Here is a 56,826-nt window from a genome sequence, read left to right on the forward strand (position 1 = left end):
AGTCTTTCCGAGCTCGGCTCGTTCGTGACCGGCCTCGAGATCGACGATGAACTTACGTGAGACACCGGTGGCCTCTGCGAGCAACTGCTGCGAGAGCCCGCGCTCTTGGCGTCGGGCGCGGATAATGGCGCCGGCTGCCGCGGGCGTGTCGATGCTGGTCGTACGTGTCAATAGTCCCTCCTTCGCCGGTTCCATTATGTCACCGAACGGTGACAGTCGCACTTTGTCTCTTGCGCGCCCGATTCTGATGGTGGCGATCAGCTAGGTGCGCCTGTCTCAGGGGTGCGATAGCTGATGAAGGGGAATGTGGGGTGTGTACATTGTTCACACTTCGGGCTTCGGATCGGGTCGTTTCTGGTTCGGATCGGGCCGGATTCCTTATGTTTTCGCGGGAGGCCAGTGATTGCGGGGGCTTGAATGCAGTTCGAGTCCCACCTCGGGCACAGTGCTTCCGTAACGGAACAAAACCCCCTCGTCAGAGGGGGTTCTTGCTCTAACGTGTGTACATTGACCCGGCTTGGGTCCCTCTGACGCTTGTCGCGGCTGGTGCCTGGCTGCCGTGGCCTATGAAGTTATGTGGGTGGCGGGGTCAGGAGCCTTGGCTAGAGGGTCTGCGGCCGTATGGTTTTGTGAGACAGCTTGTTAGGAGCCCTTTCTCGCATGACCGATCGTAAGAAGTACACGCAGCAGTTCAAGGACGAAGCCGTTGAGCTGGTGATCTCCTCGGGCCGTCCGATCGCACAGGTGTGCCTCGATATAGGCGTCCTAAAAGGCACGCTGGGGAACTGGGTGCGCAAGTACCGGGAGGATCATCCGGAACGGTTCACCGCTGGCGAGGAGAAGGCGCCGGTGTCCTGGGAAGAGCACCAGAAGGCGCTGGCTGAGATTGCCAAGCTGAAGCAGGACGTCGATTTTTTGGGAAAAGTCAGCGCCTTCTTTGCAGCGAAGCAACGGTAGAGGATTTCTACGAGTTCATCGAAGCAGAGAAGGCGAACCACCCGATCGTCTGGTTGTGCCGGGCCCTGAAGGTCTCCCGGGCCTCGTTCTACCGGTGGCGCAGCCCCGAGGGCCCGTCTCCGCGGGCCCTCCGGCACCAGCGCCTGGTTGCCGAGGTGACTGACCTGTTCGAGCAGGAAAAGGGCCGTGCCGGCCGTGACCAGCTGACCCTGATGCTCAATGCCAAGGGCGTGCAGGTCGCCATCGAAGGACGGAGACATCAAAATGACGGCAACCCCTCCAGGCACTTCTCCGCAGCCCTGGATCTTCTCCGCAAACGGGGTCCTCGACGCACTCACCTGGCCCCAGGCCGTTGACGCGCTCGAATCAACACTGGCCGCTGGCTTCGATCCGGAAACCGATCCCGACCGGCACTCCATCGGCGCTGCCGGCGGCCACATGCTCCTCATGCCGTCGTCGACAGGACAACGGGTTGGCGTCAAAGTCCTTACAGTCCGCAACGGGCCGGACGCCACCGGTGCACTGCCCATGATCCAAGGCGCATACGTCCTGTTCGACGGCGATTCCATGGCACCGCTCGCCATTCTGGACGGAGCCGCGCTGACCAAGGTGCGCACAGCCGCGACCTCCGCCCTGGCCATCCGACACCTCACAGACCACCCGCTCCCGCGCCTCGTGGTATTCGGCACCGGCAGCCAGGCCCACGGGCACGCCTCGGCGCTGCACGCTACCGCCGGGGTTGAACACGTCGACGTAGTCGCCCGCGACCCCTCCAGAGGCGAAGCCTTCGTCCGGAAACTGCGCTCCGAAGGCATCCCTGCTTCCGTGGCCACTCCAGCCGCGGTGTCCTCAGTGGAGATCATCGCCTGCACCTCCAGCACGGGCGCCCCGCTCTTTTCAGGTGACGCTGTAAGGACCATGCCCTTGTCCTCGCCATCGGAAGTCACACCCCAACAACGACCAGGGACATCGACTCCGCGCTGGTCTCTCGCGGCATCGTCGTCGTCGAATCACACCGAAGCGCACAACGCGAAGCCGGCACAGTCCTTATCCCTCAGGGCGAGAACCTCTTGTACGTCCAGGATCTTCCGACCCTCTCCGATCTCGTCCAAGGCCGATTCATCCCCGCAGGAACAGGACCACGGACATTCGTCGGCACCGGCATGGCGTGGCAAGACCTCGCCATTGCCGGAGCCGTATTGGCTGCAGCCCAAGAGCAGATACCCCGGCACGGAAAACATCTGCGGGACAACCCGGAACTGAACGCATCCCGCGATAGCCCACCTCGGAATGGCCCGCCGGACCGAAGATGGGGGGTGGGTGGCTGTGGACAACTACGGCCAGCCGGTAGCCACAATTTGGTCACCCTATCTTGGGCGCCCAGACACCTTCCGCTGCGATCCGCTGCCCCACGCGCGCTACGTCGACGCCGTAGAGGCAGACGACTTCACAGCGGTCCTCGACTACGCACTAAACAACTTCAGCCCGGCACATTGACCCTGTCGAGGGACGGTCCGTGAAACCCTGGCGGACGGGACAGCGCACGGTGCAGGGAACGCATCGCAGCCACCGTGACACATCAAAGGATCTTGCTCTGCCTGGGTTGACCCAATATCCGCTATCGGTTGATGTATTCCGATGGCAAACCAGTCGCACACCATTCACGTTAGGTTGCTGAGCAAACGGCGGCGCCGCAGCGGGCTAGCACCGTTGCCTGTCGCTAAGGACTGAATGCCGAAGAACTGGTTTCGGCGGAGCTCCCTCCAGTGTGCTTCTTTGGCACTGAATTCACTGGCTTCGTAGTCGGTGCCGTCGGCCAAGCTCAGGGCGCGTTTCACAGTTGCTCCTGTCTGCGGGGGTCTGCCGCTTCAGCGCGGCAGCGTCCCGGGGGCGATCTTGGTTGTGCTAGCGGGAGACAGGTTCTTTTGTCTCCAGCAGTGGCAGTTCGCTGCGGCGCGGGAACCCTTCCCAGTCTCCGGCGACGAGGCATGCGAAGGCTCCGGTTGCCGCTGCTGTCCTGAGACGGGTGGTTGGACTGTTTCCGCCCACGAATTCGGCCAGGTAGCCGGCGACGAAGGCGTCGCCGGCCCCGACGGTGTCCACCGCGTCCACGGGGACCGCCTGCTGTCGGTAGAGTTCGCCGTCGATCAGGGCGAGGGCGCCGTCCGGGCCGAGCTTGATAACCGCCTGCTTCGGGCCCATGGCAGCTATGCGCCTTGCGAGCTCCTCCGGTTCGGCGTCGCCGACCGCAGTGGCTGCTTCGTCCTCGCCGGCGAACACGATGTCCGCCAGGGGGATGATGCTTCGGTAGATGTTTCCGGCCCCTTCGGGGGACCAGAGATTGCTCCGGTAGTTCAAGTCGAAGGACACCGGCACGTCCGCGGCCCGGGCCACGCCGATGGCGTACGTGAGGGTCGCTGCGGCCTGCTCCGAAAGTGCCGCGGTGATTCCGCTGACGTGGAGCACCGCGGCGCCGGACAGGAGTTGCTCGTCGACGTCGGCCGGAGCGATCCGGGAGCCTGCGCTGCCGGCGCGGTAGTAGCTGACGCGTTGCGTGGCGGGGGTCCGTCGTTCTTTGATCATGAGGCCCGTGGGCGCCGCACGGTCCACGGCGGCGCGCACGTCGACGCCTTCGGCCCGGATTTCGCGTTCCACCAGTTGGCCGAGCGAGTCCTCACCGATCCGGCCGCACCAGACGGCCTGCACGCCGAGCCGCTGGAGGCCGATGGCGACGTTGGACTCGGAGCCGCCGATGCCCAGGCTGAGGGTGGAGGCGTGGGCCAGCGGGCCGGTCTGGTCTGCCCGCATCAGCGCCATGGTCTCACCAAAAGTCAGTACGTATGGTGCCACGCTCACTTGTTTTCACCGATCTGGTCTGCTGTTTGGTCGGCCAGGCTGCGGACGCGCCGTGCCCTGGCCGTGAGTTCATGCAGGTTTCCGCCTTTGAAGGCGTCACCGAGCAGCGGTCCGCCGAGGCTGACAGCCAGGGCTCCTGCCTTGATCCAGCCGGGAACGTCCTCGACGTCTACTCCACCGGAAGGAATCACCTGGAGGTCCGGGAACGGGCCGCGTAGCTGGGACACATAGCCCGCGCCGACGGTGGACGCAGGGAAGACCTTGACGGCGGTGGCGCCCAGCTTCCAGCCGGCGTGCAGTTCGGTGGGAGTGAGTCCGCCCGGGAAGACGGGCGTGCCTCGCCGGACGCAGGCGGCGATGACCTCCGGCTCGGTGATGGGGGTGACGATGTAGGCGGCCCCCAGGTCCAGGGCTGTTTCTGCTTCCTCAGCTGTGGTCACCGTACCGACCCCGATTTCCAGGGCATTGCCGAATCGTTCCTGGAGCCGGGGGAGTTCGTCCCACGCTCCCGGCGTGCTCAGCGTCAGTTCGATGCTGAGCACGCCTCCCCGCTGCAGCGCCTCGATGACCGGAGCATATTCCGTGGCGTGCCTGGCCCGGAGGACGGCCACCACCCGGGTTTCGCGGAGGACGGCGGACGGAGCCGGGCGGGAAAGGGTGCCCTGTTGATCGAGGCGCAGCATGGAGTTCCTTCTTCGGAGTAGTTGGCCGGGCGGGTTTTACTTGGCGACGCGGGCGTCGAACAGTTCGCCGGCGACGACTGAATCCCTGACCTGCAATCGGGTGGTGACGGCGTCGTTGGGATCTGTCAGGTCCCTGTTGAGGGTCTCCGGCGAAAGCCGGGTTGCGATGAAGCTAACGAGCATGACGAAGGACATATAGATGGCCACCGGGATCCACGAGTTGCTGAAAAGTGCCAGGAGGCCGGCGCAGACCATCGGTGCGATGCCGCCGCCGATGATGGAGGAGAATTCACGTCCCAGTGTCACGCCGGCGTAGCGGTAGCGGCTGCCGAAGATTTCCGGGAAGTAGCTCATGTGGACGCCCACGACTCCCTGGCAGGCCAGCATGAATCCGACGATGATCACGAGCAGGATGGCGATGGGTGAACCTGTGGTGAGCAGCATGAAGGCGGGGGCCGGGAAAAGGACCAGCGCTCCAGTGATGATGGAAACCACCCGGCGTCGTCCGATCTTGTCGGAGAGCATGCCGAAACCGACTGCTGCACAGCCGCCGCAGATTGCGCCAATGAGAAGTACCTGCGGGATGAACTTGGGGTCGGTGCCCACCACCGTGATCAGGTATGAGGCCATGAAGACCTGGATGGTGTAGGACTGCGTGCTGACGCCGAAATTCATCAGGATGACGCGCAGGACGTTGGCCTTGCCGAACTTCGCGACTTCCCGGAGGGGCGCTGGGGGCTCAGTGCGGGCCTGCTTGATTTCTTCAAAGACGGGTGATTCGTCCAGCTTGCGGCGGATGATCAGCGCTGCGATGGTGACGAAGATGCTGGAGAGGAACACGAGGCGCCAACCCCACGTCATCATGTCGTTTGGAGCCAGGGACTGTGCGGCGATCCACACGAGGGCTCCCAGTGCGGTGCCTGCCGCGGCGCCAACCATGATCAGGGAGGCAAGCTTGCCGCGGGTGCCCGGTGCTGCCGATTCGGTCAGCAGAGTGGCGCCGCCCGACTGCTCAGCGCCTGCCCCGAAACCCTGGGCCGCACGGCAGACGCACAGCAGGACCGGGGCGAGGACGCCCACCTGATCGAATGTTGGCAGAAGGCCGATGACGAGTGTGGCGCCGCCCATCAGCAGGAGTGTCACCACGAGGATCCACTTGCGGCCGAGACGGTCGCCGAAGTGGGAGAAGAAGATTCCGCCGAGGGGTCGGAAGAGGAAGCCGACGGCGAAAGTGCTGAAGCTGGCCAGCAGAGCGGCGGCCGGTGAGATGTTGGGGAAGAACAGGTGGCTGAAGACCAGCGCCGAAGCCGTCCCGTAGATGACGAAGTCGTAGAGCTCAAGCGTGGTGCCGATGAGTCCGGCCAGGGCCGCCTTCCGCACCTTTTTCTGGTCGACTGCTGTGGGCTGGGGGTGTGCTGCTGTCATTTCCATACTCCTTTGAATGGATGTGCTGCGTGGACGGTCTCTCGGGCCGCGGGGCGGTCGGGACCGGGTGGATCGGTGGGGCGTGGATCAGTAGGTGATGAGGACTTTGAGGTTGGTGGGGTCGGTCACGGGGGCGGTCAGGGCGGTCGCGGCCTCCGCCAGCGGATAGGTGCTGGTGATGATGGATCGGAGGTCCACGTTCCCGGAGGAGGCGAGTTCGATCGCAGTCGGGAACGCGTGGGCGTACCGGAAGGCGGTCACGAGGTCGATTTCGTAGCGCTGGAGGAAGCCGAGCGGGAGGCCGTCGACGGTGGGCCGGGCCTGGCCCACCACGGTGGCACGGGCTGCCGGTGCCAGGGTCTGGATGCCGTCGGCAAGAGCCCTCGTGTTGCCGGAGCATTCGATCAGCCGGTCCATGTTTGTCAGGTCCAGGGCCGTGGCTGCGGTGTTGATGGTGCGGGTGGCCCCGAACTTCGCTGCGGCCGCCAGGCGGTCGCCGTTGACGTCCGTGACCACTATTTCGGACGCGCCGCGTGCGGCCGCTACCTGGGCGACCAGCAGCCCGATGGGCCCTGCGCCGGTGATCAGCACGCGCTGGCCCTTTTCCACCTGGGCGCGTTCGACGGCCCAGACGGCGACGGCGAGGGGCTCGATTGCGGCCCCGATTTCGGCCGGGATGGTGTCCGGCAGCTGATGGAGGGCCGCTTCGGGAACCACTACGTGGCGGGCAAACAGGCCGTCCGTGGGCGGGGAGCCGAAGCATGTACCTGAGGGGCAAAGGTTGTAGCGCCCGGAAAGGCAGGTGGGGCACGTCCGGCAGGGGAGGGCCGGTTCGATGACGACGGCGGTGCCCGCGGCAATTCTTGCCCCGGTGCCGGCGGCGATGACTATTCCGGCGCCTTCGTGCCCGAGGACCGTGGGCTGGCGGAGGACGTTGGTGCCGTTGCGTCCGTCGGCGAAGTAGTGCATGTCCGAGCCGCAAATGCCGCCGGAGCGCATCTCGACCAGGACGTCGTTCGGGCCGAGGGCCTTGAGGGGTTTCTGCTCAATGCGGATGTCACGTGCGCCGTGCAGGACGGCGGCTTCGGTGGTGTGCGGCAGCGCCGGTAGATCCGGGCGGTGCATGGATTGCGCGGTCATTGGATGCTCCGGCTCTGTGCGGGAAGAAGGGCGGTTGACCCGGCCGCCGCCTGGGCGGCGGCCATGGGTCCTTGCTGGTGGATGATGTCGATCAGTTCACCCGTTCGGTGGATGAAGGCGTCGCGGGTGGCGAGTTCATCACCCAGGAGATGGAGCTGGCCGATGACCTTACGGGCGAGCTCCCTGCCGGAGGCCGACCCTGCAGCGAGACTTTGCAGTGATTCCCTGGCGGAGTCTTGCATCTCATGGGCGTGAATGCCCGGGTTGAAGCCGTGCAGCGGCGCGATGCACGAAAGGTACGCCGCGGTGGTGAGGGCAAGATAGTGGGGCATGACACCGCCGTCCAGCAGTTGCAGCGCGGGGAGCGGTATCCGCTGGCGGAGCTTGACGGATCCGTCAGAGCCGACCTGGCTGGTCCGGTGCCCCAACGCCGAATTCCGCCACCGCGAGAAGAGCTGGGCTTCGTAGGCATCGACGTCGACGGCGGCCGGCACCGTCACGCTGGGCAGGTATTCCTGCCGCAGGATGGTCCGGGCCGCCGTCTCGATGTAGTCCAAAGCCGTGGAATCCGGAATCGTGGCAGCACCGGACAGCGCGCCGAGGTAGGCGATCAGTGAATGGGTGCCGTTCAGGAGCCTGACCTTGAGCTGCTCGTAGCCCGCGACGTCATCGGTGAAGATGGCGCCGCCTGCTTCCCAGGCCGGGCGGCCTGCAATGAAGTTGTCCTCAAGGATCCACATTGTGAACGGCTCCGCGGGGACGGGGATCCGGTCTGTGTAGCCGCGCCGCTGCGCCACGAGGTTGCGGTAGTGGTCGGTGGTGGCGGGCACGATTCTGTCCACCATGGAGGAAGGAAACGTCACGTTAGCGTCGATCCATTGAAGTGTCTCGGAGGCTTCGGCGGCCGGCAGCAGTGAGGTGAATTCGCGGACAAGCCGGCGGGTGTGGTGCCCGTTGTCGGCGAGGTTGTCGCAGCTAAGGATGGTGACCGGTTCGCCGTGCGTCCGGCAGCGCTGCTGGAGGCCGCGCACGATCTGGCCGATCGGCGTGCGGGGGGCCGCGGCTTGGGCCAGGTCGTGCTGTACATCGGCGTCAGCAACATTCAGCGAGCCGGTTGCGGGGCTGTAGGTGTAGCCGTTTTCCGTGACAGTGAGGGACACGATGCGGGTTGTAGCTGCGCCGATTTCCGCGACAACGCGTCCGGGGTTTTGCGCCGCGACGAAAGCATCCGAATGCACGCGCGGCGTGGAGAAGGTCGAGCCTTCGGGGGATATCTCCACGACCGTGTAGGTCATGTCCTGGGCGTGCATGGCGTCCGTGACCGCACTTGAGCGACTGGATACTCCGATGATGCCCCAGTCGCCGCCATGGGCGGTGATGGCGGCGTCAGTGTAGACGGCCTGGTGGGCGCGGTGGAAGTTGCCAAGGCCGAGGTGGACGATGCCGGGGGCAGGGGCTGAGGGTCGGCGCAGGATACCGGGGGTCCTCGCCGACAGTGGGGGAACAGGGGAGGAGGCCACGGTTACCAGTCCTTCATGGAGCCGTCGAGCTCCCGGGCGATGGGCAGGTACGCCTGTTTGTACGGGAACCGGGCGGCGGCCTGTTCGTCCACCTGCACGCCGAGGCCGGGTTCGTCGCCGGGGTGCAGGTAGCCGTCCTCGAAGCGGAAGCTGGACCGGAAGACCTCGGAGACCAGCGGGTCGTAGCCCATGTATTCCTGGATGGCGAAGTTGCTCGTGGCCAGGCCGAGGTGCAGCGAGGCGGAGAGGTTGATCGGGGAGACATCCGAGGGCCCGTGCGGGGCGCCCTTGATCTGGTAGACCTCGGCCAGGGCCAGGATCTTGCGGACGTGGGAGATGCCTCCGGCGTGGACCACGGCGGTGCGGATGAAGTCGATGAGCCGTTCGGTGATGAGCTGCTCACAGTCCCAGACGGTGTTGAAGACCTCGCCGATGGCCAGCGGGATGGTGGTCTGCTGCCGCAGCGTGCGGAGCAGCCGCTGGTTTTCGGCCGGGGTCACGTCTTCGAGCCAGAGCAGGTCCACGTCCTCCAAGGACCTGGCAAGGCGGGCCGCTTCGGTGGGGTTGAGCCGGTGATGGACGTCGTGGAGCAGTTTCAGCTCCGGGCCCACGTGCTCGCGCACAGCGGAGAGGATTTTCGGGGCGTGACGCAGGTAGGCAGAGGTGTCCCAGTCCTCTTCGACCGGTCCGGCGCCGCGCCCGGCCGGTTCGTAGCTGGCGGCACCCTTGGTGACGCCGTAGACCTTGTCCAGGCCGGGAACGCCCGACTGGGCGCGGACTGCTCGGAATCCCTGTTCGCGGCGCTGTTCCACGGAGTCCAGGAGTTCGGGGAGGTCCCAGCCGGTGGCGTGCGTGTAGGTGAGGATCTTGTCGCGGGCGGCGCCGCCGAGGAGCTGGTAAACGGGGACGCCCAGGGCCTTGCCCTTGATGTCCCACAGCGCCAGGTCGATGGCGCCGATAGCTGCCATGGTCACCGGCCCGCGCCGCCAGTAGGCGCCGCGGTAGAAGTACTGCCAGGTGTCTTCGATGCGGTCCGCATCGCGGCCAAGCAGGGCGGGGGCGAGATGATCGCGAAGGTAGCTGGCGACGGAGAGTTCGCGGCCGTTCAGCGTCGCGTCTCCCCAGCCGACGATGCCGTCGTCCGTGGTGATCTTGAGCGTGACGAAGTTGCGGCTGGGGCTGGTTACGAGGACGTCGACGTCGACGATTTTGCGGGTCATCTGGAAATCACTACATTCTTCAGCGGTTCGTTCGTGGACAGGCGCGTGATGTTGTCGGCGATCTCCAGGGCACGGCCGCGGAAGGTCTCTGCCGTGACACCGGAGGAGTGCGGGGTCATGATGATGTTGTCCAGGCGGCCGAACGGGAGCGCGGAGGGTTCGCCCCGCCCGTCGGATGCCGGATATTGGTACCAGACATCGACGGCGGCGCCGGCGATCCGCCGGTCCTTCAAGGCTTCGTAGAGCGCAGCTTCGTCGACCACGGGACCCCGGGCGACGTTGACGAGCTGTCCGTCCGGGCCCAGGTCATCTAGTTCGGAGGCGCCGACCAGTGCCGTGGTTTCGGCGGTGAGGGGGATGCTGATGACCAGGATGTCCGATTCGCTGAGTGCATCGCCGAGCCGGTCTGTGGTCCCGGCCCAGCGCAGCGAGTTCGCCCGGGCGTCCACGGTGCCGCTGCGGGTGATGGCGATGCCTTCGGAGCCGAAGGCCTGCAGCAGGTTCCAGGCGGCGCTGCCGATGTGGCCAAATCCGAGGAAAGTCACCACGGCTCCGCGGAGCGTTTCCGGCTGGCGGATCTCCGGGGAGTAGACCGAGGAGGCCCAGACCCCGGAGCGGAGGGCGGCGTCCTGGCCGAGCAGGTTTCGGCGGAGGGCCACGAGGACCGTGGCGATGTGTTCGGCGATGGAGCCTTCATGATGGAACGTATTGGCGCACGACGCTCCGGCCGGCAGTGCGTCGGCGTCGATGCCGTCGTAGCCTGCGCCGGCAACGTGCACGAGGCGGAGGTTGCGGGCCGCGGCTCCCATGGCGCCGGTGAAACGGGGGCCCACGTAGACGTCGGCGTCCTTGAGGTCGGTCAGGACGGCATGTTCATTCCAGCTGTCGTGCCAGGACGTGGCGGCGCCGGCGGGAAGGGCCGCCTCAAGTGTGGCCCGCTGAGGCATCAGGTTGGGGTCTGCGATAACGATTCTCATGGTTACTTTCCCTAGAGGGCTTGATCTGCGGTACGGGCGGCAAAGGTAGAGCCGCGCACTATGAGCTGTGAACTGAGGTGGACGGCCTCGGTGGCCGTGGGCTTTCCCGCCACCTGTTCGAGGAGGAGTTCGAGTGCGAGTGCGCCGCTTCGTTGGATCGGCACCCTCACCGACGTGAGGCCGGGCTCTGCCGCGGCTGCGATGTCCAGGTCATCGATACCCACGACGCTGATGTCCTCGGGGCAGTGGTAGCCGAGCGTCCGGGCGCCGGCGAGCATTCCAATTGCCACGAGGTCGTTGTAGGTAATCACCGCGGTGGCGCCGCTTGCGACGACGGATGCCGCCGCAGCAAGGCCGCCGTCGACCGTTGCGTTCTGGTTTCCCACGGTGACGAGTTCGATGCCCCACTCCTGGCAGAAGGTGCTGATGGCAGCGATGCGCTGACCATTCGCCCACGACGAAGCGGGGCCTGGGATGTAGGCAAGCTTGCGGTGGCCCAAGGCGTAGAGGTGCTCGACGGCCTGGCGCAGTCCTTCGCCCGCTTCCATCAGCACGCGGGCTGCGTGGTCCGCTTCCCCGTTGATCACGACCAGCGGTGCATTGCCCGCAAGCTGGTGGATCTGATCGGGGGGAAGACGCGGTGAGCAGAGGATGATGCCGTCCACACCGGTAGTCAGTGACGCAAGATGCTCGCGCTCCCGGGAGGAGGACTCGGCGGTGTCGGCCAGCACCATGCGGTGGCGGCCGTGCCACGCCTGATCCTGGATAGCCTTGATGAGGGCCGCGAAAACGGCGTTGGAGATATCCGGAACAATGACGCCGAACGTCCGGCTGCCCGTGAGTCCCGGGACGTCGTAGCCCAGCTGTTCAGCCGCCGCCATGACTCTCTGGCGGGTATCGGATGCCAGCCGGCCGGGATCGCTGAACGCCCGCGAGGCCGTTGCCAGGGACACGCCCGCCAGCTTCGCGACGTCCGTGAGTTTTGCCGACATCAGTCCTCCAGTTGCTTGGTTGAAACTCTTCCACCCCAGTATGGAAAAACTTGTACAAGTTTGTCAAGGACTTTCCATGAGTTGCGTCACAGATGGCCGGATTGCCCAGACGACACCGAGGGCCGCATCGTCGAAGAGAACACGCCGCAGGAGTTCGTCACAGAATGCAGGGCCGACCGGGCCCGGTCCTGAGCACGGCCCTGTGGGCGGCAGCCTCTAAACGCACGTTGGCGGAGTCGATCGATCTCGTGTGCCCGGGTGCCGTTGTGTCACCTCACCGACTGACCCATGCCGCCAGGAGCTCCATGATTCACGCTTCGCACTCCCACCGGGGGCCGATGATGCCCACCGTTCGGGCGTCAACCGAGCGGGCAGGAAGCGGTCAGCGCCTTCAACGAAAACCCTGGCGCCGCGCCTCCGGTCCGATCTCGGAAATGGCTCTCGAAAAGCATTGGCCGAATGAGGTCTGCGGACATGAGTATTGAATTAGGGTCAGCGAAGTCACGAGGGTGACAGGATGGCCATGCCAAGGGCCTGTCATTTTCAGCAGACCATTGTGCTGGTTGACAGAAGCCCGCGGCACGGCTGACGTTAGTTGGTGCGCACGACCCCATAAGCTGGTCCGCAGGCATAATCTACGAGAGAACGCTTTCTTCCAACGCCGGGGAGCTCATCATGGACACCGAATTCGCTGATGTCATCGATCATGACGTCACCACCATCACCTGCGTATGCGGCAATACCGTCAGCAAGGAGGGATTGATTCAGGCCAACTCACAAGGCACCCCCGTTCACATCGGCGGAAACACGCCAGTGCCCGCGGGGCTGGCTACGTGGCCTGAGGACGAGGATCTCTACACCCTGTGTCCCTCATGCGGCCGTGTTTACCATGACATGGTCATCGAAGAGACAGGGACCGCGCCCGTTGCTTTCCGAGTCGATATCACTGCTGGACCGATTGCAGAGGCAATCCGTGTCCACTGGGACCTCAACACGTAGCCCTGTGACCGTGTCCAGGATCAGTAACGGTATGCCGGGCACCGGTGCGGGGAACCTGGAGACCACCGCCTCCCAGGATCTGTACACGTTTCACCGTTCCGGCCGGCGGGCAGTCGCTGTATCTGGATCTTGGGACCTGCCCGCTCACGGTCTGCGGGAAGTTTGCGGTCCTTGACGGCTTGCCTCGAGCTTGGCATGGTGGAAATCGGATCGAGGAGGCGAGCACCATGCAAGAGAAGAGCTGGTCGGTGAACATCGTTATCGACGAACATGAAAACCAAACGCGGGCCACGGCGCGTTTGAGGGCCGAGAACCGGGCCGAACTGGAAGGTGTCGGGTTGGCCAGGCTGAATCCGGTAGATTCCGATGTCCCCGAGATCGGGGACGAGCTGGCGACCGCACGCGCCTTGGCGGACTTGGCGCATCAGCTGATCGAAGTCACCGCGGCCGATATCGAGAAAGTCACTAAAGAACCTCCGCATCTCCGCGCTTAGCCCTGCCATGCTGAGCGTTAGTCCTGCTGGCCGGCTGGAATCCCCGTGATGAACTCGGCGGCGCACTCGGCGATCATGATGGCCGGAGCGTTAGTGTTCCCGGTGGGCGCCAGCATGCCCACACGAGCCCTCGCACCTTCGCTCGACGTTTCCGCGACGAAACAGGCCTTCCGCCTCGGCAGTGGCTCATCAAGCAGCGCATTGACCGTGCCCACCACCTGCTCGAATCCAGCGAACTAACCGTCGACCAGATCGGGGTGACGTCGGCTTCGCCACCGCCGCCTCACTGCGCCAGCACTTCGCGACTGAACTCGGCGTCTCACCGGTCGCCTATCGCCGAACCTTCCAAGCCGCCCACGCATCCCCGATCGGCAAGTAGGAGTAAGGCGTCAGGGCACGCTGACGGCCAACGAACAGTGGAGCCAAACCCCGGCCGGGTGAATCAGCAGACGACAAACCCCGGGCGTCCGGTCATGCGAGTTTCCGCGTTTCAGCCATGAGATGTCTGAAGGGCCCCCGTGGAGGCCGCGAACAAGGCCCTCGCGAAGGCCGGCATGGGCTGGGACCAGGTAGGCGCCGTCGACTCAACGAGGCGTTTGCCGAACCGCTGCTGCGTGGAACCAGCTGGCCGGCTTCGCCCTGGCGTCAGAGATTGAATGGCCCGTTTCGATGGGGTTGGGAGCCGTTGTGCTAAGTGCGGGATTGGCTGCGGCCCTGGCCTTCCTCAGCTCTTGGAACTCCAAGAGCGTCCCGGGGACGACAGCGCTGCGATGACAGTTATACGGGACAGCGACCAGGTGACGATGCCGTATGCCAGATGGGGATGATGTCGCTGGCCCGGTCAGTGTGAGACCAATGACCCTTTGCGCGAGTCTTCGGGAACGTCAAAACGCCACCCGAGTCAGACCTAGTGGTGTGTCTCAGTTTTGCTTGACGGTTTGGAGTGCGACGCGGCCGCGGGCGACTTTTTCGAGGATGGATTCCGCTGTCGCCGTCCACACCAAGGGCTTGGGCTCATCGTTGTGGGCGGCGAGGTATCCCTCGATCGCCGTGATCAGGTCCGGGACTGAGTGGAACGTTCCGCGCCGCAGGGCCTTGTCCGTCAGTTCCCGGAACCACCGCTCGACCAGGTTCAGCCAGGACGAGGAGGTGGGCGTGAAATGCAGGTGGAACCGGGGATGTTTCTCCAGCCATGCCTTGACGTTGGCATGTTTGTGTGTCGCGTAATTGTCGAGGATAAGGTGCACGGCCAGTCCGTCCGGGACTTCCTTCTCGAGTGTTTTCAGGAACGTCAGGAACTCAGTGTGGCGGTGCTTGGGCAGGCATGAACCGATGACCTTGCCGGTGGCAACATCGAGGGCAGCGAACAAGGTGGTCGTGCCGTTGCGCTTGTAGTCATGGGTCATCGTTTCGCCCCGGCCCTTCTTCATCGGCAGTGACGGCTGGGTGCGGTCCAGGGCCTGGATCGAGGACTTCTCATCCATGCACAACACGATCGCCTGCTCCGGCGGGTTCAGATACAGGCCCACCACATCGATGAGTTTCTCCTCGAACCGCGGATCGGTGGAAAGCTTGAACGCCTCCACCCGGTGCGGCTTCAGCCCCCGCGCGGCCCAGATCCGCTGCACCTGCGCCGGGGACACCCCGACCTTCGCGGCCATGGTCCGCACCGACCAGTGCGTATGCCCTTCCGGCCTGGAGTTCCGCGTCAGCTCAACGATCTCATCGATCTTCGACTGCGGAATCGAGGGCTTACGGCCCCGCCCGGCACGGACCTTCCCCAGCTTCGCCAGGCCCTCATCCTCGAACCGGGCCCGCCACGCACGCACCGTCCCCGGGCTTGTCCCGGCGACCTTCGCGATCGATTCATTGGCCAGCCCCTCCGCGGCCAACAACAAGACCTGTGCCCGCTGCACCTCACGATGGGACGCCGTCTGCGATTTCGACAGCACCTCCAACGCGGCACGCTGACCATCGGAGACCACCAAAGCAGGAGTTGGATTCGACATATCCCCAGTTTAACCCAGCACTCATAGACTATTTTGGAGACACACCACTAGCAGTGGGGGCTAAATATGCGTATGCGCGGTCGAAGAGCTCCCCCAGGGGTTAGCTTGCTGAAGACTTTCCGCACCTCGACCCGCTCCAGTCAGTCGCCTTGTTGGACGGATGGCCGACCAACCTTCGTGCCGGGCCTCCCTCACCATGGAATCGAAGTCCGCGACCACCTGGCGTCGGCAGGCTGCGTGCGCGGCGGATCAAGCGCAGTGGACAAAAACTTTGTCGTTGGCGATTCTCTCCTGTCAGGAACCCGGGGGCGAGAGGGTCTGGCCAAGCGACATTGCTGACAGTGTCGCCCGTATCCTTGATAGATGAGTGACATCGCGCATTCAACCGTCACATTTGATGGCCGCTTCGCCCGGGAGTTCAAGGAGATGGCCATTCCTTGGCGCGCGGAGGAGGCTCCCGACCCGCACCTTCTGGTGCTCAACGAGCACCTCGCCACCGAGCTAGGTCTCGATCCGGCCTTTCTCCGGAGCCCTGAGGGTCTGCTTCTGCTGATCGGCAATGCCATCCCTGCGGAGGCCAGTCCGGTGGCGCAGGCTTACGCCGGCCACCAGTTTGGCTGGTACGCACCCCGTCTCGGCGACGGGCGCGCACTCCTGCTCGGCGAGATCGGGCACGCGGACGGGCAGCTCCGCGACATCCACCTCAAGGGATCAGGACGCACGCCGTTTGCGCGAAACGGCGACGGCCAGGCAGTGGTCGGTCCTATGCTGCGCGAATACATCGTGAGCGAGTCGATGCACGCGCTGAACATCCCCACCACACGATCCCTCGCCGTCGTCGCGACGGGGCGTTCCGTGCAGCGCGAGACGCTCCTGCCTGGCGCCGTTCTTACCCGGGTTGCCAGCAGCCACCTGCGTGTGGGCAGCTTCCAGTACGCCCGGTCCAAGGGCGACATCGGCCTCCTTCGCCGCCTCGCCGAATACGCACTAACCCGTCACCACCGGGCCGTCGCGGAGGCCGAGAACCGTTATCTCGCACTATTCCAAGCGGTCATATCAGCCCAGGCTTCACTGGTGGCCCAGTGGATGCTCGTAGGGTTCGTTCACGGGGTCATGAACACCGACAACATGACGATCTCGGGCGAAACCCTCGACTACGGGCCGTGTGCCTTCATGGAAGGCTTCGACCCCGCCGCCGTCTACAGTTCGATCGACGAGACCGGACGCTACGCCTACCGCAATCAGCCGGTGGTGGCGGAGTGGAACCTTGCCCGGCTCGCGGAGTCTCTCCTGCCTCTGCTCCACGATGACCAGGAGCAGGCGGTGGACCTCGCGGTGGAAGCACTCAGCGAGTTCCGCCGGCAGTACAGTGAAGCCTGGTCGGCAGGCATGAGGGCCAAACTGGGGTTCCGTGAAGGGCTCGACGATGAAGTGACCTCGCCTCTTGTGGACGAGCTTGTGGCTCTGATTCAGGAGTCACGGGCGGACTACACATCGTTTTTCCGGCACCTCGGCAAAGCCGCCCGCGGCCAGGCTGAACCTGCGCGGGGCCAGGTTCTGGACCCGGCAGGGTTCGATGCCTGGGTAAGGCGCTGGCGCGCCTTGGCGCCGGATGCTGACGCCATGGACGGGGTCAACCCCGTCTACATCCCGCGGAACCACCTGGTGGAGGAGGCCCTGACTGCCGCTACCGCCGGGAACACGGGTCCGCTGGAACGGTTGATGGACGCGGTAGCCTCACCCTTCGACGAGCGGCCCGGTCTCGAGCATTACGCCGCTGCCGCCCCGGAAAGCTTCGGCCCTTACCGGACCTTCTGCGGAACCTGAGCCGCTGAGGCAGGTTGCGGCGGGAGTGCTCGAGCACATAGACGCGCTACAACCACGACTTTCCCCTCGCCCGGCTCCTCCAGGACGCGCTCGGGCTGCCCATTTTCGACGGCGGCAACATGGGTGTCCGGCGGCGCCAACTCCACAAACTGCTCGCGGCCCCCGGCTACGACCCGCTCGCGGCACCGTACGAATAACCCATGAATGCACGTCCGGGACAACTCAGCGAGACCGGCCGCCGTCGCAAACGGTCAATTCAGCCACATGCGGGAGTTGTCGCATCAAACGGAACTCCCGTATTTTCAACGCCGATAGCGGAACGTTTCGTCGCCCTGTCATCTAGGCAAGTCCAAGACGGTTTGCCTTCTGGCACCCCTCCAAGCCGCTCAGTGGTTTGGTGGTCGCGGAGGCCGACTGGAGACGAAGGGGTCGAAAAGGGGGTGTGTACATTGTCCACACCTTTGGCTTCGGACTCGGCCGTACCTTGGCCGGACGGGCCCGGATTCGGCATTCTTTCGGGAGTTCCCGGTGTTTGCAGTGGACGGAATGCAGTTCGAGTCCCACCTCGGCACAACGTTCCGGAACGGAACAAAACCCCCTCGGCAGATGGGGCTTTTGCTTTAACGTGTGGACGTTGAACCTGTCGGGTCCCTCTACATTCGTCGGGCTGGGCATCGCCAAGCCCACCTATTTCACTGCAAACAGGTCGCTATCTACACGCTCCCGCCGCCCCGCCCCTACGTGTCAGGCTGGAACGGTACCAGGGGCTCATAGCAAGTCCGTTTAATCGCGTGGGGCGAGAGCCAGGAATCCAGTAATCATGTCCAGTCCAGTTTTGAGTGCAGTACGCGAAGATAGTCCTGTGAGTAGTAGTACTAGTAGTAGTAATTCTTCCGGACCGCGGGCCGGTGGTCCGCGGCCTCGCCGGTCGTTCACCCCGGTCCAGAAGCTCGAGTTTTTGACCGCGTACGAGAACGCGTGCGAGAACAGTGAAGGTGGTGCGTTTCTGCGCACGGAGGGCCTGTATTCCTCGCAGATGACCGAGTGGCGCCGGCTGCGTGACGCCGGTGTCCTGGCCGGGAAGAAGGCCGGCGAATCGATCGGAAAGCTGTCGGCGGACCAGGCCGAGAACGCGCGTTTGGCCGCCAGTTAGAGGTGAGTGAGAGCCGGTTGAAGAAGACCGAGGCAGCCTTGGAGCTGATGGGAAAACTACAGGCGTTCGCCTCAGAGGATATGCCGGACGAGCCCCGGTCCAAGCAACGCTGATGGCCACGTACCGGTCGATGCTGGAACTGAAGATCCCCACCCGCCGGGCGGCATCATTGACCGGTGTTTCCCGGACGACCGCGAACCGCAAACCGGCCCCGCCGCGGGACCATGAGCCGGTGGTGCCGCAGAACAAGCTCAGCGCCGCTGAGAGGGCGGAGATCTTGGCGGTACTGAACTCACCGGAGTTCGTGGACCTGGCGCCCATGCAGGTCTATACCATGCTGCTGGATGAGGGAACCTATCTGGGGTCGCTGTCGACTTTTTACCGGGTGCTGGAGGAAAACAGCCAGGTCAAGGAACGCCGACGGTTGGCCAAACACCCGCCCCGTACGGTTCCTGAACTGGTGGCCACGGCTCCTGGACAGGTGTTTACGTGGGATATTACAAAGCTCGCGGGCCCGGTCAAGGGAAAGTATTTCGACTGCTACATGATGGTTGATATCCATTCCAGGTTCATCGTCGGCGCGCACGTCCACGCCACCGAATCGGGCGTGTTGGCCGTGGAGATGATGAAGGGAATCTTCGGGATCCACGGCATCCCCCAGGTCGTGCACGCGGACCGGGGGACGTCCATGACGTCCAAGACCGTCGCCGCGCTGCTCTCGGATCTGGAGGTCACCCGATCCCACTCCAGGCCCCGGGTGTCGAATGATAATCCGTACAGTGAGTCGCTTTTCAAAACCCTGAAATACGGTCCGGAATTCCCCGAACGCTTCGCCTCAGTCCACGACGCCGGAGCATTTATCGGCGGCTTCGTGGACTAGTACAACCATCACCACCAGCACTCCGGCATCGGCTTCCACACGCCAGCGAACGTCCACTTCGGCCACGCGTCCGGCGTCGCCAAAGAACGCTCGGCAACGCTCGCTGCAGCCCGCGCGAGACACCCCGAGCGCTTCACGACAACCACTGATCCCAAAATCCTCGCGCTCCCAGGACCAGCGTGGATCAACCAACCCAAGGAAATCACCGAACAGTCAGCCGCCTAACTCCCGTTGGTACCGTTCAGCTTGAAAAATTCCGCGCGGCTGAAAATTGTCGACTGGACGGTGCTACTCGGCGGACGGCCTCTTGCGTTGCCGTTTCGTCGCCGCCCGCTGTTCCTTTGCGGCGAGGCGCCGACGGTTCGAACCCCGGGTGGGTTTGGTCGCCCTGCGGCGAGCAGCTTCGGGAGCAAGACCCTCTGCCACGAGGTCGGAGAGCTTGGCCAAGGCGATCTCGCGATTGCGCAGCTGAGAGCGCCGCTCGGAGACGGTCACGGTGATCGCCCCGGCAACGAGACGTCGTCCGAGACGCGTGAGCAGCATCAGCCGTTGGCCGTCCGAAAGCGCCGCTGAGTCGCCGACGTTCCACGAGAGCTCGACGCGGCTGTCCGACGTGTTGACGTGTTGACCGCCTGGCCCGGACGAACGCGAGAACCGCCAGCCGAGTTCCGACGTGGGAATCGTGAGCGCGGGCGACACCTCCAGATCCATGCAACCAGCGTTGCACAATATGGGCGCGATCGAAGCCCCCATCCCCTGGCAGGCTCAAACGTAACCGTCTCATGACGGTGCCCGTGTATGACTATGCACTTATGACGGAACCCTTGACTGAGGATCAGATGGAGGCCATCGGCTGGACGAATCAGCAGGGCATTGGGAACATGGCCACCAGTTCCACTACTACCGGATTACACGGGATAACCGGATCCTGTTCCCAACGTCAGCCGTCCTCGGTGGGACCATTTGCCGCGGTCCCTAGTCAGCCGGCGGCACGGGCGCAGGCGATGAAGTGATCGACCAACGGTCCCTGACCGCCGGTGCGGCTGACTACAGACAGTTCTACGAGATCGACGCGTTTCCTGAGTTCGCGCCAGACCAGCGTCCGGGGCTGCCGCTGCACGGAAGATTCAGGGACGAGGGTCACGCCCAGCCCGCACTCGACCATCGCGAGCTGGGAATGGATGGAGTTGGCGTAGTGCTGTGGATCGGGACTGAAGCCCGCCTGCCGGCAGGCGGCGACGAGCTCGTCATGATAGTCGGGGGAGATATGGCGGGGCAGCCACACCCACGAATCGTCACGGTAACCGGCCAGGTCCACAGGACCCTCCGTGCCGGCCAGCCGGTGGTTCTCGGGCATGGCAATGACAAAGTGATCGCGCCTGAGCGGTAGCGAGTTCAGCTGGCGGCTGGTGACCGCCTGGCGGATCACTGCTACATCGAGCTCCCTCCGCAATAACGCGTCGCGACCGTGATGGGTGTCGATCTCCCGGACCTGCAGCTCAACTTGGGGGTGCGATTCCCGGAAGCGGCGGAGGATCTGCGGCAGTGCCTCGCTGAACGCGGACGTCACGGCGCCGATCCGCAGGATCCCTGCCAGTCCGGCGCTGGCCCGCTCCGCGACCTCCTGGGCGCGTTCGGACGCAGCGATAAGCAGCCGGCACTGTTCCAGGAACATGCGCCCCGCCTCAGTCAGCATGACGCTGCGGCTGGAACGGTTCAGAAGAGTCGTGCCGAGCTGGCGTTCCAGCTGCAGGATGGCCTGACTCAACGGCGGCTGGGACATCTTGAGCCGATCAGCGGCGCGGCCAAAATGCAGTTCCTCAGCCACAGCGACGAAATACCGGGCCTGGCGTACTTCCACCATGGATCAGGTTGCCCTTCGTCTTGCAGCTGGTCGAAATCGGACCTTCACTATATCGATACTGGGGGTTCTACTGGAAGCATGACTTCCAAAGAATTGCTTCTGACCGCCTACGAGACGCTCGATTCCGCGGCCGTATCGGACGCCTTGGACGCTCTCGGGCTGGCCCCCGGACAGGCTGGATTCCTGCCGGTCTGGGAACACCCCAAGATCGTGGGCTTCGCCGTAACCGTTCAGCTGGAGCCATATGTCCCCGGCCCCTCGGGTACCCACATCGGCGCCACGGCTGTGGCCGGAGCCGCCAGCACCGACGTGATCGTTGTCGCCAACGAGGGGCGCACCGACGTCTCCTGTTGGGGAGGGCTCCTCAGCCTGGGCGCGATGCTGAAGGGCGTCCGTGGGGTCGTCGCGGATGGGGCCTGCCGGGACATGAACGAAGCCCGCAAATTGGGCTTCCCGGTCTTCGCCACGGGCCGGATTCCAGCCACGGCCCGCGGCCGTCTCCAGCAGCGCTCCACCGGCGAGCCCGTCCCGTTCGGCAACGTTACGGTCGCCCCTGGCGACCTGATTTTCGCGGACGAAACCGGCGTCGTCGTCGTCCCCCGAGTCAACGCTGAAGAAGTACTGGAGAAGGCTCAGGCCATCGCGGGCCGGGAACAGGCAATTGCCTCGGACCTCCGGTCCGGCGTCCCCCTACATGAGGCCATGCGTGATGCGCGACTGGCAGGAACCACCGAGGAAAAGCACTGATGAGCACCAACACCACCAACGACGTCGTCGCGCGGCTTGCGGCCCTGCCGACGGCCAGTATCTCCGATGCCCTGGATTCCCTGGGAGTGCACGGCACCCTGCACGGGATTGCGCCCCTGACCTACGACTTCCGGGCCACCGGACCTGCCTTTACCGTGCAGTACGAACCTGCAGGAACGGAACGGGGGAGCGTGGGCGATTTCCTCGACGACGTCCCGCCCGGGGCCATCGTTCTCATCGACAACAATGGCCGCACCGACGTCACGGTCTGGGGCGGCATCATGACCGAGATTGCTGCTGACCGCGGCGTCGCGGGTACCGTCATCAACGGCGTGTGCCGGGACGTTTCGACATCTTTGGAGCAGAACTACCCTCTCTTCAGCCTGGGCCGGTTCATGCGTACCGGCAAGGACCGGGTACGCCTCGTGGCGGTGGGGATGGAAGTCATCATCATTGACGTCAAGATCTCGCCCAATGACATCATTTGCGGCGACTCAGACGGCGCCCTTGCGGTGCCAGTTGCTTATGCCGAACGGGTGGCCGAGATCGCCGAGCGCATCGAAGACACCGAAACCAAAATCGTCGCGGCGGTCAAGGCAGGATCCACGTTGATCCAGGCCCGGGCCGACCTTGGATACCACGACCTTCAGTGGAGGAAAGTATGAACACCCCGGCGGGCGGACACTCAGCCGCCACCCTCTACGAGGCCTCAAAACTGCCCTGCGCCTGCGACCCTGGCCTTAAGGCGGCATGGCCCGGCGCCCGCGTCGCCGGCCAGGCCTTCACGGTGCGGGGCATCGGCGGTGACAACCTCGCGCTCCACAACGCTGTCCTGGCCGCGCCGGCCGGCAGTGTACTGGTCGCCGACATGCAGGGCGCGGCCCACGGCCACTGGGGTGAAGTCCTGGCCGTGGCAGCCCAGCACCGCGGCATCGCCGGCCTGATCATCGAAGGGGGAGTGCGCGACTCAGACGAGATGGTGGCCATGGACTTCCCTGTTTTTTCCCGCTGCGTCACGGTCGTCGGAACCGTGAAGGACTATCCCGGGGACCTCCGCTCACCTGTCCGGATCGGCGGCATCGTTGTCCACACCGGCGACCTGATCGTCGGCGACGGCGACGGAGTCATTGTCCTGCCCCAAAACGCCATTGCCGAAACGGTCTCCGGCGCCGATCAGCGGGTCGCCGATGAGCGGCGCATCCTCGACGAAATCAGGAACGGGAGAACAACGCTGGAACTCTACGGCCTGTCCGACGAAGGAACTTTCACTACCCGCTGAAGCCACCAACCAATTTCCGACGGGAGGGCGCCAACCCGGCCCTTCCGCCGGACTCGTCGGAGAAACATGAACCACCAACTGAAACCACCAGCAAAACCGGCCGCCGCCGCGGCAGTACAGCGGATCATCAGAAGCAGCCGCCGGCCGCAATCGCTGGGCTCCGCCCGGACCGGCACAGTGTCACTCGCGATGGGTGAGCCTGATTCTGGGACGCACGCCGAAAGGCCCACATTGCCCTCTGAGAACACCATGACCAAGCACGAGATTCGACGGCACGGACGTGCGCCTGTCCTGCATCAGCCGCACAGGGCAGGGGCTGCCACTGTTTTTCCTCCACGGATTCGGCTCCACGAAGGAGGACTATGCCGACATTGCACAGATTCCGGATTCGCCGGTCAGCCCTTCTTCGCCTACGACGCCCCCGGCTGCGGCGAGTCCTGGTGTAGCAACCTGGAAAGCATCTCGATCCCCTTCCTTGTCGACACAGCCTTGGCGACCCTCGCAGACCAAGGGATCGAACGCTTCCACCTGGTCGGCCATTCGATGGGCGGGCTGACCTCGCTAATGCTCGCCCACCAGGAACCCGGCCGCGTGGCCAGCTTCATTGACATCGAAGGGAACATTGCACAGGAGGACTGCTTCCTCAGCCGGCAGATCTTCCTCCATCCCCACGAGGACCCGGAACTGTTCCTCCAGGACTTCATCGCCCGCAACTGGGCAGCACCGTACTATTCGAGTCCGCTCTACGCCACCAGCGTGCGGTACAAGGTCCGGGCCGCAGCAGTCCGGGGAATCTTCGAATCCATGGTCAATCTCTCGGACAACGCCGACCTGATGGAGAAGTTCCTGGCCCTTCCGTTCCCCCGCATGTTCATGTACGGCGAGCAGAACCGCTCGTTGACTTATCTTCCGCACCTTGCCGCGAATGGCGTACAGCTTGCGGAAATCACCCGCAGCGGGCACTTCCCCATGTACTCCAATGCCCCGGAGATGTGGAACAGAATCGCAGCCTTCCAGCGCCAGACAGCCAGGGCAATGGAACCATGGCCGGCAGCCCAGACCAACCATAAGTATCGGCGTCGGCCCACAATGATGTGCAGCCCGATTCTTCCGGAGAACCCATATGCAAGCACCCCAGGGCAACCTAAAACAGCCCCCGGCGACGAGTGGCCGTGAACAAAGCAAAACGGCACTCCTCAGCCTTTCGATGCCCGCTTTTCAGCAAGGCAAGGTTGGTCAGCGCAAAGAAGCGCCGCACCCTATTGAATCGGGTGCGGCTGGCCGGCCGGAATGCTCTGGAACGGTGAATATGGGTGTGTACATTGATGCTCCTATTGTTGTCAATGGTCACTGAGCCACGTGCAGCACAGGCTACCGGGGCCGGCTTCTCCAGCCTCAAGGGTCTGCGATCGCTGCGCGACGGCCTGCGGCCGCCTTTGACCCCGGAGCCTCCGCGGCCCCGGTCTTGTAGTCAGCGCACGGGGCGCGCCAAGGCCGCCCCCTGGCGCGCGGCGCTACGCCAAGATTCGGGCCGACCCGCAATGCGGAGTTTCTACGCTTTCAGGGGATTGAGAGTTGAGCCACGTTTCGTAGCGTTTGTGGAAGTCGTTGTCGTGGGTGAGTCCGCGTTCGAGGCGGGACAGTGCGGTGGGCCAGACGTGGAGGGCGTCTGCGGCTTGTTGAAGGGTCAGTTGCTTGGCTGTGCGTACCGGCCGGAGGGTTCCGGCGTCGGGGCCGGGGCGCGGGTGGAGAAGCTGGTCGTAGATTTCCCGGGCGACGTAGCGCTTGAGGCAGCGCATGATTTCCTTGGTGCTCTTGCCCTCCTGGTGTCGCCTGGCCACATAGTCCTTGGTCCTGCTGTCGTACCTCATTCGCACGAGGACCACGCGGTGGATGGCTTTGTTGGCCTGCCGGTCGCCTGCCCGGCTGAGCCGGTGCCGGGAGGTCTTTCCCGATGATGCGGGGATCGGGGCGACGCCGACCAGTGCGGCGAACTTCGCTTCGGTGGTGACGCGCTCGGGGTTGTCTCCCACGGTCACGAGGAGCTGGCTGGCGACGTCGGTGCCCACGCCCTGCAGATCGCGCAGCATGGGTGCGTGGAGGGCGAGGATGGCGTCGAGTTCGGCATCGATCAGTGCCAGCTCCTGGTGCAGGTGCCGGTAGCGGACGGCGAGCCGTTTCAGCACGGTCGCGGTGCTGGTCAGCGGCTCGGACGGCGCTCCGGCGGGCCGTGTCTTCTCCAGTGCGGCCATCAAAGCGGGACTGGTCATGGCCCGGTATCTGGCGCGGATGGTCTCCGGTGCTGTTACCAGGATCGCCCTGACCTGGGCCATCACGGCGACCCGGGCCCGCATTGCCGTGGCGCGCTCCGCGCGCAGCACCCGCAACGATTCCACCGCCCCGTCCCGGGATTTCGGGGTGGCGCCGGCGCGGCCGGCCAGCACCGATTCGGCGGCCTGATAGGCATCGATCGGATCGGATTTTCCCTGCAGCCGACGGGCCTGCCGGTTCGGGCGCATCACCTCCACGACGTGAATGCCCTCACGGACGAGCACGCGGGAGAGCTCGGCACCGTAGCTGCCGGTCCCTTCCACGCCCGCGGCGAGGACCGGACCGAACTCTGCGATGAACTCGATGATGCCCTGGTAGCCGGAGCCCGCGGCAGGGAATTCCCGGTCGGCCACGTGCCGGCCGGTATCGGTGATGAGGGCGACGTGGTGGGTATCGGCGTGGGTATCGATCCCGGCGATGACTTTCAGATGTTCCTTTGCCATGATGAAACTGCCCTGACTGCGGTCGTCAAGTTTTTGAGACAGTTTCGTAGTTGATTCGGGTTACGCGGCCAGGGTTTCCGGGTCGCAGGTTTGATGGGTAGCAAGGGCCGCTGTCGGAGGGATGCCGCCGGCCCTTCGGTTTGGCCGACGGCGGTTGTACCAGCCCTCGATGTATTCCATGACAGCGGTCCTCGCGGCAAGCCTGCTGCCGAAGGTGTGCTGGTGGTACATCTCGGTCTTCAGATGCGAGAAGAAATTTTCGGCGACAGCGTTGTCCCAGCACACCCCGACGGCTCCCATGGACTGGGTAACACGGTTCCCTCCACACCATTTCTGGAATTCGTCAGAGGTGTATTGGGAGCCGCGATCTGAATGAAAAACGACTGTTCCCCCGGCGAAGTACCCGTGGTCACGGGCCATTCCCAGCGCGTCGGTACACAGCCTGGCGCGCATGTGATCGGCCATGGCCCAGCCGATGACCATGCCCGTGCACAGGTCGATCACGGTGGCCAGGTAGAGCCAGCCCTCGCCGGTGCGCAGATACGTGATGTCCCCGCAGAGCCGGGTCCCGGGCACCAAGGGGGTGAAGTCCCGTTTCCCCTTTTGGTCGAGCATGTGATTGCGGATGTGCGCGGTCTTCGCCTGTGGGTCCTGCACGGTGGTCTGCTTCCACGCCCTGGTGCGTACGGCCCGCAGGCCCTGCTCGCGCATGATCGCCCCGACCGTCGGAGCGGCGACCTGCACGCCCTTGGCATTGAGCATCAGGGTCAGCTGGTCACGGCCGGCACGGCCCTTTTCCTGCTCGAACAGGTCAGTCACCTCGGCAACCAGGCGCTGGTGCCGGAGGGCCCGCGGAGACGGGCCCTCGGGGCTGCGCCACCGGTAGAACGAGGCCCGGGAGACCTTCAGGGCCCGGCACAACCAGACGATCGGGTGGTTCGCCTTCTCTGCTTCGATGAACTCGTAGAAATCCTCTACCGTTGCTTCGCTGCAAAGAAGGCGCTGACTTTTCCCAAAAAATCGACGTCCTGCTTCAGCTTGGCAATCTCAGCCAGCGCCTTCTGGTGCTCTTCCCAGGACACCGGCGCCTTCTCCTCGCCAGCGGTGAACCGTTCCGGATGATCCTCCCGGTACTTGCGCACCCAGTTCCCCAGCGTGCCTTCCAGGACGCCTATATCGAGGCACACCTGTGCGATCGGACGGCCCGAGGAGATCACCAGCTCAACGGCTTCGTCCTTGAACTGCTGCGTGTACTTCTTACGATCGGTCATGCGAGAAAGGGCTCCTAACAAGCTGTCTCACAAAACCATACGGCCGCAGACCTTTGCATGCGATGAGAAAAGGGCACGCCGGCCGGGTGGGCAGACAAGACAGTAATGGGACTCTTCGGAACAGGCTCCTATAAGGTCATGTCCACCTGGCCGCCGCGTTTACTGCGGTCGTGCCGCGGCGGACAGATCAATGTCAAGACAAACCCCTCACAGGGCGTCAGCCACACTTGGAGCCACGCCGCGACACAACCAATTCCATCATTACTGTCCACGCTTTGGGCTTCGTATCGGGCCGGGTCGGAGCTACATGACTTGGTTGGATTGGGAGAGCGGGCCTGCCGGAACTTCAGTCACATGTTCTGAGAAGCCCGGGGCCGAAGAAAGCTACTGCCAGCCCGCCGATTAGTGTCGAGGCTGACGTCCAAGGACCATGGCCTCGGGTGCGTCGTCGACGCTCTGCTACGGCCGATCCATGTCGCACAGATGAACCGCAGTCGCCGGCAGGGAGAATCAACATTGTCGGTGCCGCTTGCGACCATGGGAAGTGACAAATTAGCGGCCGGTGCATGAAGGAGTTGGCAAGGATCGTGATCGATTTCATCAGGTCCTGGATGGAACTGGGGAAGGGGTGGCGCTCGAAAGCCGACGCCCCCTATCAGGTGACTGCATCGGTGCTGGCCGTGCTGACCATTGCGGCCATCGCTGCGGACAAGACTCCGGCAGCGATTGTGTCGGTACTGTTTGCCGCAACCGGGTGGCGGAGTGGGTCCGAATGGCTGATCACGTCGGCGCCACCATTCCTCGAGTTCCACGATCAGGGACTTTCGCACGCAGCTGCGTATGCGTTCTTCTTCGCCGTTGGAATCCTTTGGGTGCTGCCGGTGATCCGAAACCGCCTTGATGTCGTCGACACTTTCTATGATTCGGCGCGGTTGGTGTGGAGCCGGGCGGCAGCATCGTGCTGGCTCATCCTTCTGTTCGCGGCGCAGACCGGGAACGTCCAAGTCTTCTTGGGCAGGATCGTCTCCGAAACAGGTACGACGGTGGCGAGCGTTCTGGGCTGGGCGCTGGGCGCTGTCGCCGTGGTTTGGCTGTTCGGCTTGCGGTTCGCTTTTCTCGCCTCACTCGGATCGCTGCTCGCGCAAGTGTTGACCGCTGGCTTCAATGCCGGCGCCAATGTCGGCCTGACCATACTCGCCGTGCCGGTCTCTGTGCCATGGGCGGTGTGCTCATGGCTGTTCACCACCGAATCCCAGGCTTCCATCGAAGCCGAGGAAGAATCCGCAAGGATCCGACCGGAGAACTCCTTGGTGGCGAGTGGCGCCATCCCAATCACCAGGGCGACGGCCCCGAATTTTGGCCAACGCTAATACCTCTTGAGGAACTGCCGTGAACGACAAGCAATCTGTGCACGGGATTTCGTTCGTTCCCGGGGGTCAAAGCGGCACCTAAGTACTTGACGTACGTTGTGTACGTTGGATGATAGGAGACATGAGCACCCCCACGCACGAGACCACCGGCGGCCGCACCTACGGGTTTACGCAGGCGCGGGATTCGTTGAAGGCAATCCTTGATTCCAGCGAGCGGGGAGGGCTGTCCACGATCCGCCGCCCCGACCGCGCCCCGGCCGCCGTCGTCAACGGTGAGAGCCTGCGCCGGTATCTGGAATTGACGGTCGTGGCGAATGTTCAGGTCGTGCACGAGGACGGCGCCTGGGCGGTCTTCATGCCGGGGCGGCCATTTGCCGCCGAGGCCACGGAGCTAGGGGAGGCCCTGGCGGACTTTGTGGATGCGTTGCGCGACTACGCCGCGGATTGGGAAGACCACTTGCATGCCGCGCCCAACCACCGGGAGAACTGGGCGCTGGTCCAGCTCATCGACCTGTCCACCGATGAGCAGTTGACCGCCTGGCTCACCGGTTCCGTGGCGTGAGCGTCCGCCGTCTGGGTGGACGGGACGACCACGAGAAGTTCTGTCTGACTGAGCACTGGGAGTTGGTGGTCAATGCCCGTGGGAAGCCGGTGCGGCACCACGCAACCTACCGGCTGGTTCTGCCCGACGGGAGGATCCTCCGGACCCGGATTTCACGGCCGTTGAACCGGACCACGTATTCGCCGTCGATTTGGAACCACATTCTCCAAGACCAGCTCGTGGTCGGCGACGATGAGTTTTGGGCCTGCGTAGATGACGGCGTACTGCCGGCCCGCGGGGCGGCGACGGTGCCCGCCGCGGCGCTTCCCCTGGCACTGGTCTGGCAGCTCACCCACACCGTCGGGCTTGACGAGAGAGAGGTTGCGCGGATGACGAAGGAGCAGGCCGTGCAGGCCATCAATGACTACTGGATGTCCCAAGGGAGCGGAACGGGTGGCTGACGCCTCGGCCCGGTCGGGCGGTCCGGCCTGCTTTGCGTCCGCTACTCGTCCATTGGGTGCACTTGCGATTCGTCGATGGGCAGAGTTGCATACGGGAATTTCGCCATCATCAGCGGTCACGCTTAGCCTCAATACCGTTCAGTTAAGGTTTTTGAACGTTGATTTTGGGATCGTGTTCGGGCTGCTGATGGTGGGCGTGGCGGCAACGTTTGCGGAGCCCACCCTGTTGGGCGTGCCGTGAAAGCCCCAACGCTGCCGAAGGCCGCCGCTTTCCGTGCGGTGGCACATAAAAAACGCACGCCGGAGCTTCCGCATGCACGTTGGGCTACGTGGGCAAGGCGCAAGTCGCTGAACGGCACCAAGATTTGCGCAAAGATTCGGAAATAGGAGGTTCTGCCGACCACAATGGTAGCTGTGACCGGACGTTGGATTGGCCCGGGGACTAACCGGATTGCTGCCAACACTGCTCGTCGCGGCAGGACAAAGCGCGCCGTCGTTCACTGGCCGGTCCGCTCGAGATTCCAGACCGTCGACAGCTGTAGTGTTGCTGGATGGAAAGAACAGGGATTGCCCGGCCATGCCAGATTGCCAAAGGCCGGCGGAGGTGAAGGACGTCTCGTATCCGCACCTGCGGCTCGACCGAGATGCACTCGATCACAACATCGCAGTCATGGCCGACTGGTGTGAGAGCAGGAATGTGCTGCTCGCCCCGCACGTCAAAACGACCATGTCTGCCCCGATTGTTAGACGCCAAGCGGACGCGGGCGCGGAAGGGGTCACCGTTGCCACCGTTGACCAGGCCGGCACGCTTCTCGACTGGGGTTATCGCAACATCCTCATCGCCAATCAGGTGGTTGACCGCCACGGGCTCAACCGTATTCAAGCGTGGCTCACGGAGGATCCGGCTCGGCAGATCCGTATTTTCGTGGATTCCAAGGAAGGAGTCACCGCTGCCGCCAGCGTCTTCGGCACTTCTGCCGTTGCCCTGGAAGTTCTCCTGGACGTAGGCGCCCAGGGAGGCCGGACCGGGGTAAGAAGCCTCCGCGCGGCCCGGTCTCTTGCCGAACTGGTCGGCTCAACTGACGGACTGCGCCTCATCGGTGTAGCAGGCTACGAAGGTGTGGTTGCCAACAGCCGTGACAAAGAGATCGTGGCCGCCGTCGATGATCACTGCCGGAAGGTGCGAGACGTATACCTCTCCGTCGCAGACTTGTTCGACACGCCGACGCCGGTCTACTCCATGGGCGGTTCCGCGTTCCCCGACCGCGTTATCGAGTTCCTTCCCACAGACTCCGACGTGCCCGGCACTGTCCGGTTGCTGCGCTCGGGCTGCTATGCCACGCACGACCACGGCACCTACGCGGGCGTCAGCCCCGTCCCCGGGCTCATCCCTGCACTCGCGGTCCGGGCGGTGGTGCTGTCCGCCCCGGAGGACGGCATGGTCATCGTTGGTGCGGGCAAACGCGACCTGCCCTACGACGCCGGCCTGCCACCCCTGCTGACAGTTCGGACCGCGGACGGCGCCATCAAACCAGACGCGACGGGCTGCGTCGCAAAACTCTTTGACCACCATGCCGTCCTGACCGGGGCCCCGGGAATCAACGTGACCGATATCGTGGAGTTCGGCATCTCTCATCCCTGCTCCGCGTTCGATCGGTGGCCCGAATACATCGTCACGGACAACACTGGTAAGACGGACGTGTGGCACACCGACTTCCACCGGGAATCGATACAGCAAACCATAATCGAGAACTAGAGCCAGCGGGCCCTCCATGCGGTCCTCCGCCAAACTGCGGGAGTATCATGCGCAGAACAGCGCCAACGGCGGATGCTGCCATGGCGAATCGGACCCGCAGAACGGTGGTGGTGTTGTGTCCTGGACACACGTAACTGATGTAGCGCAGCTCAATGAGGCGCTGGCTTCGGGCGCCACGGAAATAGAAATCTCCGGCACGCTGAAGGGAATGGCCTCGGTGACCCTGCCGCCCGGGGTGGCTCTGCGCGGCGGCGAGCTGGTCTTCGGGGCCAAGGGCCTGCGGCTGACCAGCAACAACACCCTGGAGAACGTCACGGTGCGAACCTCGGCGCACGAACTCGCCATCTACAACGACCACACCGTGGCGGACCTGGGCACGCTGCGGCTGGCCAACGTCACCAGCTACGGCCAGGTCTACCTCAGCGCGGAGGGCAGCATCCGCGCCGGCCGCATCGAGGCCGACGGCGTGCACGTGGCCGAGGCGGACACCCGGGGGCGGGCGGACCGGCCCACCGGGTTCGGCGTCGAGGCGCTGCAGGGCGCCTTCACCCTCTGGAACCGGCAGCCGGACACCGCCGTCGTGCTCACCGCACGGCTGGAGAACATCTCCGCGGGCAGCGCCGGGGCCCCGGTGCGCGGCGGCGGCGTGTTTGTCGGCGGGCACGGGGATAAAGCCGGCAAGGCCGACGGCGGCGCCGTCACGCTCGAGCTGCTCTCCACCGGGAACGTCTTCTCCGACGGCGGCATCGCCCCGGGCACCCCGGACCTGATCAGCGGCGGCGTCTTCATCATCAGCGGCGCCAATGCCGCGGAGGTGGTGAACCTGGGCACCACCACCACGTTCGGCCAGAACGACATGGTGCTGGACAACTGGGGTGCGGTGGAGAACTGGACGGCCAAGGCGAAGGTCACCTCGCACGGCCCCAGCGGCATAGGCTTCGTCAACTTTGGCGACATCGGCGTGCTCACGGTGGAGGCACCCATCGAAACCACCGGCCTGGGTGCCCGCGGATTCAACGTCTATGACGGCTCCTTGAACGAGGCCGTCTTCGACTCGATCACCACCCACGGGGGACGGGTCCGTGGGGGTGCAGGTCAGCCGCGAACTGCCCAAGCTGACCGTCAAGGGCTCCCTGTCCACCTCCGGGGGCAGCGGCGAAAGCCTGGTCAAGGGCGTCCTGATGCCGCTGGCGGCCATCGCCCTGAGCGTGAAGCCCACCGGGCGCATCGGCTCCGTGGACATCGGGGCGGACATCTCCACCGACGGCGACGGGCTGGCCACTGTGGATCTGGAGGGGCCAGTCGGATCGCTGGCCGTGGGCGGCAAGATCATCGCCAACGGCGCCGGCGCCACTGCGGTGCGGATTGCCGGCGTGGCGGGGCCAAGCCTGGACGGCCTGGTGCTGCAGGCCCCCAACGGCCGGGACCTGGCCACCGGATGAGGCACGGGAACGGCAAAGGCGGCGCGTGCCCTTCCAGCTGGAAGGGCACGGGCCGCGACACTTTTGCGCCTCAGCTGTTGAGAGCTAGAAGAGCGTAAGCCTGCCGGGGTACCAGCAGATCGAAGCTCAAGGTTCGGCGTAGTCGTGCCGTGCCTCTTCGGTGTGGCTGCGCCTGCCACCCGTCCATGGGGAGGGAGCTGGCTGACCACGGTGCGGGGCACGCCTGGCGCCTCCGTCAGCTCTGTCAGAGCAGGTGAAAGCGGGTGGTTCGGCGAGCATCCGCAGTGGTTCGCTGGCGGCCGCCAAAGCTCGGAAGGCAGCCGCGAGGGAAGCCGCGTAGGCCCGGAGTGTGGGAGTGGTCAGGGGTTGGCGCCCGGGGTGAAGTAATTGTGGGTGTCCAGGTACCTTATCTTGGGTGGGCCGGGGAACCCTGCCTCGGCGGTGAAGGGTCCGATCTGCTCTTTCGCGAAGGTGTCGTAGAGCTCCCTCGTCTGCCAGAGGTCCGTGACGAGGATCCCGTCGTCGGTAGCCGCCACCCAGTGTCCGAGGGCGCCGGCGGGCGCCGGCCCTCCCGGGGTGAGGCCCATTTTGCCGATTACCTGGTCGTATTGCTCCAAAGTGGCTCCGGCAAATTCCATGATGACTGCGACGGCCATGTCCCTCTCCTTACAGGAGGCAGGCCGCAGGGCGGCGGCCCGCAATTGATTTGATACGGCATGGTCTACGCTCAACCACTGGGTTCGTCAACAGATGCCGGAATGCCAGCTGTGAGAGGGCCAGGCCCCGCTGTCCCGAATGCAGCTGCCGGAGATGCCCCACACGAACGGTGAATGATGGACGGTTGGGACCAGAGCGGCCCCGTTCCATCTTGCGTGCAGCTGCGAGCGCCCCATCGCGTGTCGCCTGCCGGCAGGCCAGTCGCTTCCCTGCATGCAGCGGACGGAGAAGACCTCGGATCGGGTCTTCACAGTGTGGCCAGGAGTCCGGACGCCCGTTCCAGCGCGCCCGGCACCAGGGAGTAGTAGGCCCAGGTGCCGCGCTTTTCACGGTGAAGCAACCCCGCCTCGACCAAAATCTTGAGATGGTGGGACACCGTCGGCTGGCCCAGATCCAAGGGCTCGGTGAGGTCGCATACGCATGCCTCCCCGGACTCGCCGGCCTTGACGATGGAAAGCAGGCGCAGGCGGTTCGGGTCGGCCAGTGCCTTGAAAACCAGAGCTCTCCGCTGGGCTTCTTCTGCGCTCATTGCCCGTGTGTCCGAGGGCGCGCAGCACGAAGGGTCGGCCAGCGGCTCGAGAGCTTGCAGAGAATTCATGAACCCATTATGCACACAGATTGACATTCATCGATATAGGTGGTGATACTTCACATATCGACATTCATCAATCTTGACTGAAGCACAGGAGCACCGTGAGTACCCAGACTCAATCAACGCCGCCCGCCACCGGAGAGGCTGCCGTGATCGGCAAACTCTCCGCCCTGGACCGGTTCCTCCCGGTCTGGATCGTGGCGGCCATGCTGCTGGGACTGGCCTTGGGCAGCCTGATCCCCGGTCTGAACACCGCGCTGGAAGCGGTGAAGATCGGCGAAGTCTCCCTGCCCATCGCTATCGGCTTGCTGGTGATGATGTACCCGGTGCTGGCCAAAGTCCGCTATGACCAGGCACACCGGGCCATCGCGGACCGCAAACTCATGATCACCTCGCTGGTCCTGAACTGGGTCCTGGCCCCGGCTTTCATGTTCGCACTGGCCTGGATCTTCATCCCTGACCTCCCGGAGTACCGCACGGGGCTGATCATCGTGGGCCTGGCCCGTTGTATTGCGATGGTGCTGATCTGGAACGACCTCGCCTGCGGCGACCGCGAAGCAGCGGCGGTGCTCGTGGCCATCAACTCCGTCTTCCAGGTCATTGCGTTCGGCGCCCTCGGCTGGTTCTACCTCCAGCTCCTGCCTTCGATGCTGGGCCTGCCGACCACCAGCGCGGACTTCTCCTTCTGGGCTATCACGCTCTCCGTGCTCATCTTCTTGGGCATCCCGCTGTTGGCAGGCTTCCTCACCCGGACCATCGGCGAAAAGGCCAAGGGCCGCGACTGGTACGAAGGCGCGCTCCTTCCGAAGCTCGGGCCGTGGGCGCTGTACGGCCTGCTTTTCACCATCACGCTGCTGTTCGCACTCCAGGGCGGCATCATCACGGCCCGGCCGCTGGACGTCGCCCGGATCGCCCTGCCCCTGCTGGTGTACTTCCTGGTGGTGTTCAGCGCCGGTATGCTGATCGGAAAATGGCTGGACCTCGGCTACGCCAAAACCACCACGCTTGCCTTCACCGCGGCGGGCAACAACTTCGAACTGGCCATCGCCGTGGCGATCGGAACCTTCGGGGTCACCTCCGGTCAGGCGCTGGCCGGCGTCGTCGGACCCCTGATCGAAGTCCCCGCCCTGGTTGCCCTTGTCTACGCGGCACTGTGGGCCCGCAAACGCTACTTCACCGCCGTCCCCGCTGCCCTCTGATCACCGCTACACCCCCAGGAGAACATCATGACCACCGAAACGACGAAGAAGCCGTCCGTCCTGTTCGTCTGCGTGCACAACGCGGGACGCTCCCAGATGGCCGCCGCGTTCCTCACCACCCTCGGCGAAGGCCGCATCGAGGTCCGCTCCGCTGGCTCCCAGCCCGCGGACAAGATCAACCCCGCCGCCGTCGAGGCCATGGCCGAACTCGGCATCGACATGTCCGCGGAGATCCCCAAGGTCCTGACCACGGAAGCCGTGAAGGAATCCGACGTTGTCATCACGATGGGCTGCGGCGATGAGTGCCCGTACTTGCCCGGCAAGCGCTACGAGGACTGGGTGCTCGAGGATCCCGCAGGCCAGGGCGTGGACGCGGTCCGACCGATCCGCGACGAGATCAGGACCCGCATCGAGGGCCTGATCAATTCCCTCGCCCCCTCCGACAAGTAACCACCACGGACCAGGAGAGTTCCATGAGCACTGAACAACTGATCATCATCGGGTCCGGCCCCGCCGGCTACACCGCGGCTATCTACGCCGCCCGGGCGGGGCTGAAGCCTCTGGTCCTGGCCGGCTCCGTCACGGCCGGCGGCGCCCTGATGAACACCACCGAGGTGGAAAACTTCCCCGGCTTCCCCTCCGGGATCCAGGGGCCCGAGCTCATGGACGGCCTGCAGCAGCAGGCAGAAAAGTTCGGCGCGCAGGTGGTGTTCGACGACGCCACTGAAGTCACGCTGACCGGGCACCTGAAGCGTGTGGTCACCGGCGCCGGCGAGACCCATGAGGCGCCGGCCGTCATTCTGGCCACCGGCTCCGCCTACAAGGAACTGGGCCTGCCGGAGGAGAAGAAGTTCAGCGGCCACGGCGTCTCCTGGTGCGCCACCTGCGACGGCTTCTTCTTCCGCGACCAGGACATCATCGTCGTCGGCGGCGGCGACTCCGCCATGGAGGAAGCCACCTTCCTGACCCGCTTCGGGAAAACCGTGACCGTGGTGGTCCGCAAGGGCGAACTTCGGGCTTCCCGGATCATGGCTCAGCGCGCCAAGGACAACCCGAAGATCCGCTTCGCGTGGAACTCGGCCATCACCGCGATCCACGGCGACGCCAAGGTGACCGGCGTGACCCTGAAGGACACCGTCACCGGCCAGACCCGCGAGCAGGCCGCCACCGGCCTCTTCGTAGCCATCGGGCATGTGCCGCGCACCGAACTCGTGGCCGGCCAGGTGGAGCTGGACGCCGAGGGCTACATCCAGGTGGACTCGCCCGCCACGGTCACCAACCTCTCCGGCGTGTTCGCCTGCGGCGACGCCGTGGACCACCGGTACCGCCAGGCCATCACCGCCGCCGGCACCGGCTGCGCCGCCGCGCTCGACGCTGAACGCTACCTCGCCGCGTTAGATGATGCGGACAGCATTGCCACCGCGCTGGTGGAGGAACCCACCCACGCCTGACTTCGAACGGAGAGGGGGTGAGCTGAATGAATACAGGATGCTGCGGCGACGGTTGCTGCGACGACGATCAGGACTGCTGCTGACACCCTCCCGCCTGCCGGCCCCACAGGGACCGGCAGGCGCGTCCAAACAGAACCGCCACACGTACGGATGAAACAGAGGACACCTTGGATTCAGCGAAGAACCTTCCCGTTGCCGTGATCGGCGCCGGCCCGGTGGGCCTGGCCGCCGCGGCCCACCTGATCGAACGCGGCCTGGAACCGCTGATCTTTGAGGCAGGCCCGACGGCGGGCGCTGCCATCGAGCAGTGGCGCCACATCCGGCTGTTCTCACCGTGGCGGTACAACATCGATGCCGCCGCCGTCCGCCTGCTCGAAGCCGACGGATGGAAAGCGCCCCGGCCCACGGCCCTTCCCTACGGCGGGGAACTCATCGACAATTACCTGGCCCCGCTGGCCGCAATTCCGGCCATCAGTTCCCGGCTGCAGACCGGCGCCAGGGTTGTCTCCGTGACTCGCGCCGGCATGGACAAGACCCACACCCGCAACCGCGAGACCACACCGTTCGTCGTCCGGGTCGAGCACGAGGGCGGCGAAACCCGCGACCACACGGTTGCAAGTGTCATTGATGCCTCCGGCACCTGGTCCACCCGCAACCCGCTGGGCACCTCGGGCCTGCCCGCCATCGGCGAAGGCGCCGCCGCGGAGCGGATATCCTCGCCTCTTCCCGACGTCACAGGCCGGGACCGCACGTCACTCGCAGGACGCCGCGTACTGGTCGTTGGCGCCGGCCACTCCGCAGCCAACACCCTGATCAGCCTCGCGGACCTCGCCAAGGACGCCCCGGACACCCGGATCCTGTGGGCCGTCCGTGGCGCCTCCGCGGAGAAGGTCTACGGCGGCGGCGACGCCGACGGGCTGCCCGCCCGCGGCCAGCTCGGCTCCCGCCTGCGCCGCCTCGTCGAGGCAGGCACCATCGAACTGCACACCGGCTTCGGCATCAGCTCGCTGAAATCCCTCGACTCGCAGGTGACCATCGAAGCCGTGGACGGCCGGACCCTGGAGGCCGACATCGTTGTCCCCTGCACCGGCTTCCGGCCGGACCTGGAGATCCTGCGCGAACTCCGCCTCAACCTCGATCCCGCCGTCGAAGCACCCCGGGAACTGGGCCCGCTGATCGACCCCGAATTCCACTCCTGCGGCACCGTCCCCCCGCACGGCGCGAAGCTGCTGGCCCACCCGGACAAGGACTTCTACATTGTGGGCATGAAGTCCTACGGCCGGGCACCGACCTTCCTGCTCGCTACCGGCTACGAACAGGTCCGCTCCGTCGTGGCCGCCCTGGCCGGGGACCGTGCCGCCGCTGACACCGTCCAGCTTGAACTCCCTGAGACCGGAGTCTGCTCCAGCGACGCCGGTACTAGCTGCGACGTTCCTGCGGCAGCCGTCGTCGCGTCCGAGTCTTCGTGCTGTGGCACTCCGGAGCCCGTGCTGGTCGGCCTCCCCACTGGGCTGTCCCATGGCCGCTCCCGCGAGTACTAAGCCTGTGTTCCACTAACCACACGCCTTGAGCACTGATGACTGAATCCGGCGAAAATGACCGGAGCGAAAGTCCTCGACAGGGTCAGGACCCTGGCCGCTTCACACCGTCACGGTTCACTCGGCAGGGACCAGACCCGGTAAATCGCTGAACCCCCAGTTTGTAGAGTCCCTGGCCGAACTCGGCATCGACATCACCGGCGAGCACCCCAAGCCGGTCACCGACGAAGTGCTGGACGCAGTCGACGTCGTCATCGTCCTGGGGAACGATGCAAAACTCGAGTCCCGCGAGGGCACGTGGTTCGAAGTCTGGGACACGGACGAGCCCTCCACGCGCGGCATCGAAGGCATGGAGCGCATGCGCCTGGTCAGGGATGACCTCAAGGCCCGTGTCCAGAAGCTGTATACGGAGCTGACCAGGAACTAAGCCCCCACTTCGGGACTCTCCGACCCCGGCTCTGCGCCGCCATCATGGACCGTCCAACGTTCGGCGGGATCACCCTCGAAACCGGCACCGTGTGCTACCGCCCCCATATCCGGACGCACCACCAGCCGGACTGAATCGGCTTCCAAGCGTCCCGGAACCGTTGTGGATCAGGGACGAAGTGGATTAGCATAAGACGTGCACACGTAAGCACCTATTGATGCATTCTGATGGTTCCGAGGAGTCCCGTTGATTGAAGTCTTGGCCGTTCCGGCATACCGGAAGCTTTTTTCGGCCCAGATCGTTGCACTGCTGGGCACCGGCCTGTTGACGGTGGCACTGGGACTGCTGGCCTTTGACCTGGCCGGCGGTCAGGCTGGGGCCGTTCTGGGGACCGCGCTGACGGTCAAGATGCTCGCCTACGTGTTCGTTGCCCCGCTGATGGCGGCCGTGGTCGAGCGGCTGCCGAAGAAAGCTGTACTTGTCGGAGCGGACCTGATCCGCGCGGGTATCGCACTGATGCTGCCGATGGTGGACCAGAGCTGGCAAATCTATGTCCTGGTTTTCGTGCTGCAGAGTGCTTCGGCAACTTTCACTCCGGCGTTCCAGGCACTGATCCCCGTGGTGCTGCCTGCAGAACGGCACTACACGCGGGCACTCTCACTCTCGCGGCTGGCCTACGACCTGGAATCCCTGGTCAGCCCGGCGCTGGCGGCGGCGCTCCTGACGGTGCTGTCCTTCCATGAGCTGTTCCTCGGGACCGTGGCCGGTTTCCTGTTCTCAGCCGCTCTGGTGATCACGACCAGACTGCCCGCAGCCCCTGCGGCCCGGCAGGAAGGGACGCTGTGGCACCGGACCACCCTGGGCTCCCGGATCTTCGTGAAAACACCTGAGCTGCGCGGGCTGATGGCCCTGAACGTGGCCGTCGCCGCAGCCACGGCACTGGTGCTGGTGAATACTGTCGTCTACGCCCGAGACCTGTTCGGCGGGTCCAACGCCGACGTCGCGATCGCTCTGGCCTGCTACGGCGCCGGATCCATGGCCGTGGCCCTCACGGCACCCGGAATCCTGGACCGGCTACCGGACCGGGTCTTCATGAGGGCAGGGGCAGTGCTGCTTTCGCTCGGGCTCGCCGGGGCGTTCGCGCTGCTCGCCGTTCCCGGGACCTGGCCGGTCCTGCTGGGACTGTGGGTGCTGCTCGGCGTCGGGACCTCTATGATCGACACACCCTCGGCGCGGCTGCTGCGCCGCGCCGCGACCGACAGTACCCGGTCCTACATTTTCACCGCCCAGTTCTCTCTCTCCCATGCCTGTTTCATCGTCACCTATCCCGTCGCTGGCTGGATCGGAGCGTCTGCCGGCCAGCCCGCGGCCGCCGCCGTGCTGGCCGTGGTGGCTACAATCAGTACAGCAGCGGCCTTCAAGTTCTGGCCCGCGGCCTCCAGTTCCGGCTCCGTGCCGGCGAGCATGAAAGGGTAAGCCGGTGGAAAACGCACAGCACATCCCGGCCGCCAGCCTCCACCACCCGGATGCCCCGGACGCCCGCCGTCTGGACGCGGCCACGGCCACGTTCCGGATGCTCTCGGACACGACACGGCTGCAGATCCTCTGGCTCCTGGCCCAGGAGCCCTCGGACGTGGGCTCCCTGGTGGAGCGGACCGGAGCCTCCCGGACCTCGGTCAGCCAGCATCTGGCCAAGCTGCGCTTCAGCGGACTCGTCACCACCCGTAAAAACAGCCGGCACGTTGTCTACAGCATCTCTGACGGTCACCTGACCCGCCTCGTCATGGAAGGCCTGAACCACGCGGACCACAAAGTCACCGGTGAGCCCGCCCATGACTGACCCTCGGGCCCGAAACTCCTTGGGGCACCCCCCAGAAGAAGCCACGGCGTGAACTGGTGGGATGCGGCGATCGCGGTCGCGGGTGGGGTCGTCCTCATCTATGCCGTACTGCTGGTTCTATTGGCCCTGTACGCCCGCCGTCACCCGGAAACGGTGGGCATGAAGGAAGCGCTGCTGCTGCTGCCGGACCTGCTGACCCTGCTGCGCCGGCTGGCCGCGGATCGGACCCTGCCGCGCGGGATCCGGGTCCGCCTGGTCCTGCTGCTGGTCTACCTTGCCTCGCCCATTGATCTGGTCCCGGACTTTCTTCCGGTCATCGGATACGCCGATGACGTCGTCATCGTGGCCCTGGTTCTTCGCTCGGTCATCCGTAAGGCGGGCAACGGACCATTGGAACAGCACTGGCCCGGGACACCCGCCGGCCTCGCGCTGATCCAACGCCTGGCCGGGACTGCGACAACCACCCCATGAGTGGCCCACGGCTCACCAGCACCCTGGCATGTCCGGCCTGCGGCAGCCAGTAATTACGGGACATGCCGACAGACGTGGCGTCTACCCACCGGTGCCGCCTGCGGTGGGACCGCAACCGCGGCCCGGGAACTGCTGCGTCTTCTGCTCCTGCGGAGACACTCGGTGCTCGCCGATGAAGTCTCTGGCCAGCTTGTAGGTTCCGGGGCTCCGGTCAGCGACGTGCGTAGAAAGCGTCGAGCCGTAGACGGCCACCTTGCCGTCACTGACGGGTTGCCGGCGCCATCTGTGACGTTGACGGTACTGAGGTTCAGGTTCTTGGGATCGGCTGGCGGCGCCGACGGCGCCAGGGACACAGTTTGGGGCCCTTATCGCGACCGCGTCCGGGGCCGGGCCGGTGGACGACAGGGAGTCAGGCGTGTCCGCTCATAGGTGCTTTTCCGGAGCCGCGCCGGTCAAGCTCACCGTCTGCCCTCCGGGCACGGAACCGCACCCCTGGCAGCAGCCGACGGCGGAGCTCGGCTCCGGGCGGGATTTTCCGGCGCCGGTCGCCTCAACGGTGTGCGGGACGGTGCAGCAGACATCGCCGCGCCATGCGCTGATGCCTTCACGGGCGGCGACCACGGCGATGACCAAGCCTGCCCCGGCGTCGGCCCACCACCAACCTAGCGTGCTGTTGAGGACCAGGCCGATAAGGAGGACCGCGGAGAGGTAGGTACACAAAAGGGTCTGCTTGGAGTCGGCAACCGCGGTCTTGGAACCGAGTTCCCGGCCGGCACGGCGCTGCAGCCAGGACAGGACGGGCATGATGGCCAGGCTCAGTGCCGCAATCACGATGCCCGGGGTGGAGTGCTGGGCTTCGCCGCCCCCGGTCAGCGACCGGATGGCATCGGCGGCTACGAACGCTGCCAGGGCGAAAAAGGAGACCGCGATGATCCGTAGGGTCAGGTGCTCACGCCGCTCAGGATCCTTGGCCGAAAACTGCCAGGACAATGCGAGGGCGGAAGCCACCTCGATCACTGAATCCAGTCCGAACCCGATCAGTGCCGAAGAGTCCGCGACGCCGCCGGCCCAGAGAGCCACGATGGCTTCAATGACGTTGTAGGTGATGGTCGCCACGGCGAACAACCGGATCCTGCGGCTCAGAACCGCGCGTCGGGCGGGCGTCGGTGCGAGCTGGCGCGCGGTCATGCCAGGCACGTCCCGTCCGGTGCGCAGCAGGACGGATCCACCGCGAGCACAACGCCGATCAGGTCCCCGATCGCATGGCCCAGCCGGGCATCCGCGAGCTCATACCGGCTCCGACGCCCGTCCGGAACAGCCACCACGAGGCCGCAGCCGCGAAGACACGTCAGATGGTTGGAGATGCTCTGCCGCGACACTTCAAGAAAATCCGCAAGGTCGGACGGGTACGCGGGCGCATCCGCGAGGGCCAAAAGGATGCGCGCGCGGGTGGGGTCAGAGACGGCGTAGCCGAACCGTGCCAGCACAGGCGCGTGGGTGAGGGCTTCCATGCCTTCAAAGTACATGGTCGGATGTATCCATGCAATTCTGTACTCTCAGGACGCGGCCGGTCACCGCCTGTCTATCAACATTCACGGTCCGAGGCAGGCAGGGCACTTGCGTTCCTGAGCTACCAAAATGGAATGGCGATGGTCAGGGCGCCGGAGGTCACCGGATGCGAAGAATCCGGTGATGTCCATCGGTTCAGTCCGCGTCGGAGGGCCGGAACGTGGCCCCGCCGTCGGTGGAAACCACCAGGCCGGTGGAGGTGGCGGCCCAGATCCAGGGGTTCCCGTCCGCGCCTTCGGTTGCGGCGACGGCCTGGACCTCCCCGGTGACTTGACCCTTCCGGGCCCACGTGGCGCCACTGTCAGCGGAGTAGTGAACCACGCCGTCGGGTGCGACGCCGACGGCTTCCTTGGCGCTGGCGAAGGCGGCGAACTGGATCACCGGGGAGGATTTGTCCAGCGTCCAGGTGGCGCCGCCGTCGGTCGAGCGCTGCACGCCGTCCCGGGTGGTGGCGAGAACGGTGTCGCTGTAGGGGCTCCCGGCCAGAACTGCCGGGATGAACCCTGTGGCGACGGTTTTCCAGGTCCTGCCGTCGGTGCTGGTGCGCAGGGTCCCGTCGAAGGCCACGATCCCGGACTTCGTCGTCGTGAGCGCATGGAAGTCGGATTCGTTCTGCCGGGAGAGCTGTTCCCAGGATTTGCCGCCGTCGCTGGTTTTGATCAGCCCGAGCGGGTTGGGCAGCGAAGAGTCTTTGCCCGGGTGGCCGGAGGCGTAGAAGACCCCTTCGTCCATGGCGGCGGTGAAGCCCATCAGGTCGTTAGTGGGGCCGATTTTGACGGCTGGGTTTTTGGACACGTCGAACAGGCCATCGTGCGTGGCCAAGAGCACGCGGCCGGTTTCGCCGTTGACGCTGAGGCCATGGATATGCGCACTGGGAAGACCGTTGCTGGCGCTTTGGCGTGGGGCAGGGTCGGCCGGGACCGAGGCCGGAATGCAGGCAGACAAGCTCAGGACAAGGCCGGCGGCCGCGGTGAGGGCGGCAATTCGCGGACGCGGGAAGGATGGGAAGGGCATGGATAACTCCAGGTATCGGGGCGGAAGGAAAGGGTGGGACGGCACCGGCCCGCAGAGGACCGGTGCCGCTGGCCGCAGGCCGCAGGCTACAGGGCGCCCAGCAGGTCCTGCATTTCCCGGATTTCCGCTTGCTGGGAAATCACGATGTTCTTGCTGAGTGCGACGGCATCGGTGTTCTGCCCTCCGGCTTCCTCTGACTTGGCCATCATCACGGCCCCCTGATGGTGGGCGATCATCTGGGTCAGGAATAACCTGGCCGCTTCGGCGCCCTGCGCCGACTGGAGCTTGCCCATGTCATCGGCGCCCATCATCCCGGACATGCTGTGGCCGGCGGACACCTGCGCCGATTCGTTCCAGGTCTTGAGCCAGCCGGTCATGGTGCTGATCTCAGGGGCCTGTTCCGCTTTGATCCTGGTGGCCAGGGCAGCCACCTTCGGGTCGATGCCCTGTTTGGTGAGCATCAGCTCGCTCATCTCCACCGCCTGGGTGTGGTGGGGGATCATTCCTTGGACGAACATCGTGTCGGCTGCGTTGTGGTCCCCGGCAGCAACCGGGGCGGAGCTCGGGGACATTCCGGTGCTGTCGTGGTTCATACCGGGCGTGCTACCGCCGCTGGAATCGGTGGAGCCGGCGGAGCATCCGGCCAGGGCAATCGCGGCGGCGATGGCTGCGGTGGAGAGGGTTAGAATTTTTTTCATGGGAATCGGGGTCCTTCAATCATCAACCGGCGCCGGGCGCCGTGGCTGGTGACGCGCATGACTATGAAGTCGGCGGAGACGCGTCAGGGTAAGGGCTTGTGCGCCGGGCAGGACACGGCGCAGCTCAGCCGTTTACGTCCGGCTGATGCAGAGTTGGCCCGGTGAAGGACTTTCCGGAAGGTAGGAGTATGTGGCGGCCGGGGTCGGCGCGTCGGCATCGTTGTGGGCCGCAAAAGGGGTGCTGCCGGGCAGCGGCGCTGCCAGCGATGTGTTGCCGGAGGACGGGATGCAGGACGCATCCATGGCGGACATTGCCGCGCACCCGCCCGGGTGAGCGCACGACGGCCCGGGCATCGACGTCGTGCCCGGTGCTGGTGGACTGTCCGCGGCCGAGACGGCCCCGGCGGCATGGGCTGTGTGTCCCGTCGCTGGTGGCTGCATCACCTGCATCATGTCCGCGGCCGGGGCGGCGGGGGAATTATGCATGCTGTGGGAACCGGTGATGATGTGCATCCCAAGAATCCCTGCGATGACGGCCAGCATTCCGGCCAGCAGGACCGTCCGGAGGAGGAAGGCCATGGCACGCCCGGACAGGGTTGCGGTCATGGTGTTCCTCCTTTCCTGCGGAGCATGTTCGTTCAAGAGTACCGGCCCGGGATGCTCCGGGTGTCTGCCGGGTTCACTGGACCTGCGAAGGGTTCAGTTTCAGCCGGCGCAGCAGCTGCGCGTTCAGGGCAACAACGATCGTGGAGACGGACATCAGCACGGCACCCGCAGCGGGGGACAGCACGACGCCGGCGAAGGCCAGCACTCCGGCGGCCAGTGGGACGGAGATGATGTTGTAGCCCGTGGCCCAGATCAGGTTCTGCCACATTTTCCGGTAGCTGGCCCGCGACAGGTCCAGCATGGACAGCACGGCCCGCGGGTCGTTTCCGGCCAGGACGACACCGGCGGATTCCATCGCCACGTCGGTGCCGGCGCCGATTGCGATGCCGACTTCGGCCCTGGCCAGGGCGGGGGAGTCGTTGACGCCGTCACCGACCATGGCCACCTTCAGGCCGCGTCTCTGCAGCTCGGCGACCTTCTTGTCCTTGTCCGCCGGCAGGACCTCGGCGAACACCTCGTCGATGTTGAGGTCTTCGGCCACGGCGCGGGCGACCTGTTTGGCGTCGCCGGTGATCATGGCGACCTTGATGCCGCGCTTCTGCAGGGCGGCGACGGCCTGGCCGGACTCCGGGCGTACCGCGTCCTCGAGGCTCACGGCACCGAGGATCCGGTGCCCGTCAATGATGTGCAGGACGGCTGCGCCGCGGTCCATCCAGGCCTTTGTGGTCGCGGCCAGTGCCGGCGGTTCTTCTGTTCCGAGGTCACGGAGCATCGCGGGTCCGCCGACCTGTAAGGTTCTGCCGTCGACCGTGGCGCGGACGCCGCGGCCAGTCAGCGATGTGAAGCCGCCGGCCGGCGGAATGGTCAGGCCCTGCTCCCGGGCCGCCCGGACGATGGCGCGGGCCACCGGGTGTTCGCTGTCCGCTTCGACGGCTGCTGCCAGCGCCAGGAGTTCGTCCCGGTCCACACCCTCGGCGCCTGCGACGTCCTTGAGTTCGGGTTCGCCCTTGGTGAGGGTCCCGGTCTTGTCGAAGAGCACGACGTCGATGGTCCGCATGCGCTCCAGGGCCATCCGGTTCTTGATCAGCACACCGGCCCGGGCTGCCTGTTCCGTGGAGATGGCAATCACCAGCGGGATGGCCAGGCCCAGGGCATGCGGGCAGGCGATCACGAGCACGGTGACGGTCCGGGTGACGGCCTCTGGGACGCTGCCCAGCAGCGACCAGACGATGAACGTGATGACTCCCGCGCCGGCGGCGAAGTAGAACAGGAACGCGGCCGCCCGGTCGGCCAGGGCCTGGGCCCTGGAGGACGAGGCCTGCGCTTCGGCGACCAGGCGCTGGATCCCGGCGAGGGCGGTGTCTTCCCCGACGGCGGTGACCTGGACGCGGACGGTGTTGTCCGTCGCGACCGTTCCGGCGATGACCCGGTCGCCGGGTGAGCGGAGCACAGTCTTGGATTCGCCGGTGATCATCGATTCATCGAACTCCGCCTGCCCGTCGACAACCGTGCCGTCGGCTGGCATCCGGGACCCGGAGCGGACCAGCACCGTGTCCCCTGCCACGAGCTCGCTGACTTTGACCGTTTCCGTGCCCGCACCGGATATCCGCTCCGCCTCGTCTGGCAACAGGGCGGCCAGAGCGTCGAGGGCCCCTCGGGCGGAGCCGAGGGCGCGCATCTCGATCCAGTGCCCCAGCAGCATGATCGCCACCAACAGGGCCAGTTCCCACCAGAAGTCCAGGTCAAAACCGCCGATCCGGAGGCTCGTGACCCAGGACGCGACGAAAGCGACACTGATCGCCATGGCGATCAGCAGCATCATCGCCGGTTTCCTGCTCTTCAGCTCGTCCAGGCCACCTCTGAGGAAGGGCTGCCCGCCGTAAAGGAAGATGATGGTGCCCAGGACCGGAGGGATCCAGGCCGAGCCGGGGAATACCGGGGGCATGTAGCCGAGCAGATGCCCGAACATCGGGCTGAAGTAGACCACCGGTACGGACAGGGCCAGCGTCAGCCAGAACCTGTTTTTGAACATTGCGGTGCTGTGCCCGGCGTGCTGGCCGTGGGTGTGAACCATGTGATCGTCGTCGCCCCCGGCGCCGTGGGCATGGCCGGCGTGGGGGTCTGGTGCATTTGCTATTGCGGACCCGCTGCGGGGAGCGCTTGGCGCGTTCTGCTGGGCGGCAGGTCCGTTGTGGTGGTGGTTGTTGTCCATTGGTGCGCTCCTTGGGAAATTCCTCCGGTGACCGGTGACCGGTGACCCGTGACCCGGCCGGCCTGCCGTATGTGCTCCGCGGGACTACCTGCTGGCCGCGACGCTGTACCCGGCGCCGGTTACAGCGTCCCGGACCGCTTCGACGCTGGCTGTTCCGGCTACCGTCAGGCGGGACGTCCCGCCGGCAACGAGCTCGACGGTCGCGGATTCCACCCCGTCAACTGTGGTGGCGGCTTTTTCAATGGTCTGAACGCAGTGCGCGCAGGTGAGGCCCTCGAGCGAGTACTCGAAGCCCTCGACGAGGGACGCCGGGTGTGTCCGGGCGCCGGTCGAGCAGCAGCTGCAGCCGAATGTGTTCGGGGCGCTGAGGGGAAGTTCGGTCCGGGCAGTTGTTTCGCACATGTCAGTCTTCCTCTATGAGAAGGAGCTATGGGGTGCTGGGGTTGAACGGCTGTGAAGGCCCGATGAACTACTGGGCCTGGACAAACCACTTCACTGACAACACCACCAACATACCCCTAGGGGGTATTTCGTGCAAGCATGGTGCCGTGGGAGGCCCGTTCCAACATGCCGTCGGCGTCATGCCTCCGGTGTGACATCTGCTCTGGCGCGCGCCGGCAGGGGAGACGAGAATGGGCTCGTGCTCCCTCCTCGCCCCGGCGGGGACGGCGACGCGATGAACGCCGCCGCCCGAAAGATTCAGCGCATCTATCTCACGTTGACGCTGGGCAATACCCTTGCGGCCTCGTTCATCTGGGGGATCAACACCCTCTTCCTGCTGGATGCCGGACTCAGTAACCTCGAGGCGTTTGCCGCGAACGCCTTCTTCACGGCCGGTATGGTGCTGTTCGAGGTGCCCACCGGGGTGGTTGCCGACAGTTGGGGGCGGCGCGTATCGTTCCTGCTCGGCACCGTGACCCTCGCCGTATCCACCTACCTCTACTACCTGCTCTGGCAGTTTTCCGCCCCGTTCTGGTGGTGGGCAGTGGTGTCGGTCCTGCTCGGCCTGGGCTTCACCTTCTTCTCTGGAGCGGTCGAGGCCTGGCTCGTGGATGCGTTGCGCTTCGCGGGGTATGAAGGCGGGATGGAGACGGTGCTGGGGCGGGGCCAGATGGTGTCCGGCGTCGCGATGCTTGCCGGCTCTGCGGCCGGCGGCGTGATCGCGCAGGCCACCAACCTGGGCGTGCCGTTTCTGCTGCGCGTGGGTGTGCTGCTGGCCATGTTCGCGGTGGCCTTTGGGCTCATGCGCGACGTCGGATTCACCCCCGAACGCTCGACCCATCCTCTTCAGGCGACCCGAGCGGTGCTCGCCGCCTCGATCGAGAACGGCTTGAAGAATCCGCCCGTTCGTTACGTGATGCTGGCCGCGCCGTTCAGCGCCGGCGTCGTGATCTATGTGTTTTACGCTCTGCAGCCGTACCTGCTTGATCTTTTCGGGGATCCTCACGCGTATTCCGTCGCGGGCCTGGCGGCGGCAATCGTGGCCGGAGCGCAGGTGCTCGGCGGCTGGATGGCACCCCGCGTCCGGCGCCTCGTCCGCAGACGCACCACCGTGTTGATCCTGAGCAGCATCATGGGCGCAGTGGTCCTGGTGGTGCTCGGGTTCACCCAGGTGTTCTGGGTGGCCCTGGTGCTTTTGGCGCTCTGGGCATTGGTATCGTCGGCGGGAATCCCGGTCCGGCAGGCGTACTTGAACGACATGATCGCCTCGAAGCAACGGGCAACAGTGCTCAGCTTCGATTCACTCATGGGCTCAAGCGGTGGCGTGGTAGTGCAGCCGCTGCTCGGTCGGGCGGCCGATGTGTACAGTTACCCGGCCTCGCTGGCGATCGGCGGCGTGATTGAGTTGATCGCGGTGCCTTTCCTGCTGGCGAGCCGCCGGCAACGCCACCAGGCCGATCAGGCCAACGCCCCGACCAGCACCTCGGACGCCGAATCCCAGCCGTAGTAGACGATGTCGTCACCCGTTGACGGGCGATGGCCTGCCGACTTCCGCAAGCGGCGGAAAAAAGATTCTCCGGCCACCCATCCGTGACACGGATCACAACGAACCTTCAGTGTCACCATTGTGAGCACGCCCATAGCCAGCGGTTTGGGCTGGCTCTTCTGGCTGGCGACCCGGCGGGAGCACCCTCCGGATGTCATGGTCTCAAAAACGCACTCATGACAGGAGCACACCCATGTTCGACCAGAAATTCATCACCGATGCAATGAGCCGCAGCGCCGAAGACCCGATGGACCGGCGTCTGTTGTTCCGGGCCGCAGGGATCGCGGGGATCGGCGGCGCTGCGGCTTTGCTCGCCAGTTCGCCGGCCCAGGCATCATCCGAATCGGAAAAATCCGGCCACGGCCCCAGCGACGGGGCCATCTTGAACTTCGCCCTCAACCTGGAATACCTCGAGGCGGAGTTCTACCTGCGTGCCGTCACGGGCCGGGGCCTGAGCGACGGGCTCACGGACGGCAAGGGACGCAAGGGCGGCGTCACTGGCGGCGCGCAGGTCCCGTTCAAGTCCGGCAGCCTGATCGAAAAATACGCCAAGGAAATAGCCGCCGATGAGGAATCCCACGTCAAGTTCCTTCGCACCGCGCTGGGCAAAGCGGCGGTTTCCCGGCCCCAGATTGATCTGGAAGCCAGCTTCACCGCCGCGGCAAAGGCCGCCGGCCTGATCAAGGCAGGCCAGACATTCAACCCCTTCGCCGATGAAACCAGCTTCCTCCTGGGCGCCTTCATCTTCGAGGACGTCGGTGTCACCGCCTACAAAGGAGCCGCCCCGCTGATCGATAACAAAACCTACCTCGAAGCCGCCGCCGGCATCCTCGCCGTCGAGGCCTACCACGCCGGCATCATAAGAACCACCCTCTACGCCCGCGACCTGCAGATGCCCGCCAAGGCCATCTCCGATGCCCGGGACAGCCTCGACGGATCCGCCGACCTCGACCAGGGAATCGGCACCAAAGGCACCGCCAACCTCGTGCCCACCGACGGGAACGGCATCGCCTTCAGCCGCAGCGCCGGACAGGTCCTCAACATCGCCTACCTCACCCCCAAGGCAGTACGCGAAGGCGGGTTCTTCCCCAAGGGCGTCAACGGCGACATCAACACCAGCGCCGCCAACTCATAACACCACGCCAACCGCAGAGAGGGCGCGGGTCCACGGGAGCCGCACCCTCTCTTGCAGCGTGGACATTGTCCACACCTGGGGCTTCGAACCGATTGTGGATCCATCTGGGCCATGCCGCAGTCCCAGCTATACGCTTTTTCGCGGCCGAGCGAACGGTTCATCCCGAACCCTGATGAGCGTATCGTCGAATCCATCGGCACGTGGGTGGCCCGTAATGGGGGCTCGCGGACCTGTGGACAATAAGAGGGGCGTTTTCGGTGGCTCAGTTCGTTGAAGGAATCCTGAACGTCCCGCCGCTCCTTGCCTACGTGTTTGTAGTGGGCCTGGTCTTTGCCGAGGATGCACTGTTCGTGGGTTTTCTTCTGCCTGGAGAAACAGCGGCCGTTCTGGGCGGGGTTGTTGCCAGCCGCGGCAACGTGCAGCTGTGGCTCATGATCGTGCTGGTCGTTTTGGCCGCGGTCCTGGGGGATTCGGTCGGTTACGAAGTTGGCAAGCATCTCGGCCCACGATTCCTTGGTCTCGGGGTCTTCCGGAAGAGGCGAACGAAGCTGGAGGAGGCACAGGACTTTCTCCGCCGCAAAGGCGGCGCCGCCGTGTTCCTCGGACGCTTCGTAGCGTTCTTCCGTGCCGTCATGCCTGCCTTAGCGGGCTCAGCACACATGCCGTACCGGCGGTTTCTGGCCTTCAACGTCGCTGGCGGCGCTACCTGGGGTGCAGGTTTCGTCCTGCTGGGCTTCCTGGCGGGCAACTCCTATGACACCGTCGCCAAGGCTGCCGGGCGCGATATCGCTGCCATCGCCGGAGCTGTCACGGTGGTCGGCCTCATCATCTGGAGGGTCAGGACGGCCCGCAGAGAGCCCCGCCGCCGGGAAGCGTCGAACGCCGAATGACACTTACGGACGGCGGTGCCTTGTCGGCGTCTGAGTTGCAATTCCGTTCTGACGAGGGGGACGTGACCCGAAGGGCCGATTGGCTACCAGGTGAGGTCCTGTGCCTTGATCTCGTAGTGGCCGTCACGTTGGGTGAAGGTCGCCAGGTACCCTCGTTTGACCCCGTTGACAACCATCTGGCAATCGGTATGCGTGGCAACCTTGATATCGGGAAAGTTCTTGCACTCCACGGCGGAAATAGTTACTTCGGGTGTCTTAGGCCGCGCTCGGGCCAAGATTCGGTCTGCCAGGAATTTGCCACTGGTCTGGGGGTCAAATACGACTAAGGACGGCGGGCTGGTGGCCGTGACGGTGGCCGTGGCTATCGGCGTGGCGGTCGTGGAAGCGCATCCTGTGAGTATCAGGAGTCCAACAAGGGACGGGCCCAGACCACCTCTCATCCAGTGCCCCGCGGGCCGATTCTCGCCGACGCCCCGGCGCCAAATGGCATGAATGTCAATCCTTGGACTGTGAATATGATCGGTGGCCATGAAAATGTCCCCTCAAACAGTTGCCCTGACCGGACGGCGGTGCGGACCGCGGGTTTCAGAGCTGAGTTGGAACCCTCGTGGACCCGATGCCGCTTCCCAGATGGTGCCCCCCTGAGCTTGGGGAATCCTTGGCTGCAGGCGAAGGCCGATCGCCGGACGTATTGCCTCTGCGATAGGCGGAGCTGTGGTCCGCAGCCCGAGGGTGGCCGGTCACCTAAGATCCTCGACGACCTCCGCGACGACGGCGTGACGATCTCCCGCAAGTCCGTCGCCAAAGCCATGCGCAGGCTCGGCCTGGTCCGTATCTGCCCGAAGCGGTGGAAGACGACCACGGTCATCGACCATGCCGACGCCCACCAGGCCAACGCGCTGAAACGGAAGTGGGGCGCTCGCGTGCACCGGCGAGTCCGCCCGTAATCCGTGCAGCGCCCCGGTTCATCGAGGGCGGCGACGCAAGCCAAGCTGGTCATCGGGCGGCCACGGCGGAAGCGTCGTCGTCGGGATACTGTCTGGTACTCGTGCCGGGGGGACATTCGCTTCCCGCGGAGTGGCCGTGTACTGCTCGCGATCCCAGAGGTGTTGCAACAAGACCATCTCCGGTTCCCAGGGATGCTCTTTGACACGACGCCGCAGACGGGCCCGGAGCTCTTCCAGTTCAGGCCCGGTACTGTTGAGGAGGCTGTCTATGATTTCAAGTACCTGTAACCGCAGGGACGTGCCTGCATACTCGTCGGACCCGGTCTCAGGGGACGGTGACGGCGGCGCCGCACCGTTGCCACAGGCGGGGAGCGGGCCGGGTTCGCGGGACGCGTCTTCCCCCCGGATCATGTCGCTTCTCCGTGTCCCCGCGAACGGCCGGCGGTCCGAGCGGTAGACAACGGCGCCCCTGCGACCGCTGTTCGTGCTCCGTTCATCGAGAATCACCGGTCTCCTATCCGGGCCAGGACGTCAGGGGCGCGTGCCCGACCAGACAAAATTGACGGTCGCTGTCCAGCCGGGCCGGAAGCCAGAGCGTGAACCTGTTTCCGCCCCTGGGCGCAGAATGCACATGGACACTTCCCGCGTGCGCCTCAGCGATTGCCTTGACGATCGGCAACCCGAGACGCTGTCTCCCGCTCACGGAGTTCGGACTGGAGACCGCGAACCGTTCAAATATTCGCTGATGCTCCTCGGCAGGAATCCCCGAACCAGTGTCAGAGACAAACAGTTCCAATCCTCCGATCAGGGCAGACGCACGCCCTGCGGCAGACGGGCTGTTGCGCATCGCTGCGGCGGGCGGATCAGCCCAGACGCCGCCGAGCGAGATCACGTCTAGTTCAGAGGTGGATTGCACGGCATTGGCGGCGAGCTGATCGACTGCCTGGGCCAAGCGCTCGGGATCGGCAAGGACCCAGCCGCCCGGCTTGACGCTTAGGATCCAGCGCCGGCGGCCCAGGCTGCTGGCCCGCTGCATGGCGTCATACAGGAATTGATCTACGTCGATCCATTCGGCGTGGATGAAGTCCGGGCGTCCGCTTCCGGCCAGAACCTGGAAGCCGCTGACCAGGAGCTGCATGCGGTCCAGCTCCTTGAGGACCAGATGTCGCGTTCGCGCGACGTAGGCGACGTCGCCGCCGTCGTGGGCACTGAGTAGCTCGATGTGCCTTCTGACGACAGCAACGGGAATCCCCAGCTGATGACTGGCATCGTCGAGAAATTGGCGGATGTCGGCGCCGCCACGTTCGAGCCGATCGATCATAACGTTGAAGCTGGCGGCGAGCATGGCTACGTCGTCGTCAGCGGAGGAAGGCAACGGGACTCGTTGACCACAATCAGCGAGCGACAGACGTTCTGCGGCGTATCGGAGACTCCGGAGGGGGCGGAGCAGCCGAGCTACAACCACATACGCAACGAGGCTTGCCGCAAGGAGGGCCAGGAGGGAAATGGCGCCGTACGCGCCGAGCGACTGTAGGATCTCGCCCCGTTGAAGACCGGCGTCGCCCCTCGCTAGGACCGGGCCTCCTGGGCCGGACGTGGCGAGCTCGCCCGTGGAGAAGGCGAGCCGCACGGCCCGGTCGTCGACGGTGAACGGCTCGCGGTTGGCGCGGTTGTCCAGCAGCCCCAACTGGACGGCGTGGGTGGCGACCCCGGAGACCAGCATTCCGGAGGCCATGAGGGTTACCAGGGTTGTCACCATGCGCGCCTTGACGGACCCTAGCGCAGCTTTGAGTGCACCGGGCCACGCGCCGGCAGTTTGCCTGACGCCGAGGTCCCGGGGGGCGGCCGGTCTGACGGCCGCCCCCCGAAGCGCTGTCAAACAGTGCCAAACATTCCGGCGCAACGATGGTGGTGGTTTCGCTACGGACAGACCAGCGAGGCTCGGAAATAAGCATCTCGGACAACGGCAAGGGATTCGACACGGCACGGGGCGCCGGCGACGGCCATCTGGGCCTGCGGATACTCAAGGACACGATCCGTGAAGCCGGCGGAGACCTGGCAATTCTCAGCCTCCCAGGCGCGGGCACGACGGTGACAGCGCGGTTGCAGTCCCGCCTCGCGGCGACTCACTGACTCGTACGGGGATACTCAGGTTTCCTCCAAGGTCCGTGACTCCGGCGCAGGATATCTCCAAGCTGGGTGCGGCAAAGTCGGGTTACCGAACAAAAGGAGACCGGCTATGTCCCTATCACGTCGTCAGGTCCTGTTGATCGGGGGATTGGGCGTTCTCGGAGCCGGTGGCGCCATGTTGCCGGTCGGCTCGGTCGAGGCCAAGTCGGCCAGCCGGCTCAGCTCCAGCGAGATGCCGCGGCCATTCCAGTCAGCCTTTGTCCAGGCTCCGATCCTTCAGCCCTACGCCAGCGGTATCGATTCCGCGGACGGCTTGCCCGTCAATTACTACAGGCTGACTCAGAAGGCCGCCATGGCAAACATACTGCCACGGCTGCGCACACCCATCCTTGGTTACAACGGCTTGTTCCCCGGACCGACGCTCAGCGTGGATCAGGGCACAAAAGCCGTGCTGAGGATGCGGAACCAGCTGCCGGCCGCGCATGCGCTGGACGGGCACGCATTGTCCACGTCCACCCACCTGCATGGTTCTGCTTCGAAGCCGCAATTCGACGGGTACGCCAGCGACATCACCCACCCGGGGTTCTACAAGGACTACCACTACCCCAACTTCCAGCCGGCCCGCACGCTCTGGTACCACGACCACGGCGTCCACTTCACGGCCCTGAACGCCTATTCCGGGCTCGCCGCGCAGTACCACATGCACGATCCCATAGAACGGAAGCTCCTCCCGCAGGGCAACTTCGACGTCGCGCTGACGGTCAGCGATGCCATGTTCGCCGCGGACGGATCGCTGGGTTATGACGACAACAGCCACTCGGGACTCTGGGGGGACGTGATCCTGGTCAACGGCAAGCCCTGGCCTGTCATGAAGGTGCAGAAACGCGTCTACCGGTTTCGGATCCTGAACGGTTCCATCTCCCGTTCTTTGCGGCCCACGCTCAGCACCGGTGATCCAGTCGTGGTGGTGGCTACCGACGGCGGCCTGGTCCCTGTGGCGCAGGCCGTGGCCAGCTGGCGCCATGGTGGAGCGGAGCGGTACGAGATCCTCATCGACTTCCGGAGGTACAAGACGGGGCAGCGGATTGAAATCCGCAACTTGTCCAACAAGAACAACGTGGACTACGACTTCACCAGCAAGATCATGGCCTTTGACGTCACGGACGAGCCGGTGGACACCTCGGACCCCACCTGGAACCGGATTCCGACCACGCTCGTCAACAGCGAGGCCATGTCGCTGCAGAGCGGGCAGTCCGTGAAGACGCGTAAATTCCGGGTCAAGAGGAACGACAGTACCCAAATGTGGACCATCAACGACGACAGCTGGCAGGATGTGATCGCGAGCGGTTACAAGAAAGTCGTTGCCGACCCCGAACTCAACTCGGTGGAGATCTGGGAAATCGAGAATAAGTCCGGCGGCAGGTTCCACCCCCTCCACATCCACCTGGTGGATTTCCAGGTCCTCAGCCGCAACGGCCGGCCGCCCTTGGCCCACGAGCGCGGGCCCAAGGACGTCGTGTACGTCGGTGAAGGCGAGACTGTCCGGCTCCTCATGAAGTTCACCCCGCACAAGGGCCTCTATATGATGCACTGCCACAACTTGCCGCACGAGGACCACGACATGATGACCCAGTTCAGGGTGGGCCTGAAGGAAAACGACTTGGATGTCGATGATCCCATGACCGCTGCGAAAGCGGCCTGGGACGATGATCCGGAGTGAACACGGGAGAACGGACCGGCCATGGCAGGCGGTCGCGCCCGCGCCGCCGTCCGCCACGGCCAACCGTCGGGACGAACAGCGTCAGCGGGCGGGCTGCTCGTGGCGGCGTTGATTCCGGTCCTGGCTGTTCTGGCCATTCGCACCTGGCTGGTGGAACCTGTCGCAGTCTCCTCGGACAGCATGGCGCCGACTGTTCCCTCGGGCGCCGTCGTGTTCCTGTACAAGCCGGCAGCAGCTACGGGCTGGATCCGGAATGGCGTCGTCGTCGCGTTTGCCAGCCCGGTCGATGGCCGGACGGCCATCAAGCGCGTCATCGCGGGGGAGGGGCAAATCGTAGCCATCCGGGACTCGGAACTGTTCGTCGATGAAGTTGCCGTCCCGGAGCCATTTATCGACCACAGCCGGATAGACGGCACCTACTTCGGGCCCACGACGGTGCCCGCCGGCAGTGTCTTCGTTCTTGGGGACAACCGCGGCGTGTCAATCGATTCCAGGGACTTCGGGGCCGTGCCCTTGACGGCGATTCAAGGCACCCTGTTGACCGGCCAGAAATAGACGCCGTCCATAACGCCGCACGTGCGGCGTTGGCTCCAAGTTTTCCCGAGGTCGTATGTGGAGGATGGGCTTACCGATTTGCCAATTTGGGGGAACGATTTTGAATCCGATTCCGCGCATTGTTTCCAGCCCGGTTCTCAGCCGTCGCCAGTTCGGACTAGTGGTGGTTGGCGGGGCCTTCCTGCTGGTGGCCGGCGGGACTTACGGGGTCATATCCCGCAGTCTGCCTGGCAACGGGACGGGTCTGGCTACGGCCTTCGGAGCACTGTCCGTGGTCAAGGCGGGCCGCCTGACCAGACTTGATGCGCAGGGAAGGCCCGCCTCCAAGTCACTGTCAGCCGCGGTTGCACAGGTCAGTGCCGGAGCGGGAGCAGTCGCTGCGGCCGCCAGCGTGCCCCGATCCCAGCGGGAAGACAAGGCCCAGCGCGCCTCCGTCGCCACCCATTCGCACGACGGCGGCGAACTACCGGATTCGGACTGGCCGCAACCTG

53 protein-coding genes and 5 pseudogenes (2 of these 58 running past the window's edge) are annotated in these 56,826 nt (G+C 65.0%); 34 read left to right on the plus strand and 24 right to left on the minus strand.

The window, feature by feature from the left end:
- Nucleotides 1-171 carry the start of a helix-turn-helix domain-containing protein gene (locus tag ACQCSU_RS21240; protein ID WP_426977364.1) on the minus strand. The gene continues 450 nt to the left of window position 1, outside the view, so the window shows 171 of its 621 coding nt (coding positions 1-171); the start codon lies at nt 169-171; the stop codon falls past the left edge of the window.
- A 489-nt stretch (nt 172-660) separates the two neighbouring features.
- On the opposite strand from ACQCSU_RS21240, the gene ACQCSU_RS21245 reads away from it, so the two are divergent.
- Together ACQCSU_RS21245 and ACQCSU_RS21250 are read left to right on the plus strand one after the other, a co-directional pair.
- The gene (locus ACQCSU_RS21245) at nt 661-957 is read left to right on the plus strand and encodes a transposase (RefSeq protein ID WP_426977366.1); all 297 of its coding nucleotides are present in this window, start codon (nt 661-663) and stop codon (nt 955-957) included.
- Nucleotides 958-1,221: 264 nt separating this feature from the next.
- The gene (locus tag ACQCSU_RS21250) at nt 1,222-2,220 is read left to right on the plus strand and encodes a hypothetical protein (protein ID WP_426977367.1); all 999 of its coding nucleotides are present in this window, start codon (nt 1,222-1,224) and stop codon (nt 2,218-2,220) included.
- 642 nt (nt 2,221-2,862) lie between these two features.
- Here the strand turns inward: ACQCSU_RS21250 and ACQCSU_RS21255 are convergent.
- The 8 genes from ACQCSU_RS21255 to ACQCSU_RS21290 form a co-directional block, all read right to left on the minus strand.
- Nucleotides 2,863-3,807, minus strand: coding sequence for a sugar kinase (locus ACQCSU_RS21255; RefSeq protein WP_426977369.1), 945 nt, complete (start codon nt 3,805-3,807; stop codon nt 2,863-2,865).
- A 2-nt stretch (nt 3,808-3,809) separates the two neighbouring features.
- The gene (locus tag ACQCSU_RS21260; protein ID WP_426977371.1) at nt 3,810-4,496 is read right to left on the minus strand and encodes a bifunctional 4-hydroxy-2-oxoglutarate aldolase/2-dehydro-3-deoxy-phosphogluconate aldolase; all 687 of its coding nucleotides are present in this window, start codon (nt 4,494-4,496) and stop codon (nt 3,810-3,812) included.
- Between the two features lie 36 nt (nt 4,497-4,532).
- Nucleotides 4,533-5,921 carry an MFS transporter gene (locus ACQCSU_RS21265; protein WP_426977372.1) on the minus strand — a complete coding sequence of 463 codons (1,389 nt, stop codon included), beginning with the start codon at nt 5,919-5,921 and terminating at the stop codon, nt 4,533-4,535.
- A gap of 87 nt (nt 5,922-6,008) precedes the next feature.
- On the minus strand, nt 6,009-7,061 hold the full coding sequence (locus ACQCSU_RS21270) for an NAD(P)-dependent alcohol dehydrogenase (protein WP_426977374.1): 1,053 nt from the start codon (nt 7,059-7,061) through the stop codon (nt 6,009-6,011).
- Nucleotides 7,058-8,581, minus strand: a complete 1,524-nt coding sequence (locus ACQCSU_RS21275) for a mannitol dehydrogenase family protein (protein WP_426977376.1) — start codon at nt 8,579-8,581, stop codon at nt 7,058-7,060. The genes ACQCSU_RS21270 and ACQCSU_RS21275 overlap by 4 nt, the downstream gene beginning before the upstream one ends.
- A gap of 2 nt (nt 8,582-8,583) precedes the next feature.
- Nucleotides 8,584-9,801, minus strand: a complete 1,218-nt coding sequence (gene manD, locus ACQCSU_RS21280; RefSeq protein WP_426977377.1) for a D-mannonate dehydratase ManD — start codon at nt 9,799-9,801, stop codon at nt 8,584-8,586.
- A complete protein-coding gene (locus ACQCSU_RS21285; RefSeq protein WP_426977379.1) occupies nt 9,798-10,778 on the minus strand; it encodes a 2-hydroxyacid dehydrogenase in 981 nt (326 codons plus the stop codon). Before ACQCSU_RS21285 ends, manD begins: the two co-directional genes overlap by 4 nt.
- Before the next feature lie 11 nt (nt 10,779-10,789).
- Nucleotides 10,790-11,770 carry a LacI family DNA-binding transcriptional regulator gene (locus ACQCSU_RS21290; protein WP_426977380.1) on the minus strand — a complete coding sequence of 327 codons (981 nt, stop codon included), beginning with the start codon at nt 11,768-11,770 and terminating at the stop codon, nt 10,790-10,792.
- Nucleotides 11,771-12,445: 675 nt separating this feature from the next.
- Between ACQCSU_RS21290 and ACQCSU_RS21295 the strand changes: the two genes are divergently transcribed.
- The 4 genes and pseudogenes from ACQCSU_RS21295 to ACQCSU_RS21310 all read left to right on the plus strand — a co-directional run.
- Nucleotides 12,446-12,769 (plus strand): hypothetical protein, encoded by a 324-nt coding sequence (locus tag ACQCSU_RS21295; protein ID WP_426977382.1) that lies wholly within the window; start codon nt 12,446-12,448, stop codon nt 12,767-12,769.
- A gap of 227 nt (nt 12,770-12,996) precedes the next feature.
- The gene (locus ACQCSU_RS21300; RefSeq protein ID WP_426977384.1) at nt 12,997-13,263 is read left to right on the plus strand and encodes a DUF1876 domain-containing protein; all 267 of its coding nucleotides are present in this window, start codon (nt 12,997-12,999) and stop codon (nt 13,261-13,263) included.
- Between the two features lie 173 nt (nt 13,264-13,436).
- Nucleotides 13,437-13,763 (plus strand): annotated as a pseudogene (locus ACQCSU_RS21305) (hypothetical protein); the annotation flags it as partial.
- Between the two features lie 12 nt (nt 13,764-13,775).
- Nucleotides 13,776-13,903, plus strand: a pseudogene (locus tag ACQCSU_RS21310) (3-oxoadipyl-CoA thiolase); the annotation flags it as partial.
- A 280-nt stretch (nt 13,904-14,183) separates the two neighbouring features.
- On the opposite strand, the gene ACQCSU_RS21315 reads toward ACQCSU_RS21310, so the two are convergent.
- Nucleotides 14,184-15,272 carry an IS630 family transposase gene (locus tag ACQCSU_RS21315; protein WP_426977385.1) on the minus strand — a complete coding sequence of 363 codons (1,089 nt, stop codon included), beginning with the start codon at nt 15,270-15,272 and terminating at the stop codon, nt 14,184-14,186.
- A 363-nt stretch (nt 15,273-15,635) separates the two neighbouring features.
- Here ACQCSU_RS21315 and ACQCSU_RS21320 point away from each other — a divergent pair, with 363 nt between their 5' ends.
- The gene (locus ACQCSU_RS21320; RefSeq protein WP_426977386.1) at nt 15,636-17,099 is read left to right on the plus strand and encodes a protein adenylyltransferase SelO; all 1,464 of its coding nucleotides are present in this window, start codon (nt 15,636-15,638) and stop codon (nt 17,097-17,099) included.
- A gap of 862 nt (nt 17,100-17,961) precedes the next feature.
- Nucleotides 17,962-19,357 (plus strand): annotated as a pseudogene (locus ACQCSU_RS21325) (DDE-type integrase/transposase/recombinase).
- 63 nt (nt 19,358-19,420) lie between these two features.
- Here ACQCSU_RS21325 and arfB read toward each other — a convergent pair.
- Nucleotides 19,421-19,843: an alternative ribosome rescue aminoacyl-tRNA hydrolase ArfB gene (gene arfB / locus ACQCSU_RS21330; RefSeq protein WP_426977388.1), complete on the minus strand. Its 423-nt coding sequence runs from the start codon at nt 19,841-19,843 to the stop codon at nt 19,421-19,423.
- 44 nt (nt 19,844-19,887) lie between these two features.
- Between arfB and ACQCSU_RS21335 the strand changes: the two are divergent.
- Nucleotides 19,888-20,066: pseudogene (locus tag ACQCSU_RS21335) on the plus strand (FAD-dependent oxidoreductase); the annotation flags it as partial.
- Between the two features lie 45 nt (nt 20,067-20,111).
- Here the strand turns inward: ACQCSU_RS21335 and ACQCSU_RS21340 are convergent.
- Nucleotides 20,112-20,996 carry a LysR substrate-binding domain-containing protein gene (locus ACQCSU_RS21340; RefSeq protein ID WP_426977390.1) on the minus strand — a complete coding sequence of 295 codons (885 nt, stop codon included), beginning with the start codon at nt 20,994-20,996 and terminating at the stop codon, nt 20,112-20,114.
- 78 nt (nt 20,997-21,074) lie between these two features.
- Here ACQCSU_RS21340 and ACQCSU_RS21345 point away from each other — a divergent pair, with 78 nt between their 5' ends.
- From ACQCSU_RS21345 to ACQCSU_RS21360, 4 genes are all read left to right on the plus strand, one after another.
- Nucleotides 21,075-21,743, plus strand: a complete 669-nt coding sequence (locus ACQCSU_RS21345; RefSeq protein WP_426977391.1) for an RraA family protein — start codon at nt 21,075-21,077, stop codon at nt 21,741-21,743.
- Nucleotides 21,743-22,408, plus strand: coding sequence for an RraA family protein (locus ACQCSU_RS21350; protein WP_426977392.1), 666 nt, complete (start codon nt 21,743-21,745; stop codon nt 22,406-22,408). Before ACQCSU_RS21345 ends, ACQCSU_RS21350 begins: the two co-directional genes overlap by 1 nt.
- Nucleotides 22,405-23,022 carry an RraA family protein gene (locus ACQCSU_RS21355; RefSeq protein WP_426977394.1) on the plus strand — a complete coding sequence of 206 codons (618 nt, stop codon included), beginning with the start codon at nt 22,405-22,407 and terminating at the stop codon, nt 23,020-23,022. Before ACQCSU_RS21350 ends, ACQCSU_RS21355 begins: the two co-directional genes overlap by 4 nt.
- A 249-nt stretch (nt 23,023-23,271) precedes the next feature.
- Complete coding sequence (locus ACQCSU_RS21360) at nt 23,272-24,198, plus strand: alpha/beta fold hydrolase (protein ID WP_426977396.1); 927 nt, start codon at nt 23,272-23,274, stop codon at nt 24,196-24,198.
- A 338-nt stretch (nt 24,199-24,536) separates the two neighbouring features.
- On the opposite strand, the gene ACQCSU_RS21365 is transcribed toward ACQCSU_RS21360, so the two are convergent.
- Nucleotides 24,537-25,796 (minus strand): IS110 family transposase, encoded by a 1,260-nt coding sequence (locus ACQCSU_RS21365; RefSeq protein ID WP_426977398.1) that lies wholly within the window; start codon nt 25,794-25,796, stop codon nt 24,537-24,539.
- A 60-nt stretch (nt 25,797-25,856) separates the two neighbouring features.
- Nucleotides 25,857-27,067 (minus strand): IS3 family transposase gene (locus tag ACQCSU_RS21370; RefSeq protein WP_426977399.1). Its coding sequence is split into 2 segments (ribosomal slippage): nt 25,857-26,821 and nt 26,821-27,067, totalling 1,212 coding nucleotides; the frame shifts between segments, so codons are not numbered across the junction.
- Nucleotides 27,068-27,654: 587 nt separating this feature from the next.
- Here ACQCSU_RS21370 and ACQCSU_RS21375 point away from each other — a divergent pair.
- From ACQCSU_RS21375 to ACQCSU_RS21395, 5 genes are all read left to right on the plus strand, one after another.
- Nucleotides 27,655-28,437 (plus strand): hypothetical protein, encoded by a 783-nt coding sequence (locus tag ACQCSU_RS21375; protein ID WP_426977401.1) that lies wholly within the window; start codon nt 27,655-27,657, stop codon nt 28,435-28,437.
- Nucleotides 28,438-28,558: 121 nt separating this feature from the next.
- A complete protein-coding gene (locus tag ACQCSU_RS21380) occupies nt 28,559-28,999 on the plus strand; it encodes a hypothetical protein (protein WP_426977403.1) in 441 nt (146 codons plus the stop codon).
- An 89-nt stretch (nt 29,000-29,088) separates the two neighbouring features.
- On the plus strand, nt 29,089-29,439 hold the full coding sequence (locus ACQCSU_RS21385; RefSeq protein ID WP_426977404.1) for a cytotoxic translational repressor of toxin-antitoxin stability system: 351 nt from the start codon (nt 29,089-29,091) through the stop codon (nt 29,437-29,439).
- A gap of 604 nt (nt 29,440-30,043) precedes the next feature.
- Complete coding sequence (locus ACQCSU_RS21390; protein ID WP_426977406.1) at nt 30,044-31,195, plus strand: alanine racemase; 1,152 nt, start codon at nt 30,044-30,046, stop codon at nt 31,193-31,195.
- A gap of 115 nt (nt 31,196-31,310) precedes the next feature.
- The gene (locus ACQCSU_RS21395) at nt 31,311-32,735 is read left to right on the plus strand and encodes a hypothetical protein (protein WP_426977408.1); all 1,425 of its coding nucleotides are present in this window, start codon (nt 31,311-31,313) and stop codon (nt 32,733-32,735) included.
- A 261-nt stretch (nt 32,736-32,996) separates the two neighbouring features.
- Here the strand turns inward: ACQCSU_RS21395 and ACQCSU_RS21400 are convergent, their stop codons facing one another.
- Both ACQCSU_RS21400 and ACQCSU_RS21405 read right to left on the minus strand, forming a co-directional pair.
- Complete coding sequence (locus tag ACQCSU_RS21400) at nt 32,997-33,293, minus strand: hypothetical protein (protein WP_426977410.1); 297 nt, start codon at nt 33,291-33,293, stop codon at nt 32,997-32,999.
- A gap of 308 nt (nt 33,294-33,601) precedes the next feature.
- Nucleotides 33,602-33,952, minus strand: a complete 351-nt coding sequence (locus ACQCSU_RS21405) for an ArsR/SmtB family transcription factor (protein WP_426977412.1) — start codon at nt 33,950-33,952, stop codon at nt 33,602-33,604.
- Nucleotides 33,953-34,047: 95 nt separating this feature from the next.
- On the opposite strand from ACQCSU_RS21405, the gene arsB reads away from it, so the two are divergent.
- The 8 genes and pseudogenes from arsB (at nt 34,048) to ACQCSU_RS21445 (ending at nt 40,872) form a co-directional block, all read left to right on the plus strand.
- Nucleotides 34,048-35,145 carry an ACR3 family arsenite efflux transporter gene (gene arsB, locus ACQCSU_RS21410; RefSeq protein WP_426977414.1) on the plus strand — a complete coding sequence of 366 codons (1,098 nt, stop codon included), beginning with the start codon at nt 34,048-34,050 and terminating at the stop codon, nt 35,143-35,145.
- Between the two features lie 27 nt (nt 35,146-35,172).
- On the plus strand, nt 35,173-35,595 hold the full coding sequence (locus ACQCSU_RS21415) for an arsenate reductase ArsC (protein ID WP_426977416.1): 423 nt from the start codon (nt 35,173-35,175) through the stop codon (nt 35,593-35,595).
- Between the two features lie 23 nt (nt 35,596-35,618).
- Nucleotides 35,619-36,596: a thioredoxin-disulfide reductase gene (gene trxB, locus ACQCSU_RS21420; protein WP_426977418.1), complete on the plus strand. Its 978-nt coding sequence runs from the start codon at nt 35,619-35,621 to the stop codon at nt 36,594-36,596.
- Between the two features lie 167 nt (nt 36,597-36,763).
- On the plus strand, nt 36,764-38,137 hold the full coding sequence (locus ACQCSU_RS21425) for an FAD-dependent oxidoreductase (RefSeq protein WP_426977420.1): 1,374 nt from the start codon (nt 36,764-36,766) through the stop codon (nt 38,135-38,137).
- Nucleotides 38,138-38,243: 106 nt separating this feature from the next.
- Nucleotides 38,244-38,561, plus strand: a pseudogene (locus ACQCSU_RS21430) (low molecular weight phosphatase family protein); the annotation flags it as partial.
- Nucleotides 38,562-38,807: 246 nt separating this feature from the next.
- Nucleotides 38,808-40,037: an MFS transporter gene (locus tag ACQCSU_RS21435; RefSeq protein WP_426977422.1), complete on the plus strand. Its 1,230-nt coding sequence runs from the start codon at nt 38,808-38,810 to the stop codon at nt 40,035-40,037.
- A gap of 4 nt (nt 40,038-40,041) precedes the next feature.
- On the plus strand, nt 40,042-40,401 hold the full coding sequence (locus ACQCSU_RS21440) for an ArsR/SmtB family transcription factor (RefSeq protein WP_426977424.1): 360 nt from the start codon (nt 40,042-40,044) through the stop codon (nt 40,399-40,401).
- Between the two features lie 48 nt (nt 40,402-40,449).
- Entirely contained in the window at nt 40,450-40,872 is a 423-nt protein-coding gene (locus tag ACQCSU_RS21445) for a YkvA family protein (RefSeq protein WP_426977426.1), read from the plus strand.
- Nucleotides 40,873-41,295: 423 nt separating this feature from the next.
- Here the strand turns inward: ACQCSU_RS21445 and ACQCSU_RS21450 are convergent, their stop codons facing one another.
- The 7 genes from ACQCSU_RS21450 to ACQCSU_RS21480 form a co-directional block, all read right to left on the minus strand.
- Nucleotides 41,296-42,060 carry a cation transporter gene (locus ACQCSU_RS21450; protein WP_426977428.1) on the minus strand — a complete coding sequence of 255 codons (765 nt, stop codon included), beginning with the start codon at nt 42,058-42,060 and terminating at the stop codon, nt 41,296-41,298.
- A complete protein-coding gene (locus ACQCSU_RS21455) occupies nt 42,057-42,383 on the minus strand; it encodes an ArsR/SmtB family transcription factor (RefSeq protein WP_426979892.1) in 327 nt (108 codons plus the stop codon). The genes ACQCSU_RS21450 and ACQCSU_RS21455 overlap by 4 nt, the downstream gene beginning before the upstream one ends.
- Nucleotides 42,384-42,576: 193 nt before the next feature.
- Nucleotides 42,577-43,455, minus strand: a complete 879-nt coding sequence (locus tag ACQCSU_RS21460; protein WP_426977430.1) for a F510_1955 family glycosylhydrolase — start codon at nt 43,453-43,455, stop codon at nt 42,577-42,579.
- Between the two features lie 86 nt (nt 43,456-43,541).
- On the minus strand, nt 43,542-44,153 hold the full coding sequence (locus tag ACQCSU_RS21465) for a DUF305 domain-containing protein (RefSeq protein ID WP_426977432.1): 612 nt from the start codon (nt 44,151-44,153) through the stop codon (nt 43,542-43,544).
- Nucleotides 44,154-44,285: 132 nt separating this feature from the next.
- Nucleotides 44,286-44,759 carry a hypothetical protein gene (locus tag ACQCSU_RS21470; protein WP_426977434.1) on the minus strand — a complete coding sequence of 158 codons (474 nt, stop codon included), beginning with the start codon at nt 44,757-44,759 and terminating at the stop codon, nt 44,286-44,288.
- 73 nt (nt 44,760-44,832) lie between these two features.
- On the minus strand, nt 44,833-46,971 hold the full coding sequence (locus ACQCSU_RS21475) for a copper-translocating P-type ATPase (protein ID WP_426977435.1): 2,139 nt from the start codon (nt 46,969-46,971) through the stop codon (nt 44,833-44,835).
- 84 nt (nt 46,972-47,055) lie between these two features.
- Complete coding sequence (locus tag ACQCSU_RS21480; RefSeq protein WP_426977436.1) at nt 47,056-47,373, minus strand: heavy-metal-associated domain-containing protein; 318 nt, start codon at nt 47,371-47,373, stop codon at nt 47,056-47,058.
- Nucleotides 47,374-47,647: 274 nt separating this feature from the next.
- Between ACQCSU_RS21480 and ACQCSU_RS21485 the strand changes: the two genes are divergently transcribed.
- From ACQCSU_RS21485 to ACQCSU_RS21500, 4 genes are all read left to right on the plus strand, one after another.
- Nucleotides 47,648-48,919, plus strand: a complete 1,272-nt coding sequence (locus tag ACQCSU_RS21485) for an MFS transporter (RefSeq protein WP_426977438.1) — start codon at nt 47,648-47,650, stop codon at nt 48,917-48,919.
- Nucleotides 48,920-49,151: 232 nt separating this feature from the next.
- Complete coding sequence (locus ACQCSU_RS21490) at nt 49,152-50,093, plus strand: ferritin-like domain-containing protein (RefSeq protein WP_426977439.1); 942 nt, start codon at nt 49,152-49,154, stop codon at nt 50,091-50,093.
- 257 nt (nt 50,094-50,350) lie between these two features.
- On the plus strand, nt 50,351-50,983 hold the full coding sequence (locus ACQCSU_RS21495; RefSeq protein WP_426977440.1) for a DedA family protein: 633 nt from the start codon (nt 50,351-50,353) through the stop codon (nt 50,981-50,983).
- Nucleotides 50,984-51,759: 776 nt separating this feature from the next.
- Nucleotides 51,760-51,930: a hypothetical protein gene (locus ACQCSU_RS21500; RefSeq protein ID WP_426977442.1), complete on the plus strand. Its 171-nt coding sequence runs from the start codon at nt 51,760-51,762 to the stop codon at nt 51,928-51,930.
- Nucleotides 51,931-52,444: 514 nt separating this feature from the next.
- Here ACQCSU_RS21500 and ACQCSU_RS21505 read toward each other — a convergent pair.
- Nucleotides 52,445-53,686 carry a sensor histidine kinase gene (locus ACQCSU_RS21505; protein ID WP_426977443.1) on the minus strand — a complete coding sequence of 414 codons (1,242 nt, stop codon included), beginning with the start codon at nt 53,684-53,686 and terminating at the stop codon, nt 52,445-52,447.
- A 155-nt stretch (nt 53,687-53,841) separates the two neighbouring features.
- On the opposite strand from ACQCSU_RS21505, the gene ACQCSU_RS21510 reads away from it, so the two are divergent.
- From ACQCSU_RS21510 to ACQCSU_RS21525, 4 genes are all read left to right on the plus strand, one after another.
- Complete coding sequence (locus tag ACQCSU_RS21510; RefSeq protein ID WP_426977444.1) at nt 53,842-54,063, plus strand: ATP-binding protein; 222 nt, start codon at nt 53,842-53,844, stop codon at nt 54,061-54,063.
- 106 nt (nt 54,064-54,169) lie between these two features.
- Nucleotides 54,170-55,780 carry a multicopper oxidase family protein gene (locus tag ACQCSU_RS21515; RefSeq protein ID WP_426977446.1) on the plus strand — a complete coding sequence of 537 codons (1,611 nt, stop codon included), beginning with the start codon at nt 54,170-54,172 and terminating at the stop codon, nt 55,778-55,780.
- Between the two features lie 21 nt (nt 55,781-55,801).
- Nucleotides 55,802-56,335: a signal peptidase I gene (lepB, locus tag ACQCSU_RS21520; RefSeq protein WP_426977448.1), complete on the plus strand. Its 534-nt coding sequence runs from the start codon at nt 55,802-55,804 to the stop codon at nt 56,333-56,335.
- 100 nt (nt 56,336-56,435) lie between these two features.
- Nucleotides 56,436-56,826, plus strand: the 5' portion of a protein-coding gene (locus ACQCSU_RS21525) for a hypothetical protein (RefSeq protein ID WP_426977449.1). Its footprint extends 305 nt past the window's final position; 391 of the gene's 696 nt are visible here — the first part of the coding sequence; it begins with the start codon at nt 56,436-56,438; its stop codon lies beyond the right edge, outside the window.

This window comes from Pseudarthrobacter sp. O4, assembly GCF_050157025.1.
GTDB lineage: Bacteria > Actinomycetota > Actinomycetes > Actinomycetales > Micrococcaceae > Arthrobacter.

Coding starts and splice junctions, on each gene's coding strand:
- ACQCSU_RS21245 (WP_426977366.1), top strand. CDS start 661: ATGACCGATCGTAAGAAGTACACGCAGCAGTTCAAGGACGAAGCCGTT.
- ACQCSU_RS21250 (WP_426977367.1), top strand. CDS start 1,222: ATGACGGCAACCCCTCCAGGCACTTCTCCGCAGCCCTGGATCTTCTCC.
- ACQCSU_RS21260 (WP_426977371.1), bottom strand. CDS start 4,496: ATGCTGCGCCTCGATCAACAGGGCACCCTTTCCCGCCCGGCTCCGTCC.
- ACQCSU_RS21265 (WP_426977372.1), bottom strand. CDS start 5,921: ATGACAGCAGCACACCCCCAGCCCACAGCAGTCGACCAGAAAAAGGTG.
- ACQCSU_RS21270 (WP_426977374.1), bottom strand. CDS start 7,061: ATGACCGCGCAATCCATGCACCGCCCGGATCTACCGGCGCTGCCGCAC.
- manD (WP_426977377.1), bottom strand. CDS start 9,801: ATGACCCGCAAAATCGTCGACGTCGACGTCCTCGTAACCAGCCCCAGC.
- ACQCSU_RS21285 (WP_426977379.1), bottom strand. CDS start 10,778: ATGAGAATCGTTATCGCAGACCCCAACCTGATGCCTCAGCGGGCCACA.
- ACQCSU_RS21290 (WP_426977380.1), bottom strand. CDS start 11,770: ATGTCGGCAAAACTCACGGACGTCGCGAAGCTGGCGGGCGTGTCCCTG.
- ACQCSU_RS21295 (WP_426977382.1), top strand. CDS start 12,446: ATGGACACCGAATTCGCTGATGTCATCGATCATGACGTCACCACCATC.
- ACQCSU_RS21300 (WP_426977384.1), top strand. CDS start 12,997: ATGCAAGAGAAGAGCTGGTCGGTGAACATCGTTATCGACGAACATGAA.
- ACQCSU_RS21315 (WP_426977385.1), bottom strand. CDS start 15,272: ATGTCGAATCCAACTCCTGCTTTGGTGGTCTCCGATGGTCAGCGTGCC.
- ACQCSU_RS21320 (WP_426977386.1), top strand. CDS start 15,636: ATGAGTGACATCGCGCATTCAACCGTCACATTTGATGGCCGCTTCGCC.
- arfB (WP_426977388.1), bottom strand. CDS start 19,843: ATGGATCTGGAGGTGTCGCCCGCGCTCACGATTCCCACGTCGGAACTC.
- ACQCSU_RS21340 (WP_426977390.1), bottom strand. CDS start 20,996: ATGGTGGAAGTACGCCAGGCCCGGTATTTCGTCGCTGTGGCTGAGGAA.
- ACQCSU_RS21345 (WP_426977391.1), top strand. CDS start 21,075: ATGACTTCCAAAGAATTGCTTCTGACCGCCTACGAGACGCTCGATTCC.
- ACQCSU_RS21350 (WP_426977392.1), top strand. CDS start 21,743: ATGAGCACCAACACCACCAACGACGTCGTCGCGCGGCTTGCGGCCCTG.
- ACQCSU_RS21355 (WP_426977394.1), top strand. CDS start 22,405: ATGAACACCCCGGCGGGCGGACACTCAGCCGCCACCCTCTACGAGGCC.
- ACQCSU_RS21360 (WP_426977396.1), top strand. CDS start 23,272: ATGACCAAGCACGAGATTCGACGGCACGGACGTGCGCCTGTCCTGCAT.
- ACQCSU_RS21365 (WP_426977398.1), bottom strand. CDS start 25,796: ATGGCAAAGGAACATCTGAAAGTCATCGCCGGGATCGATACCCACGCC.
- ACQCSU_RS21380 (WP_426977403.1), top strand. CDS start 28,559: ATGAGCACCCCCACGCACGAGACCACCGGCGGCCGCACCTACGGGTTT.
- ACQCSU_RS21400 (WP_426977410.1), bottom strand. CDS start 33,293: ATGGCCGTCGCAGTCATCATGGAATTTGCCGGAGCCACTTTGGAGCAA.
- ACQCSU_RS21405 (WP_426977412.1), bottom strand. CDS start 33,952: ATGAATTCTCTGCAAGCTCTCGAGCCGCTGGCCGACCCTTCGTGCTGC.
- ACQCSU_RS21415 (WP_426977416.1), top strand. CDS start 35,173: ATGACCACCGAAACGACGAAGAAGCCGTCCGTCCTGTTCGTCTGCGTG.
- trxB (WP_426977418.1), top strand. CDS start 35,619: ATGAGCACTGAACAACTGATCATCATCGGGTCCGGCCCCGCCGGCTAC.
- ACQCSU_RS21450 (WP_426977428.1), bottom strand. CDS start 42,060: ATGACCGCGCGCCAGCTCGCACCGACGCCCGCCCGACGCGCGGTTCTG.
- ACQCSU_RS21455 (WP_426979892.1), bottom strand. CDS start 42,383: ATGGAAGCCCTCACCCACGCGCCTGTGCTGGCACGGTTCGGCTACGCC.
- ACQCSU_RS21460 (WP_426977430.1), bottom strand. CDS start 43,455: ATGCCCTTCCCATCCTTCCCGCGTCCGCGAATTGCCGCCCTCACCGCG.
- ACQCSU_RS21465 (WP_426977432.1), bottom strand. CDS start 44,153: ATGAAAAAAATTCTAACCCTCTCCACCGCAGCCATCGCCGCCGCGATT.
- ACQCSU_RS21470 (WP_426977434.1), bottom strand. CDS start 44,759: ATGACCGCAACCCTGTCCGGGCGTGCCATGGCCTTCCTCCTCCGGACG.
- ACQCSU_RS21475 (WP_426977435.1), bottom strand. CDS start 46,971: ATGGACAACAACCACCACCACAACGGACCTGCCGCCCAGCAGAACGCG.
- ACQCSU_RS21480 (WP_426977436.1), bottom strand. CDS start 47,373: ATGTGCGAAACAACTGCCCGGACCGAACTTCCCCTCAGCGCCCCGAAC.
- ACQCSU_RS21485 (WP_426977438.1), top strand. CDS start 47,648: ATGAACGCCGCCGCCCGAAAGATTCAGCGCATCTATCTCACGTTGACG.
- ACQCSU_RS21490 (WP_426977439.1), top strand. CDS start 49,152: ATGTTCGACCAGAAATTCATCACCGATGCAATGAGCCGCAGCGCCGAA.
- ACQCSU_RS21515 (WP_426977446.1), top strand. CDS start 54,170: ATGTCCCTATCACGTCGTCAGGTCCTGTTGATCGGGGGATTGGGCGTT.
- lepB (WP_426977448.1), top strand. CDS start 55,802: ATGGCAGGCGGTCGCGCCCGCGCCGCCGTCCGCCACGGCCAACCGTCG.